General features: G+C 58.4%; 55 protein-coding genes, 2 tRNA genes and 1 pseudogene (1 of these 58 only partly in view). 23 read left to right on the forward strand and 35 right to left on the reverse strand.

All coding sequences use genetic code 11. From position 1 onward, the window contains the following. Positions 1–247: 247 nt before the first annotated feature. Positions 248–1,003 (reverse strand): fused MFS/spermidine synthase, encoded by a 756-nt coding sequence (locus tag Q1J43_RS11825; protein WP_301102700.1) that lies wholly within the window; start codon positions 1,001–1,003, stop codon positions 248–250. Positions 1,004–1,252: 249 nt separating this feature from the next. Between Q1J43_RS11825 and Q1J43_RS11830 the strand changes: the two genes are divergently transcribed. After that, positions 1,253–1,486: a chemotaxis protein CheW gene (locus Q1J43_RS11830; RefSeq protein WP_366141899.1), complete on the forward strand. Its 234-nt coding sequence runs from the start codon at positions 1,253–1,255 to the stop codon at positions 1,484–1,486. Positions 1,487–1,521: 35 nt separating this feature from the next. Next, complete coding sequence (locus Q1J43_RS11835) at positions 1,522–1,680, forward strand: hypothetical protein (protein ID WP_301102701.1); 159 nt, start codon at positions 1,522–1,524, stop codon at positions 1,678–1,680. A 141-nt stretch (positions 1,681–1,821) separates the two neighbouring features. Here Q1J43_RS11835 and Q1J43_RS11840 read toward each other — a convergent pair whose 3' ends face one another. The 9 genes from Q1J43_RS11840 to Q1J43_RS11880 all read right to left on the reverse strand — a co-directional run bounded on the left by Q1J43_RS11840 (position 1,822) and on the right by Q1J43_RS11880 (position 10,263). Further along, positions 1,822–2,064, reverse strand: coding sequence for a hypothetical protein (locus tag Q1J43_RS11840; protein ID WP_301102702.1), 243 nt, complete (start codon positions 2,062–2,064; stop codon positions 1,822–1,824). Between the two features lie 144 nt (positions 2,065–2,208). Next, positions 2,209–2,685, reverse strand: a complete 477-nt coding sequence (locus Q1J43_RS11845) for a hypothetical protein (protein WP_301102703.1) — start codon at positions 2,683–2,685, stop codon at positions 2,209–2,211. 108 nt (positions 2,686–2,793) lie between these two features. Then, positions 2,794–4,209, reverse strand: coding sequence for a DEAD/DEAH box helicase (locus tag Q1J43_RS11850; RefSeq protein WP_301102704.1), 1,416 nt, complete (start codon positions 4,207–4,209; stop codon positions 2,794–2,796). Positions 4,210–4,505: 296 nt separating this feature from the next. Then, positions 4,506–5,048 (reverse strand): chorismate lyase, encoded by a 543-nt coding sequence (locus tag Q1J43_RS11855; protein ID WP_301102705.1) that lies wholly within the window; start codon positions 5,046–5,048, stop codon positions 4,506–4,508. Between the two features lie 18 nt (positions 5,049–5,066). After that, entirely contained in the window at positions 5,067–5,498 is a 432-nt protein-coding gene (locus tag Q1J43_RS11860) for a DUF192 domain-containing protein (RefSeq protein WP_301102706.1), read from the reverse strand. Positions 5,499–5,552: 54 nt separating this feature from the next. Beyond that, complete coding sequence (locus Q1J43_RS11865) at positions 5,553–5,780, reverse strand: hypothetical protein (protein ID WP_301102707.1); 228 nt, start codon at positions 5,778–5,780, stop codon at positions 5,553–5,555. Between the two features lie 30 nt (positions 5,781–5,810). Then, positions 5,811–7,403: a nitrite reductase gene (locus tag Q1J43_RS11870; RefSeq protein ID WP_301102708.1), complete on the reverse strand. Its 1,593-nt coding sequence runs from the start codon at positions 7,401–7,403 to the stop codon at positions 5,811–5,813. After that, positions 7,400–8,593 (reverse strand): heme d1 biosynthesis radical SAM protein NirJ, encoded by a 1,194-nt coding sequence (gene nirJ, locus Q1J43_RS11875; protein ID WP_301102709.1) that lies wholly within the window; start codon positions 8,591–8,593, stop codon positions 7,400–7,402. The genes Q1J43_RS11870 and nirJ overlap by 4 nt, the downstream gene beginning before the upstream one ends. Positions 8,594–8,664: 71 nt before the next feature. Continuing rightward, a complete protein-coding gene (locus Q1J43_RS11880; RefSeq protein WP_301102710.1) occupies positions 8,665–10,263 on the reverse strand; it encodes a peptide chain release factor 3 in 1,599 nt (532 codons plus the stop codon). A gap of 244 nt (positions 10,264–10,507) precedes the next feature. On the opposite strand from Q1J43_RS11880, the gene Q1J43_RS11885 reads away from it, so the two are divergent. Both Q1J43_RS11885 and Q1J43_RS11890 read left to right on the forward strand, forming a co-directional pair. Beyond that, positions 10,508–10,861, forward strand: a complete 354-nt coding sequence (locus Q1J43_RS11885) for a helix-turn-helix transcriptional regulator (RefSeq protein WP_301102711.1) — start codon at positions 10,508–10,510, stop codon at positions 10,859–10,861. Continuing rightward, positions 10,851–12,146 (forward strand): type II toxin-antitoxin system HipA family toxin, encoded by a 1,296-nt coding sequence (locus Q1J43_RS11890; protein ID WP_301102712.1) that lies wholly within the window; start codon positions 10,851–10,853, stop codon positions 12,144–12,146. The genes Q1J43_RS11885 and Q1J43_RS11890 overlap by 11 nt, the downstream gene beginning before the upstream one ends. Before the next feature lie 114 nt (positions 12,147–12,260). Here the strand turns inward: Q1J43_RS11890 and Q1J43_RS11895 are convergent, their stop codons facing one another. Continuing rightward, a complete protein-coding gene (locus tag Q1J43_RS11895; RefSeq protein ID WP_301102713.1) occupies positions 12,261–13,487 on the reverse strand; it encodes an HD domain-containing phosphohydrolase in 1,227 nt (408 codons plus the stop codon). A gap of 185 nt (positions 13,488–13,672) precedes the next feature. On the opposite strand from Q1J43_RS11895, the gene Q1J43_RS11900 reads away from it, so the two are divergent. The 3 genes from Q1J43_RS11900 (at position 13,673) to pnp (ending at position 17,657) form a co-directional block, all read left to right on the forward strand. Continuing rightward, positions 13,673–14,962: a hypothetical protein gene (locus Q1J43_RS11900; RefSeq protein WP_301102714.1), complete on the forward strand. Its 1,290-nt coding sequence runs from the start codon at positions 13,673–13,675 to the stop codon at positions 14,960–14,962. Positions 14,963–15,117: 155 nt separating this feature from the next. After that, a complete protein-coding gene (gene rpsO / locus Q1J43_RS11905; protein ID WP_301102792.1) occupies positions 15,118–15,387 on the forward strand; it encodes a 30S ribosomal protein S15 in 270 nt (89 codons plus the stop codon). Positions 15,388–15,530: 143 nt separating this feature from the next. After that, positions 15,531–17,657, forward strand: coding sequence for a polyribonucleotide nucleotidyltransferase (gene pnp, locus Q1J43_RS11910; protein ID WP_301102715.1), 2,127 nt, complete (start codon positions 15,531–15,533; stop codon positions 17,655–17,657). Between the two features lie 84 nt (positions 17,658–17,741). Here the strand turns inward: pnp and dksA are convergent, their stop codons facing one another. Next, positions 17,742–18,167 carry an RNA polymerase-binding protein DksA gene (dksA, locus tag Q1J43_RS11915; protein ID WP_301102716.1) on the reverse strand — a complete coding sequence of 142 codons (426 nt, stop codon included), beginning with the start codon at positions 18,165–18,167 and terminating at the stop codon, positions 17,742–17,744. Between the two features lie 286 nt (positions 18,168–18,453). On the opposite strand from dksA, the gene Q1J43_RS11920 reads away from it, so the two are divergent. From Q1J43_RS11920 to Q1J43_RS11975, 12 genes and pseudogenes are all read left to right on the forward strand, one after another. Beyond that, a tRNA-Gly gene (locus Q1J43_RS11920) sits at positions 18,454–18,529 on the forward strand. Between the two features lie 83 nt (positions 18,530–18,612). Then, positions 18,613–18,699 (forward strand) — tRNA-Leu (locus Q1J43_RS11925). Between the two features lie 684 nt (positions 18,700–19,383). After that, positions 19,384–19,695: a metalloregulator ArsR/SmtB family transcription factor gene (locus tag Q1J43_RS11930; protein ID WP_301102717.1), complete on the forward strand. Its 312-nt coding sequence runs from the start codon at positions 19,384–19,386 to the stop codon at positions 19,693–19,695. A gap of 83 nt (positions 19,696–19,778) precedes the next feature. Further along, positions 19,779–20,402 carry a hypothetical protein gene (locus Q1J43_RS11935; RefSeq protein WP_301102718.1) on the forward strand — a complete coding sequence of 208 codons (624 nt, stop codon included), beginning with the start codon at positions 19,779–19,781 and terminating at the stop codon, positions 20,400–20,402. Next, a complete protein-coding gene (locus Q1J43_RS11940) occupies positions 20,399–23,038 on the forward strand; it encodes a PEP/pyruvate-binding domain-containing protein (RefSeq protein ID WP_301102719.1) in 2,640 nt (879 codons plus the stop codon). The genes Q1J43_RS11935 and Q1J43_RS11940 overlap by 4 nt, the downstream gene beginning before the upstream one ends. Further along, positions 23,013–23,657 (forward strand): hypothetical protein, encoded by a 645-nt coding sequence (locus Q1J43_RS11945; protein ID WP_301102720.1) that lies wholly within the window; start codon positions 23,013–23,015, stop codon positions 23,655–23,657. Before Q1J43_RS11940 ends, Q1J43_RS11945 begins: the two co-directional genes overlap by 26 nt. 20 nt (positions 23,658–23,677) lie before the next feature. Beyond that, the gene (locus Q1J43_RS11950) at positions 23,678–24,628 is read left to right on the forward strand and encodes a class I SAM-dependent methyltransferase (RefSeq protein WP_301102721.1); all 951 of its coding nucleotides are present in this window, start codon (positions 23,678–23,680) and stop codon (positions 24,626–24,628) included. Further along, positions 24,625–25,410 carry a lysophospholipid acyltransferase family protein gene (locus tag Q1J43_RS11955; protein ID WP_301102722.1) on the forward strand — a complete coding sequence of 262 codons (786 nt, stop codon included), beginning with the start codon at positions 24,625–24,627 and terminating at the stop codon, positions 25,408–25,410. The genes Q1J43_RS11950 and Q1J43_RS11955 overlap by 4 nt, the downstream gene beginning before the upstream one ends. 10 nt (positions 25,411–25,420) lie before the next feature. Then, the gene (locus tag Q1J43_RS11960; RefSeq protein WP_301102723.1) at positions 25,421–27,217 is read left to right on the forward strand and encodes a fatty acyl-AMP ligase; all 1,797 of its coding nucleotides are present in this window, start codon (positions 25,421–25,423) and stop codon (positions 27,215–27,217) included. Between the two features lie 25 nt (positions 27,218–27,242). After that, complete coding sequence (locus Q1J43_RS11965) at positions 27,243–29,918, forward strand: thioester reductase domain-containing protein (protein WP_301102793.1); 2,676 nt, start codon at positions 27,243–27,245, stop codon at positions 29,916–29,918. Positions 29,919–29,922: 4 nt separating this feature from the next. Continuing rightward, the gene (locus Q1J43_RS11970) at positions 29,923–30,543 is read left to right on the forward strand and encodes a CDP-alcohol phosphatidyltransferase family protein (RefSeq protein ID WP_301102724.1); all 621 of its coding nucleotides are present in this window, start codon (positions 29,923–29,925) and stop codon (positions 30,541–30,543) included. A 14-nt stretch (positions 30,544–30,557) separates the two neighbouring features. Continuing rightward, a pseudogene (locus Q1J43_RS11975) lies at positions 30,558–31,704 on the forward strand (alpha-hydroxy acid oxidase). 272 nt (positions 31,705–31,976) lie between these two features. On the opposite strand, the gene ugpB reads toward Q1J43_RS11975, so the two are convergent. The 19 genes from ugpB to Q1J43_RS12070 all read right to left on the reverse strand — a co-directional run bounded on the left by ugpB (position 31,977) and on the right by Q1J43_RS12070 (position 51,157). Beyond that, the gene (gene ugpB, locus Q1J43_RS11980; RefSeq protein WP_301102725.1) at positions 31,977–33,281 is read right to left on the reverse strand and encodes a sn-glycerol-3-phosphate ABC transporter substrate-binding protein UgpB; all 1,305 of its coding nucleotides are present in this window, start codon (positions 33,279–33,281) and stop codon (positions 31,977–31,979) included. An 85-nt stretch (positions 33,282–33,366) separates the two neighbouring features. Beyond that, the gene (locus tag Q1J43_RS11985; protein WP_301102726.1) at positions 33,367–34,401 is read right to left on the reverse strand and encodes a hypothetical protein; all 1,035 of its coding nucleotides are present in this window, start codon (positions 34,399–34,401) and stop codon (positions 33,367–33,369) included. Positions 34,402–34,436: 35 nt separating this feature from the next. Then, complete coding sequence (locus tag Q1J43_RS11990; RefSeq protein WP_301102727.1) at positions 34,437–35,744, reverse strand: adenylosuccinate synthase; 1,308 nt, start codon at positions 35,742–35,744, stop codon at positions 34,437–34,439. Between the two features lie 8 nt (positions 35,745–35,752). After that, the gene (locus Q1J43_RS11995) at positions 35,753–36,907 is read right to left on the reverse strand and encodes an ATP phosphoribosyltransferase regulatory subunit (RefSeq protein WP_301102728.1); all 1,155 of its coding nucleotides are present in this window, start codon (positions 36,905–36,907) and stop codon (positions 35,753–35,755) included. After that, on the reverse strand, positions 36,904–37,089 hold the full coding sequence (locus Q1J43_RS12000) for a DUF2065 domain-containing protein (protein WP_301102729.1): 186 nt from the start codon (positions 37,087–37,089) through the stop codon (positions 36,904–36,906). The genes Q1J43_RS11995 and Q1J43_RS12000 overlap by 4 nt, the downstream gene beginning before the upstream one ends. After that, a complete protein-coding gene (gene hflC, locus Q1J43_RS12005) occupies positions 37,086–37,976 on the reverse strand; it encodes a protease modulator HflC (protein ID WP_301102730.1) in 891 nt (296 codons plus the stop codon). The genes Q1J43_RS12000 and hflC overlap by 4 nt, the downstream gene beginning before the upstream one ends. Next, positions 37,976–39,232 (reverse strand): FtsH protease activity modulator HflK, encoded by a 1,257-nt coding sequence (hflK, locus tag Q1J43_RS12010; protein WP_301102731.1) that lies wholly within the window; start codon positions 39,230–39,232, stop codon positions 37,976–37,978. The genes hflC and hflK overlap by 1 nt, the downstream gene beginning before the upstream one ends. Positions 39,233–39,252: 20 nt before the next feature. Further along, positions 39,253–40,425 carry a ribosome rescue GTPase HflX gene (gene hflX, locus Q1J43_RS12015; RefSeq protein ID WP_301102732.1) on the reverse strand — a complete coding sequence of 391 codons (1,173 nt, stop codon included), beginning with the start codon at positions 40,423–40,425 and terminating at the stop codon, positions 39,253–39,255. A 64-nt stretch (positions 40,426–40,489) separates the two neighbouring features. After that, positions 40,490–40,729 carry an RNA chaperone Hfq gene (gene hfq, locus Q1J43_RS12020; RefSeq protein ID WP_301102733.1) on the reverse strand — a complete coding sequence of 80 codons (240 nt, stop codon included), beginning with the start codon at positions 40,727–40,729 and terminating at the stop codon, positions 40,490–40,492. 85 nt (positions 40,730–40,814) lie between these two features. After that, positions 40,815–42,254 (reverse strand): ribosome biogenesis GTPase Der, encoded by a 1,440-nt coding sequence (gene der / locus Q1J43_RS12025; protein WP_301102734.1) that lies wholly within the window; start codon positions 42,252–42,254, stop codon positions 40,815–40,817. After that, entirely contained in the window at positions 42,251–43,396 is a 1,146-nt protein-coding gene (bamB, locus tag Q1J43_RS12030; protein WP_301102735.1) for an outer membrane protein assembly factor BamB, read from the reverse strand. Before bamB ends, der begins: the two co-directional genes overlap by 4 nt. Further along, positions 43,396–44,079: a tetratricopeptide repeat protein gene (locus Q1J43_RS12035; RefSeq protein WP_301102736.1), complete on the reverse strand. Its 684-nt coding sequence runs from the start codon at positions 44,077–44,079 to the stop codon at positions 43,396–43,398. Before Q1J43_RS12035 ends, bamB begins: the two co-directional genes overlap by 1 nt. After that, positions 44,079–45,386: a histidine--tRNA ligase gene (gene hisS, locus Q1J43_RS12040; RefSeq protein WP_301102737.1), complete on the reverse strand. Its 1,308-nt coding sequence runs from the start codon at positions 45,384–45,386 to the stop codon at positions 44,079–44,081. The genes Q1J43_RS12035 and hisS overlap by 1 nt, the downstream gene beginning before the upstream one ends. Further along, positions 45,383–46,618, reverse strand: a complete 1,236-nt coding sequence (gene ispG, locus Q1J43_RS12045; RefSeq protein ID WP_301102738.1) for a flavodoxin-dependent (E)-4-hydroxy-3-methylbut-2-enyl-diphosphate synthase — start codon at positions 46,616–46,618, stop codon at positions 45,383–45,385. The genes hisS and ispG overlap by 4 nt, the downstream gene beginning before the upstream one ends. A 34-nt stretch (positions 46,619–46,652) precedes the next feature. After that, complete coding sequence (locus Q1J43_RS12050; protein ID WP_301102739.1) at positions 46,653–47,570, reverse strand: RodZ domain-containing protein; 918 nt, start codon at positions 47,568–47,570, stop codon at positions 46,653–46,655. Next, positions 47,567–48,361, reverse strand: coding sequence for a type IV pilus biogenesis/stability protein PilW (pilW, locus tag Q1J43_RS12055; RefSeq protein ID WP_366141895.1), 795 nt, complete (start codon positions 48,359–48,361; stop codon positions 47,567–47,569). Before pilW ends, Q1J43_RS12050 begins: the two co-directional genes overlap by 4 nt. Further along, positions 48,358–49,455 (reverse strand): 23S rRNA (adenine(2503)-C(2))-methyltransferase RlmN, encoded by a 1,098-nt coding sequence (rlmN, locus tag Q1J43_RS12060; protein WP_301102740.1) that lies wholly within the window; start codon positions 49,453–49,455, stop codon positions 48,358–48,360. The genes pilW and rlmN overlap by 4 nt, the downstream gene beginning before the upstream one ends. 29 nt (positions 49,456–49,484) lie before the next feature. After that, positions 49,485–49,913 carry a nucleoside-diphosphate kinase gene (gene ndk, locus Q1J43_RS12065; protein ID WP_301102741.1) on the reverse strand — a complete coding sequence of 143 codons (429 nt, stop codon included), beginning with the start codon at positions 49,911–49,913 and terminating at the stop codon, positions 49,485–49,487. A gap of 191 nt (positions 49,914–50,104) precedes the next feature. After that, positions 50,105–51,157: an HD domain-containing phosphohydrolase gene (locus tag Q1J43_RS12070; protein ID WP_301102742.1), complete on the reverse strand. Its 1,053-nt coding sequence runs from the start codon at positions 51,155–51,157 to the stop codon at positions 50,105–50,107. A gap of 109 nt (positions 51,158–51,266) precedes the next feature. Here Q1J43_RS12070 and Q1J43_RS12075 point away from each other — a divergent pair, with 109 nt between their 5' ends. The 4 genes from Q1J43_RS12075 (at position 51,267) to Q1J43_RS12090 (ending at position 53,261) form a co-directional block, all read left to right on the forward strand. Then, positions 51,267–51,806, forward strand: a complete 540-nt coding sequence (locus Q1J43_RS12075; protein ID WP_301102743.1) for a septation protein A — start codon at positions 51,267–51,269, stop codon at positions 51,804–51,806. Then, complete coding sequence (locus Q1J43_RS12080) at positions 51,806–52,108, forward strand: YciI family protein (protein ID WP_301102744.1); 303 nt, start codon at positions 51,806–51,808, stop codon at positions 52,106–52,108. Before Q1J43_RS12075 ends, Q1J43_RS12080 begins: the two co-directional genes overlap by 1 nt. Then, entirely contained in the window at positions 52,105–52,401 is a 297-nt protein-coding gene (locus tag Q1J43_RS12085; protein WP_301102745.1) for a BolA family protein, read from the forward strand. Before Q1J43_RS12080 ends, Q1J43_RS12085 begins: the two co-directional genes overlap by 4 nt. A gap of 68 nt (positions 52,402–52,469) precedes the next feature. Next, positions 52,470–53,261: a peptidylprolyl isomerase gene (locus Q1J43_RS12090; protein WP_301102746.1), complete on the forward strand. Its 792-nt coding sequence runs from the start codon at positions 52,470–52,472 to the stop codon at positions 53,259–53,261. Between the two features lie 246 nt (positions 53,262–53,507). On the opposite strand, the gene Q1J43_RS12095 is transcribed toward Q1J43_RS12090, so the two are convergent. The 4 genes from Q1J43_RS12095 to Q1J43_RS12110 form a co-directional block, all read right to left on the reverse strand. Further along, positions 53,508–53,768 (reverse strand): helix-turn-helix transcriptional regulator, encoded by a 261-nt coding sequence (locus Q1J43_RS12095; RefSeq protein ID WP_301102747.1) that lies wholly within the window; start codon positions 53,766–53,768, stop codon positions 53,508–53,510. Positions 53,769–53,917: 149 nt separating this feature from the next. Further along, positions 53,918–54,229 (reverse strand): helix-turn-helix transcriptional regulator, encoded by a 312-nt coding sequence (locus tag Q1J43_RS12100; protein WP_301102748.1) that lies wholly within the window; start codon positions 54,227–54,229, stop codon positions 53,918–53,920. Positions 54,230–54,328: 99 nt separating this feature from the next. Next, positions 54,329–55,255: a toll/interleukin-1 receptor domain-containing protein gene (locus Q1J43_RS12105; protein ID WP_301102749.1), complete on the reverse strand. Its 927-nt coding sequence runs from the start codon at positions 55,253–55,255 to the stop codon at positions 54,329–54,331. 3 nt (positions 55,256–55,258) lie between these two features. Then, a protein-coding gene (locus Q1J43_RS12110) for a hypothetical protein (protein ID WP_301102750.1) crosses the window boundary here: on the reverse strand, positions 55,259–56,469 show its 3' portion. It continues 370 nt past the right edge of the window; only the last 1,211 of its 1,581 coding nucleotides appear in the window; its start codon lies off the right edge, out of view — the gene reads right to left on this strand; the stop codon is at positions 55,259–55,261.

Here is a 56,469-nt window from a genome sequence, read left to right on the forward strand (position 1 = left end):
ACTGAACCAAAAAAAACGTGCTCCCAATCAGGGTGATGGCCAGTACCAGCAACACCGACAGGGTAAGCTTGACCGCCAAGGAGGCATTGCGCAGAACGTTCATTTTCCTCTCCTCAATGTTGAAATCCGGAATTCTGTGCGTGTCAGTATAGGGTGGCTCCCTGGTCATGACAATAATCATTTTCCGAATGGCTGGATGGTTCTGGACTGCCTGTACTGGATGCCTGTGGAGCATCGCGAAAAATGCTCAGAAGATCAGTCGATCCTCCACAAGCGCTCCGTTTGCTTGAAGCCGTGGGATCGTGGGCAACAGGTTTAACCCGGTGGCCTTGTTGAAGTGATTGGCGCGTACGATCAGTTCTTCCAGCGAAGCATCAACTGGCTCTCCACCTGTGGCAAAGACGATGGTATTGCCGCTATTGCAGGAGGGGAAAACCAGTGAGCGTCCATCGAATGCCTTGGCTATACATTCCGTGCTGGCCTTGAAGCCTCGGCTGTGGCCTAGCAGATTAACGGCCAGCAGCCCGTTCTTCGTTAGCCGCGCACGGCAGGCCTGATAGAACGGCAGGGTGTCGAGCACACCAGCGCGCCCGCTCTTGTCAAAGCCGTCGACGAGGATGACGTCAAACGTCTTGCCATTCTCCAGCATGTACTTTGCGCCGTCAGCGATGATGATGTGTAAGCGCATCGGGTCGTCGGGCAATTTGAAATGCAGGCGGGCAATGATTTCGACCTGTGGGTCGATTTCGACGACCGTGATCTGGGTGTTGGGCAATTTGTGGTAAATGAACTTGGTCAGCGACCCGGCTCCCAGGCCGATGAGCAGAGCATTTCTCGGCCACGGCGCCTTGCGTAGCAACAGTCCGGCCATCATTTCCCGCGTGTAGGCTAATTCCAGCGCATTGGGGCGTTGGATGCGCATGGCGCCTTGTACCCAGTCGGTACTGAAATGCAGATAGCGCACCCCAGAATCTTCTCTGACAATAATCGAGTTGTTGGCCATTGGTGCTGATTTTTTAAATACGGAGGCGAATCTTAGCCTGTCGTTGCCATCGGCATATGAAATTCGCCCGAAACGAATGAATCACAAATATACCCGCTAAGTGGGCTATCGCACCGAGTTGATGCCCAATTTCTACTAGCCTTGGCCTCATCGTCAAACGGCTTCAGTATCGCTCTGGCTTGGTTCTAGCGAGTTGCCAATTCGAAAAATTGTGCATCGACCGCTTGTATCGGAATTCACGCACGGCAAATAAATCGAATCGCACAAGCACAAATGCGATTACCCGAGAAACTGACTCACGTCCCTAAGGCGCCGCCCTTTGTTGAAGGTGTCATCAATCTGCGAGGTGCCGTATTGCCGGTGATCGATCTGCGTCGGCGTCTTGGCTTGCCTGCTGTTGAGCGTTCGGATCGGCAGCGCGTCATGGTATTCCTGATCGAGGGAACACGAGAGGAGTCGTCGGTGGCGACTACGATCAATTGATACCGCAAACAAAAACGTTTTCTCCAGGCCATGTGTTGGCACTGTTCTCCGATGGCCTGGACGATTTTTTTGCTCTTCGCAAAACCCTCGAAAGTGCGTCGCCATTCTCCAGCGATCAAGCTCGGCTTGTTCTTGATTGCTGGGCGCACGTTGACGATGCGGCGGCGGTGCTGATCTATCGCCATGTCGGCTGACTGCCCGAGAATCTAATTCGTCCTACCCAGCCGCAAAGGAGGGGCCGGCAAGACTACGGAATTGGCGATGCTTGGGCGGCGCTCCCCAGAAAAAAGCCGGCTTTCGCCGGCTTTTCCATGCAGCTATACAGAAGAAAGAGATTACTTCTTTGTGGCGTCCTTGGGAGCTTCTGCAGGAGCCGGGGCAGGGGCTGCTTCGGCGGCGGCAGGAGCTGGAGCAGCGGCAGCAGGTGCAGTGACCTTGGGGGCTTCAACAGCCGGGGCGGCTGGAGCAGCGGCAGCCGGAGCGGCAACGGGAGCCGGAACAGGTGCAGCAGCTTCCTTCTTGCCACAAGCGGAGAGGGTCAGGGCAACGAGAGCGGCAATGAGGAGGGAGTTTTTCATTTTAAATAGTCCTATCGATAAGAAAATTGCTATAACGAACCAAAAATGATTTGGTTGACCGACGTGCCCGTCAATCAGTGCGGGATTATAGCAGACTATGACGCTGCCAGTTCAGGACGTGCGATGCGTCATGCATATTGCATCTTATAGGCCGAGCGTTGTCGCGCTGACCTGCTCGCCACCTTCCTTCAGAATTTCTTCAAATTGATGCACGTAAGGCGAGCATTCTTGCGCACTGTCGATGATTATTCTGGAGCGGGCGTGATCCTTGCTGAAACGGATAAGCGCGTGCTTGTCATCGGCGATGCACAGTGAAGCGTCAAATGCCGCGAGATGCGGCGGGCATTCGAGAACAGTCATTTGTAAGGGGTAGATGGCGAGCAACTTCATCAAAAGCGGGCTCTCGCGCAGCAAGGGCCCGGTATTTTTAATCACGATGCATACGCTGTTTTGCCGATGGGCAGTGAGAAAACGTTGCAGATGCTCGGCGCTTTCACGCTGTTCGAGCTTTAGTCTCGACAGATCCTCGTCGAAGATGCGCAGTCTGCCAGACGCCAGCAACAGAATCTTCTGTAACGCGCTGTCATGCTCGGTCCAGGTTGTGATCAGTTCAGATACCATGGCACCTCTCCCTGCATCGGGTGGATTCAGATTGTCGCCGATTACCCATGTGGATTGCAAAGCCAAAAAAAACCCGCACAAGGCGGGTTTTTCGAGATCAAGAAGCAATTACCGATCGCTAAAGCTCCGCCGCCCACTCTCCGTAACGGGGCGTTTGGCGCCATCGCGCTTGGGCGCGCCGGGCTTGCTGGCGTAGCCTTCGCTGCGTGGTTTGCCATGGCCGCGACTATCGCCAGATGCGGATTTCCAGGCTGGGCGAGCGTTCGGTTTTCCAGCCGGACGGCCATTGCCTGTCGGTGCGCGTCGCGTCGGTTCGTGGCCGACAACGATTTCAACAGGAATGACCTGTTTGGTGAAGCGTTCAATCTTGCGCACATTGAACTGTTCAGCATGATTGACGAGGGAGATCGCCAGGCCATTACGGCCCGCACGACCGGTGCGGCCGATGCGGTGCACATAATCTTCGGCAAACTTCGGCAGGTCGTAGTTGAATACGTGGGTGATGGTCGGTACGTCGATGCCACGTGCGGCGACATCGGTGGCGACGAGAATTTGCACCTGCCCGCGACGCATCGCGCTGAGTGTTCGGTTGCGCGCGCCCTGGTGCATGTCGCCGTGGAGCGCAGCGGCGTTGAAACCGGCAATGTTCAGGCGGTCGGAGATGGTGTCGGCGTCACGCTTGGTGGCGGTGAACACCACGGCCTGATCGATGGTGGTATCGCGCAGCAGGTGGTCAAGCAGGCGATTCTTGTGCGACAGGTCGTCAACAAAATGCATGCGTTGTTCGATGTTTTCATGTTTCGTGTGCGAGGCATCGACCTGGATGATCAGCGGGTCACGCGTCATCTTGCGCGCCATCTGGCCGACCGTTCCGTCCAGCGTGGCCGAGAAAAGCATGGTCTGACGCTGGGTCGGAGTGGCCGCGACGATCTTTTCGATGTCTTCGATGAAACCCATGTCGAGCATGCGGTCCGCTTCGTCGAGGACGAGGATCTGCAGCAGCGAGAAATCGATTTTGCCCGATGCCATGTGGTCGATCAGTCGGCCTGGCGTAGCAACCAGGATTGCCGGGTTGCGCGAGAGTAGTTCCATCTGTTTCGGATAAGGCATGCCGCCGAGGATGGCCACCGTTTTCAAATGGCGAAGCTGGCCGGCGTATTTGTCAGCCGCCGCAGTAACCTGTAGAGCAAGTTCGCGGGTTGGCGTGAGCACCAGCATCTTCGGTTGCGCCGCCTGGTAACGCGGGCGATCATTGCCGCGCGAACGGGCGGACTGGCGTTCCTGATTCGCGGTGCGGCGCGGCGCTGGCGCGGCGCCCGGATGCTCCTGCACGGCAAAGCGGTGCAGTGCCGGCAACATGAAGGCGGCGGTTTTTCCTGAACCGGTTTGCGACGAAACCATCAGGTCGCGTCCTTCGATGGCGGCCGGAATGGCTTGCGCTTGAACCGGCGTCGGTTCGGTGTAGCCCGAATCGGTAAGGGCTTTGAGAAGTGCTGCGTTAAGGCCAATTTCTGTAAAAGTCATAAGTCTCTTTCGTATGGAACAGCGTCGCGCTGCCGGGAATGATCGGCGCACGGGCGCAAAAAAATGCAACGCTAACCAACGAAATAGTTGAGAAAGACTCTGCCAGAGCAGGAGTATTCGATACTTTTCGGCACAAAAAGCTTTGTGCCAGGGCGGTGTCCAATGAATTGACACCAGAAGGCAGGAGGGCTTTAGAAATGCGGCCAGGTTCGCGAAGCGCGTTGTGTATCGCGGCAGTTCCGCAACGCACGGGCCGCACTATACCCGCGTATCAGCCTGGCGTCGAGCTAAATCGTTTATTTGTCGCCCAGGACGGGCGAAAAGACCTCGGTAACCAGTACCGACTGGGCGCCAAAGGCAAAGCGCGAGCGCCGCGCCCACAAGCTTTTCGGGGGCAGGTCAGTCAGTTGCATGGCTTCAATTGCTGGCTGAAAAAGCGCATGACGGTGGTCAAGTCGTTTGCAACTGATCGCGCCGCGCGCGAATCCGGGATGCGCGAACAGCAGTGCCCCCAGTGAGCGGTTGCCAAGGCGTGCCAGCCAGCCGCTCAGCGGCCCGCGCGGTCGGTAGGGTAGTACCGTGTGCGCGAAAACGAGCGCTACGTCATCAACCCGCAGCGCCACTTCGCGAACCCAGAGTAGGCGGTCACGCTTGATGCCCAGCGCTATCGCTTCATCAAGGGTAGGCATGGCCAGAGCCTGCCATAGCAGGTGCACAGCGAAGCTGCCGCGGGCTTGAAGGCGCGCGGTCAGTGATTCCTGATCGAGCAACCAGGAGGCCATGTGCTCTGCGCTGCGTGGCAGTTTTGTTCGCCACGCCAGTCTGCTTTTGAAGCTCATGATGAGTCAGTCGCGGCCTTATTGTGGCTGCGGCGATTTCTCAATGCCGCTAATGCGCTGTCCCGCTTTGAGTCCCTTGGTGGAGAACCAACCCAGGTTCATTTCCAGTGCGAAACGTGCCGGTCCTGTCGCGCAGTGATTGGTTTCGGTCTGCGGTTTCATGTCCTCGATATTCAGGATGTGACCACGCTCATCAAGAAAAGCGACGGAAAGCGGTAACAAGGTGTTGCGCATCCACATGCAATGGCGATCGGCCTGCGTGAACACGAAAAGCATTCCCTGATTGCCCCCCATACTGCGACGATTCATCAAACCCTGCATCCGGTTTTCCTGGTTGGCAGCCACTTCGGCCTCAATGCGGTAGAAACCGGCGCTCAGTTCGAGGCGCGGCATTTGCGCCAGGGCCTGCGCTGAGGTCAGCAGGGTCATTAACAGGATAACTACACGCATCGCGACTCCGTGGCGGACAAGTAAGCAGGGGGAACCCAGGCGCATAATCCCGAGTCATTTCCGGGTGTGAGAGGTCCTGGATTTTTTTACCGGCTTGGCTGAATTGACCGGCTTTTTGACAGGCTTGGCCGTGGAATGTCTGGGCCTTGCCGCATTGACGCCACTGCTTACCGGGGCATCTTCATGTTCAGCGGCCTTTGGCATGGCTAGCGACGCCACACTGCCGCAGGAGAATGCGGCGGTGACAAGAAAATGCAGCAGGCTGCGGGTTAAAAGGGGCATATTCTCGTTCCAATTTGATTTGGTTAAAGCTCAGTGGCTGGTACCTTCCGAGCGTGTAATTTTATTCCAGACATTGTACTTTCCGACTGGTTTTTTCGCGGGAATGCGTTTGATCACCTTGAGCGTTCGGGTGTCGATGACCAGCAGCGCGCCATCCATCTCCCACAGGCTGGCCAGAGCATGGCGGCCGTTGCGTGTGAACTCGACGTGGGCCAGGGTTTGTCCGGGCTCGGCGCGAAACTCGTGGACGACTTCAAGCGTCTTCTTGTCGATGACTTGCAGCACGTTCTTATTTTCCTTGCTCATCATCGAGTCGGTGAACGCATAGCGACTGTTCTCGTGACTGCGCATGAAGAAGCCGGGGCCGAGGGTCTTGATCTGCTTGATGACTTCGTAGCTGCCCAGATCGATCACGGTGACCAGTCCTGCGTTGAGATTGGGTGAGGCCATCACGCTGCGCAGCTTGCCTTGCGAGTCCTGCCACTGCCAGGTGATGCCCGAACCAAGGTGGGGCATGCCGGGCAGATCAAGGTCAGCTATTTTCTTTCGGCTATCAAGGAGGATGACTTGTCCCTTGCTTGCATCGCGCGATGTGCCGAGGATTTCGCCATAGCTCTGCGTGAAGAAAAAGTCGTCGAGATAGTCCGCAAGTAGTGTTCGGCGCGGCGTGAACATCGCTGGCTTGAACGCCCCCTCCTTGTACTGGAAGTCGTGCACCAGGCCCTCGGCCACCGGTTCGGCGTTGGCGTCATAGCTAAGTTCCCAGACTTCGGGAACGTCCTTGAGTGCGGCAACAAAACTTTTGCGCGGCGCAGCGTCATAGACGGCCGAAACGCGCGATGTCTTGTCGCCAGCGGCATTCAAGGTTGGGATGATGCGGTACAGGCTCAGGTCTTCAGCGTTGAGGACCATCAGGCTGTGCGGCAGATAGTTGGCGACCATGACCCACTTGCCGTCGCTGGACACTGCTGCATTGCGCGTATTCAGACCGGCGCGAATTTCGGCGACGACTATCAGATTGTAGATGTCGAACTTGGTGATCCAGCCGTCACGTGATGCGAAATAAACGAATCGCCCCTCCGGTGAGAATTTCGGTCCGCCGTGCAGTGCATAGCGGCTGGGGAAACGGTAGAGGCGTTTAAACTTGTCGCCATCGAGGATCGAAACATGGTGATCGCCGGTTTCGACAACAACGAAGAGATTGAGGGGGTCGGCGCCCTTGAGGGCTTTTGATGGCCGATTCGGCAGAGTGCTTGGGTCGACATGGACGATGTGCGAGGCGCGAATTTCGGCCTCCCCCCAGACCGGTTCCGGAGTAACCCGGGTGTAGATCCAGTCGGCGAGCTGCTTCGCTTCGTCCTCCTTGAGCCGGTCGCTGAAGGCCGGCATTTGTGTCGCCACGCGGCCGTTGAGGATGGTTTTGAGCGCCTCAGGTTTACGCAGTCGCTCCAGGTTTTCCGGCAGTAATGCCGGTCCGATGCCGCCAAATCGGTTCTCACCGTGGCAGGTGACGCAGTGCGTCTTGTAGAGTTCGGCTGTTTCTGTCGAGTGCGCCGATGAGGTCGCGCCGATAAGCCACAGCGCGATGCAGGAGGCAGTAAGCCATTGGCGAAAAATCATCATAATTTCCTGATTTTTATGTAAGGCGTCACGGTCAAGCGTTGACCACCGGGGGCGATGCCGATTTCGTCATCGTCAAGATAACAGCCCGGGTCTTCGGCCCACGGGTCGCCGGTCAGTTGTTGCGCACGCACGCGGGTGTTGCCGTTGCAGATGTCAAAATGCAGACACTGCCCGCAACGCCCGGAGACTGAACGCGGGTGCTGCTTCAAACCGGCGAGTAGTGGATCGGAGGTATCCATCCAGATTTCCGAGAACGGGCGCTGACGAACGTTGCCCAGGGTGTGGTGCCACCACATCGTATCCGGGTGTACATTGCCCAGGTTGTCGATGTTGGCTACATTGACGCCGGAAGAATTGCCGCCCCACTGGGCCAGTTTGGCGCGCACCAGTTCGGCTTTTTCAGGAAAATTTTTCTGCGCCCACAGAAGAAAATAAACACCATCGGCATCGTTGTTGCCGGTGGTGAACTCCTTGTTCAGCGCGCGTTGTTGATAGTCCCAGCAGGTGTCAAAAAGCAGATCCATGGCCCAACGCGTCAGCCGGTGCTGGGCATCGTCCTGGCGGTTCTTGTTGCCGCGTCCGGCATAGTTGAGGTGTGAAAAGTAGAAGCGGTCGATGCCTTCGTCTTCGACCAGCTTGAGCAGCTTGGGCAGATCGTGCGCATTGTCCTGAGTCATCGTGAAGCGCACGCCGATCTTTAGCCCAAGGTCACGGCACAGGCGAATGCCGCGCAGCGAAGCGGCGAAGGCGCCCTTCATACGCCTGAACCTGTCGTGTGTTGCCTCAATGCCGTCGAGCGAAATGCCAACGTAGTTGAAGTCGCACTGCGCAATGCGTTCGATGTTGGTGGCGTCGATCAGTGTGCCGTTGCTCGACAGGCCAAGGTAAAAGCCCATGGCCTTGGCGTGTTTGGCGATTTCGAAAATGTCCGGGCGCAGCAGCGGCTCACCGCCCGAGAGAATCAGCACTGGCACGCGAAAACGTTGCAGATCGTCCATTACCGTGAAGATCTCATCGGTTGAGAGTTCGCCGGGGAAGTCCTTGTCAGCCGAAATCGAGTAGCAGTGCTTGCAGGTCAGATTGCAGCGTCGGATCAGATTCCAGATGACTACCGGCGCTGGCGGCGTGCGTTTTGGACCGAGCGCCTGCGGCGTCATGATTTCCTGCATGTATTGCGAAATGCGGAACATAGGCGAACCCACAGGGAAGATCGGGCAATTTAATCGCGGACAGTCCGCTCAGGCATTGACCTGGATCAAGCTTAGCCCAGGACTTGCCCATGCTCGCGTGACGCATGGAAGCCAACTTTGCTCCACTTCTCGCTTGTGACGTCGAGGTTGTAGCGGGTGCTGGCGAGATAGACTAGGTTGCCGTCGACATCCCTGGCCATGCGGTGCTGTTGCTCGCGCTCGAAGTTGCGGCGTGTCAAGTCGTCGGGGAAGGTCAGCCAGCGCGCAGTGTTGATGTCGGCTGACTCGAAGATGGCATCAACCTTGTATTCGGTTTGCAGGCGCTGGGCGACGACTTCAAATTGCAGAGTGCCGACCGCGCCGAGCAGCATGGCGCCGGTGGCGAGGTTTTCGAAAACCTGGATGGCGCCTTCTTCGCCGAGTTCCTGCAAACCTTTTTGCAGTTGTTTGCTTTTCAGCGGGTCGCGCAGACGGGCGACGCGGAAGAGTTCGGGCGAGAAATACGGGATGCCCTTGAAGGCCAGTGTTTCGCCCTCGGTCAAGGTGTCGCCGATGTGCAACTGGCCATGGTTGTGGATGCCGATGATGTCGCCAGCGACTGCATCTTCCATCAGCACGCGCTCGTTGGCCATGAAGGTCAGCGCGTTGGCCAGCTTCATTTCGCGGCCCATGCGCACGTGCTGGACTTTCATTCCCGAGCTGTAGCGGCCGGAGCAGACGCGGAAGAAGGCAATACGGTCGCGGTGCTTGGGGTCCATATTGGCCTGAATCTTGAACACGAAGCCGGTAAAGGCCGGCTCGGCCGGCTGCACCAGGCGTGCGCCGCCATCGCGTTCCTGCGGCTGCGGCGCCCAGTCGATCAGGGCCTGGAGAATTTCCTGCACGCCGAAGTTGTTGATTCCCGAGCCGAAGAAGACCGGCGATTGTAGGCCGGCGAGGAAGTCCACGAGATCGAAGGGACTGCTCGCGCTCTGGATCAGGTCGACGTCTTCGCGCAGCTTGGCGACTTCGTTCGGGAACTGGGCATCGAGCGCAGGGTTGTTGATGCCATCGAGCTTTTCCGACTCGCTGCGCCGTTCTTCACCAGGTGCAAAGCGCAGCAAGCTGTTGCTCTGCAGGTGATAAACACCACGAAAGGTCTTGCCCATGCCGATTGGCCAGGTGATCGGCGCGCATTCGATGTTCAGGACCGATTCGATTTCTTCGAGCAGGTCGAAAGGTTCACGCACCTCGCGGTCGAACTTGTTGACGAAGGTGATGATCGGTGTGTTGCGCATGCGGCAGACGTTGATCAACTTGACCGTCTGCGCCTCAACGCCCTTGGCCGCGTCGATCACCATAACGGCGGCGTCGACGGCCGTCAGCACGCGGTAGGTGTCTTCCGAAAAGTCTTCGTGGCCGGGCGTGTCGAGCAGATTGACCGTATGCCCCTGGTATTCGAACTGCATTACCGAACTGGTGACCGAAATGCCGCGCTGTTTCTCGACCTCCATCCAGTCGGACGTTGCATGACGCGCGCTTTTGCGGCTTTTTACGGTGCCCGCGAGCTGGATTGCGCCGCCGAAGAGCAGGAGCTTTTCGGTCAGCGTCGTTTTGCCAGCGTCAGGGTGGGAGATAATGGCAAAAGTTCTTCTTCGCCTTATCTGCTCTGCGATTGAACCATCTGCCATCAGAACTTTTTCCCCGTTATGTACACACCTATGTACGCATTCCCTAATGTGCTCATGGCCCGTGCACATCAGCCTCTTTGCCTTCGCTGGCAGCCCCGAGGGCTGCCAACAGACCAGACTCTAACATAAAAATGCTCTCAAGAGCACTTTATGTCCATTATAATGCCCTTGAAGGCTTTTTAATTTGACTCTTTCCCCGCCAGCATGGTATCTGTTGGGGAGTGCCCTTTTTCATCGGTGACCCATGACCGCCCGCAACAAGCTGCTGACCGCACCGCCCTACGCCGTAGAACAGACGCTCAAGCGGCTGGGCGCGAACCTGCGCACGGCACGCCTGCGTCGGAACCTGACGATTGACGACATGGCGGAGAAGATCGGCACCGGCGAGCGCGCCGTCGCCGACGCCGAAAAGGGAAAGCCCTCAACCAGCATCGCCGTCTACGCGGCGATGTTGTGGGCGCTCGATCTACTCAACCAGATCGCCGACGTGGCAGCGCCTGAAAAGGATGACGAAGGCCAGACCCTCGCATTGTCCCGCGAACGCGCCCGAGCCCGCCCAACAACGGGAACAAAGATAGGGCTAGACAATGACTTCTGAAACCCCTACCGAGTGCTTCGTCTACATCACCCTGCCCGGACAAACCGAGCCGGTGACGGCTGGCCGCTTCGCGCTGATCACGGACCGTAGAGGAACACCCGAGGGGCGCTTCGTCTATGGCCGCAGCTACCTTGAACGTCCAAACGCGGTCGCGCTCGATCCCATAGAGTTGAAGCTCGCGCCCCGCACCTATTCAACGGTGGCGCTCGGCGGCGTCTTTGGCGCGCTGCGTGATGCAAGCCCGGACTATTGGGGCCGCCGCGTCATCCAGCGCCATCTTGGCAAGGCGCAGCCGGGAGAGATGGAGTACCTGCTGTACTCGCCGGATGACCGCGCCGGGGCACTTGGCTTCGGTTTGAACCAGAGACCGCCTGCGCCGAAGCGCACCTTCAACCAGACCCTCGATCTTGAAAAGGTGCAGGTCATCGCCGATGCGCTCATGGCTGACGAGGACGTGCCCGCTGGTGATGCTGCCGATGATCACGATCAGGTCGAAAAGCTGCTGGTAATCGGAACGTCGATGGGCGGCGCGCGCCCGAAGGCCGTTGTCGAAGGCGAGGACGGGCTATGGATTGCGAAGTTCAACCGGCCCGACGATATGTGGAACTGTGCAAGGGTCGAGCACGCGATGTTGATCCTGGCACGGGCCTGCGGGCTGACGACAGCGGAAAGCAGGGTCGTTGGTGTCGGCGGACGGGATGTCTTGCTGGTCAAACGCTTTGACCGCGAGAGAACACAGGCCGGGTATTTGCGCACACGCATGATCTCCGCCATGACGCTTCTGCGCGCAGAAGACACCTACCAGTCACGTGACAAGTGGTCCTACGTGCTGTTGGCCGAAGAAATTCGGCGTGTCTGCGCCGAACCGACGCAGAACGTAGCCGAGCTGTTCCGCCGTATGTGCTTCAACGCGCTGATCTCGAACATCGATGATCACCCACGCAACCATGCGCTGATCGCAAAAGAAGCTGACTGGAAACTCTCCCCCGCCTATGACTTGACACCCGCCGTGCCGGTCAGCATGGAGCACCGCGACCTGGCTATGGGGTGCGGCGATGCGGGCCGCTTTGCCAACGCGGGCAACCTGCTCTCGCAGAGAGCGCGATTCCTGCTTGAGCCGGTACAGGCCGCAGAGATATTAGGTGCGATGGAAGCGCAGGTGCAGAGCACCTGGTATGCCACTGCCCGCGCTACCGGAGTTTCAGAAAGGGACTGCGAGAAGATCGCAGGCGCATTCGCCTATCCGGGCTTCCGTCAACAACAAGCGCAACAGGGAAGGACATAAGTATGGCGCCCCTCCCTGAAGGAAGGGGAGGATGTCAAGATGGGGTGTGGGCTGAGGTGCTGGCGCTGGCTGGCCGATAAAACCGATTCCGGGCAGAGGGTAAGCGAACCTGTTCTAATCCACCGCCAGCGCATAACAATGATCAAGCTGCGCATGCAGCAGTTTGACCATCTCCGGATCGATGCGCCCCAGAGCACTCAAGTCATCAATTCGTGACATCACTTCGCTTTTGCTCATGTGCCCACGGTACGGCCGTTCCTGCGAGAGCGCCTGAAAAATATCAGCGACGGCGATCAGGCGCGCCTCGCGTGGGATGTTCAGCGCCTGGCAATGGTAAGGATAGCCGGTGCCAAGCAGGTTTTCGTGATGCAGGGCGGCCCAGTCGGCAATCGGCTGACCAGGAAATACTTTACGCAGAATGTGTCCGCTGTCATAGCTGTGGCGCATGACGAAGGCCCGCTCCTCCCGCGTCAATGGTCCCGGTTTGTCAATGATTTCTTCCGGCACGCGCAGTTTGCCGATGTCATGCAACAGTCCGGCTATTTCGACCTTGTCGAGATGCTCGCCACGAATCCCGGAAGCCTCGGCCAGGTGACGCGCAATGCGGGCGACACGGGTGGAATGTTCCAGGGTGTAGGTACTCTTGGCATCAACGGTGTGTGCGAATAGTCCGGCGACAGCAAGTGCATCGGCCATATCAAGTTCGACGGGTTGGCCACGGCACAGATAATCCTCGATCTGGTCTTCGATATAGCTCGGATCCATTGCCAGCCAGAACGATTCACGGGCAGAAGCTCGCTGGAATGCTTCAACAAGCTCTGGCGCGAACAAGCTACCACTCAGACCGGCGATGCGGGCTACGACTTCAGGGTATTCCCAGAGGATTTCATTTTTCAGGGACGCGCCAATGAAATAGGGGGCAAAGAGAACGTCGGCGCGGTCAGCAAGAAAAACAAGATTAGTTTCAAGACGCAGATCGTCGGCGAGATCTTCGTACAGAAGTGCTTCCCAGCGGGTGTGGTGCCAATAAACAATCTCCGAGAAATGTGCCAACGGTGGACAGTCCGACAGAAAATCGGCACCGCGCTGGCAGTGTTTCTGGGCGCCTTCCCACTCGAGTGTTTCGTTGATAGCGCGGTGTTCTATGGTGCGCGATACGCCGCAGTCGTGAATCATGCCAGCGTAGAGCATTTTCTCGCGCCGCAGTTGCGGCCAGTCCATTTCGCTGGCGATCATCGCTGCCATCAGTGCTACGCGTTTTCCGTGCTGAAACTCATCCGTGCCGACAAAATCGAGGGCATTGGTCAGTGAGGTGATTGTACGTTGCAGGTTGATTTTCATTGCAGGCTCTTGTTGAGGGCGCCAAGGCCCTGATAAAAGTTCAAAGTAGACAAGCGATCGGTGCAGGGATTCATCGTAACGGAGAAAGGAGCGCCAAAACCAAACAAATCGGCAAGCATGAGTACAGCAGCGGCTTTTAAGGCTAAACTCCTCCCGACACAGTCATCGATTACCCACGAATCCTTATGCTCGCTTCGCTGAATCCTGGCCGCCGTATTGTGTTGGCACTTGTGCTGAGCAGTGGCGCTTTATTTTCTGCTCCGGCCGTTGCTGCCGATGCAACACCGAAAAATCTGGATGAGGGCAAACCCTTTGCTAATGCCCTGCGTCTGCGGGGTGAGGTATTCGTCACGAGCGATGTCGGGATGCCAAGAAAATTGCAGGAGGGCGGGATGGTCTACGTCGGCGAAACGATACGTACCATGCCCGGCAGTGAGGTGGTTCTGAAGACTGGCGATGCTGGCCTGGTCGCCGTCCGCCCGGGTGCCGAGTTCATCCCGGAGCGCTTCGCCGCCGAAGGAAAAGCCAGCGACCACCAGATACTGCGCCTGATTACCGGCTCCCTGCGGGTTATCAGCGGCTGGATCGGCAAACTCAACCGCAACGAACATCGCATCGTTACCCCGTCCGCCACCATTGGCATCCGCGGCACCGACCATGAGCCCTACGTGCTGCCGGCTGAAATGGCCAATACCACCTACCGCCAGGGCACCTACGACAAGGTCAATCGCGGTGCCACCTCTCTTGACGCCAACGGCGGCAGCGTTGCCATTGACAGCGGCAAGGTCGGCTTCGCCCCTGCCGCAGTGCGCACCCGATCGCTGATGACACTGCTGCTGCCAGTCCTGCTTTCCAGTGTGCCCGAGTTTTATGTGCCGGGAAGTTTTGACGAGGAGCTCGATAGGTACTCCGAAACGGTCGACATGGTCAGCCAGAAGCAACTGGAGGCCCGTTCAGGCAAGGTCAAGCCGGCGCCCATCCAGAAATCCGCGCCACCGCCGGAGGCTGCGGTGGTTCCCGATGTTCCGTCACATGAACTGCCGCAGCCTCCTAGCGTGGGCTGCCCGCTTCTCCCCATCGGTGAAGCGTGGCTGCTCCATCTGGATCGCGCTATTGCTCAACGCGACATCAAGACCATTCTCGGACTCTTTGCGCCGGAAATCGTGACCAAGGCCACTGTCCGTAGCGGCGACGGCATAGCCACGCTCGAGTTTGGTCGCGAGGAAATGGTTCAAAGCACGCTCAGCTCAATTGCCGGCCTCAAGGATTACCAGCAACGCCGTGTTTCGCTTGAGGTCAGCCTGGCCGAAGGCGAAAGCGAGGAGAGTTGCAAGCGGCTTACGGTCAAGTCCATCGCCATTGAACAGGGTTCGATGAATGGCAAAGCCTACCGCTTCGAAGCCCTGGAAGAGTATCTGCTCGAACAGCGCCATAGCGAGTGGCTGGCAATCAAGGCGCAGACGACGCAACGCTGAACGGCTGCTGCCTTCCTTGCCGCCAGACCGATGAACGGGCTATAATCCGCCCCTCGCTTCGCCGAGCGAAAAAAACCCACATTAACACCTTCATTAATCTGGCGTTGGCTCTATCAAACTGGGGCTGCGTCGTTACCTACGAAAGAGAGTTTGATATGGCGATCAACGTTGCGCAAAAAGCGCAGATCATGACCGATTTTCAGCGTGCCACGGGGGACACCGGTTCCTCCGAAGTCCAGGTTGCCTTGCTGACCGCTCGCATCAATGACCTGACCGGTCACTTCAAAGAGCACGTCAAGGATCACCATTCACGTCGCGGCCTGCTGCGCATGGTGAGCCGTCGTCGCAAGCTACTGGATTATCTGAAGGCCACCAACGTAGATTCTTATCGTGCGCTGATTGCGCGCCTCGGCCTGCGTAAGTAAACCTGCCCGCCAGACCGCAGTGCGGTTGCGAGTGCAGATGGTTTGATTGGATGACAGCGGCCAGCCCCATGCGGGTTGCGCCGCTGTTGTTGTTTTTACAGTTTTACGCCATGTCGGCGCGTTAGCTATTGAGAGAGGAAATAATGTTTACTATCGCCAAAAAAACGTTCACCTATGGTGCTCATCAGGTCACACTGGAAACCGGTGAAATTGGCCGTCAAGCCGGCGCCGTCATCATGGTCACCGTCGATGACACTGTCGTGCTGGTCTCCGTGGTCGGCAACAAGTCAGTCAAACCCGGTCAGGATTTTTTCCCGCTGACCGTCGATTACATTGAAAAAACCTATGCGGCTGGCAGGATTCCCGGTGGTTTCTTCAAGCGCGAAGGCCGCCCCTCGGAAAAAGAAACGCTGACCTCGCGTCTGATCGACCGTCCGCTGCGTCCGCTCTTTCCTGAAGGTTTTTACAACGAAGTCCAGGTTGTGGCGATGGTGGTATCGCTCAATCCAGAAATCGATCCGGACATCCCGGCCATTATCGGCGCTTCGGCAGCTATGGCCATTTCCGGCATCCCGTTCGACGGCCCGCTCGGCGCCGCCCGTGTCGGTTATATCGATGGCCAGTACGTGCTCAATCCGACACTGACTCAGTTGAAGAGCAGCCAGCTCAACCTAGTCGTTGCCGGTACGCAATCCGCCGTGCTGATGGTTGAATCGGAAGCCGACATCCTGTCCGAAGACGTCATGCTCGGTGCTGTGGTTTACGGTCACGACCAGATGCAGGTCGTCATCAACGCCATCAACGAACTGGTTGAAGAAGCCGGCAAGCCGGAGTGGGTCTGGACGGCTGCGGTCAAGAACGAAGAGCTGGTCGGCAAGCTCAACGCACTGGTCGAAGCCGACCTGCAGGAAGCTTTCCGCATTACCAGCAAGCAGCAGCGCACGCAGCGCATCAAGGAAATCTCGGACAAGGCGGTTGACGTGCTGACGGCGGGTGACGATGCGCCTGATGCCAACACGATCAAGAACTTATTCTTCGACGTTGAAGCAAAAATCGTTCGTAGCCGCATCCTGGGTGGCGAACCGCGCATCGACGGACGCGACACGCGTACTGTGCGACCGATTGCCATCCGTTCGAGCGTATTGCCACGCACTCACGGCTCAGCGCTGTTCACCCGCGGCGAAACGCAGGCGCTGGTTGTCGCCACCCTGGGTACCGGCCGTGACGAACAGATCATCGATTCCCTGGCTGGTGAATACCGTGAGCGTTTCATGCTGCATTACAACTTCCCGCCTTATGCCACCGGTGAATGCGGTCGCGTCGGTACGCCCAAGCGTCGCGAAATCGGCCATGGCCGTCTTGCCAAACGGGCGATGATTGCCGTGTTGCCGAAAGCGGAAGACTTTTCCTACACCATGCGCGTTGTCTCGGAAATTACCGAGTCCAACGGGTCGAGCTCGATGGCGTCGGTCTGTGGTTCCTCACTGGCGTTGATGGATGCCGGTGTGCCGCTCAAGGCGCACGTCGCTGGCATCGCCATGGGTTTAATCAAGGATGGCAACCGCTTTGCCGTGCTGACCGACATCCTGGGCGATGAAGATCACCTTGGCGACATGGACTTCAAGGTGGCTGGTACCGAAACCGGTGTTACCGCGCTGCAGATGGATATCAAGATTCAGGGCATCACCAAGGAAATCATGCAGGTCGCTCTGGCGCAGGCCAAGGAAGCGCGCCTGCACATCCTCGCCCAGATGCAGAGTTCGGCTGCCGGTCCGCGCGAAGAAGTGTCGACCTACGCACCGCGTCTGTACACGATGAAGATCAATCCGGAGAAAATCCGCGACGTGATCGGCAAGGGCGGCGCGGTCATTCGCGCCATCACCGAAGAAACCGGCACCACCATCGACATCAAGGAAGACGGTACGATCACCATTGCATCGGTTAGCGGTGATGCGGCCGATGCCGCCAAGGCACGCATCGAAGCAATTACCGCCGACGTCGAGGTGGGCAAGATTTACGAGGGCACCGTGCTCAAGCTGCTCGACTTCGGTGCCATCGTCAGCATACTGCCGGGTCGCGATGGTCTGCTGCACATTTCACAGATCGCTAACGAACGCGTCAATGCGGTTGCTGATTATCTCAAGGAAGGCCAGAAAGTCCGCGTCAAGGTGCTTGAGGCTGATGAAAAGGGTCGCGTTCGCCTGTCGATGAAGGCGGTGAGCGTGGAAGAGGGCGGCGTTGCAGCAAAGCCGGTCGAATCTCAACAGTAAGTTTCTCGCAAGGCAACAAAAAAGGACGCTGCGGCGTCCTTTTTTGTTGAGTGACTTTGAACTTTTATCAGGGCGGCAGGCCAGCTACTTGGCGACCTGTCTTTCGCGGACTTCCTCCAGTGTCTTGCAATCGATACAGAGGGTAGCTGTCGGTCGGGCTTCAAGGCGCTTGATGCCGATCTCGACGCCGCAACCGTTGCAGTAACCGTAGTCACCGCTTTCGATGTGATCTATCGTATCTTCAATTTTCTTGATCAGCTTGCGTTCGCGGTCACGGTTACGCAATTCGATGGCAATGTCGGTTTCCTGGCTGGCACGGTCATTGGGGTCGGCGAATACCGTCGCTTCGTCCTGCATGGTGTGTACTGTGCGCTCAATATCTTTCATCAGCTCCATCTTGAGCGTTTCGAGGATGGTGCGGAAATGAGTCAGTTGTTTGCTGCTCATGTATTCTTCGCCCTTTTTGGCGACGTAGGGGGCGAAGTGTTTGTGGAGCATTTCTTCAGGCATGTTCAGGAACCATCCGTATGTTTTTGCAAGGAGGCGATTAAATATCAGAAATATCGCTGCACTGCAAGCAATCTGTGACGGGTCAGTCCACCCGATACAATGTATTGCCCATGGCGCCTCGCGTTCAGCCTGATAGGTTTTTTTCCAGAGCCCCGTTGCTGCGAACCCTCTATGCACGGTAACAGCATACGGAAATCGACTGTCTTGTGATTGAATGTGGCAACAAAGAAGTGGCAACAAAATGTTGACCGATAGCGAGCGTCTCTGTATATTCCGGCCCTCTCACGCGGGAGTAGCTCAGTTGGTAGAGCGATACCTTGCCAAGGTATAGGTCGAGAGTTCGAGACTCTTCTCCCGCTCCAAATCAAAAGGGAAGGTGCATAGTGCACTTTCCCTTTTTCCTTGTTATCCGTCATCATGCGGAAAGGTACAATCCTCATCCTCTGCCCGGATGGTGAAATAGGTAGACACAAGAGACTTAAAATCTCTCGACCGTAAGGTCGTACCGGTTCGATTCCGGTTCCGGGCACCAATTAAAACAAGTAGTTAATGTGCTTTCCCGTACTTCGTAATACTTCGCAGTACTGTGTTTTTGACGGAAAATCCTCCCAAGTTATCCCAGCAAAGTGCTTGATATGCCAGAGCGATCTTAGGATACTGGCCGTGTATTGAAGCCTGCCCAGCGTTACGGGTCCAGTTTTCCCTGTGACTGAGAAGAGCAGCACCATGAAGGAGGGCTCCACAGTGCTGATAAAGGGTGTTCCCTCCAAATTTCTTTAGCGTATTCAGAGTACGCAGCTTAGTAGGTTGGCTCGTCCAGCATAACGAGACCAGACGAATAGCATCCCCGATAAGGCGACTGAAAAACCGCAGGAATCGTTATTCCTGTTGTGCTAGCTAGGGCGCTTGGCTTGCCGGCTGCTGCGTTTTACAGACAAGCAGCATATTTGTCGGCAATCGTGGAAGATCAACTGGGTTGGTTCTTTCTCGAACAGCAGGGGCCTGGCGATCCGTCTGGAAAGTCAATATTTGAGCGGTTAGGAAGTTGGCAGGCAGCGATAGGAATCGGCCCAGACGCACAGGCAACCATCAGACGACAGCTGAGGACTCTCGGCCTCCTCGAGGAAACGAGTCTCCTCGGGTTAAAGGGAATTTGATGCAATTGCCCTGGCTAGAAGGGTTGACATATCATAACTACTAAAATAGTCTCGTAGTTATGTCAAAATCCTACTATCGCGCGCTCCCGCGGATCTGGGCGGAACGTTCCGGGGTCTTCACGGCATTGGGAGACGAGCATCGTCAGCGCATTCTGCTGATGTTCGAGCGGAACGAAGAGCTGACGGTCAAGGATATCGTCGATGCGTCGCCTCTGTCCAGGACTGCGGTTACGCACCACGTCCGCGTGCTGCTTGAGGCTGGCGTGCTGCGGGCAGAAAAGCGTGGCCGATCAGTTTTCTTGCGGCCATGCCCGAAGCGCGTGCTCGAAGCCATGGATGCGGTGCATGATTACATCAGCAAGGAACTCTAAGTGAGTGGCGTCGGCAGTTCCGCCGCAATGACCGCAAGGTGTTCGCGTGCGGCAGGCGACCGTGCGCATGTGCACGGTGATCCGTGTGGCAACCGGGCAGCGGCGGGATTGCCTTGCCAATGATTCCGTCGTCCTCATTCGGCAGCGCAGTTTTCATCGTCGCCTCCATGAGCGCGGCTGGAGTAGCTCACGTCCTGTGGCTGAAGAGCCCTTACTCGAAAGCTTTCAGCCAGCCACTCGATCTCGGCCTGAGCATTCGCGGCCGGCGACTCTTCGGCGCGCACAAAATGTTGCGTGGACTGATGGTAATGCCTATTGCATCAGCATTAGCGTTTGCGCTGTTTGGCTCGGCGCGGACACGGTACCCAACTTGGCTTGCAGCCGGGATATGGGAATTATCGGCCGCCGAATATGCGCTGCTCGGACTGGCATGCGGTCTGGCCTTCATGCTCTCTGAGTTGCCCAATTCCTTTCTCAAGCGACAACTTGATGTGGCGCCGGGGGAAATTTCGGGACGGTGGTGGCTCAAGCCCCTCTGCTTCGTTCTTGATCGCTGCGATTCGACCTTCGGCACCCTGCTGGCCGTCGCGGCGACTCTGCCGGTATCCGGAGAGACATGGTTCTGGGTCTTTATTCTCGGACCGGTGAGCCACGCCTTGTTCAGTGCTTTACTGCATCGCTTCGGCGAAAAGGCGCGCGTCCTATGATCACCTCTACGCCGCTGTTGAGTCGTCTCGAGAGCGCAGACAGCGTGCGCGATTTTGGAGCCAAAGCCGTCAATCTGGCGCGGCTGCATCGCCTGGGTTACCGCGTCCCGGCCGGAATTGTCGTTGCCGATATCGCATTTCAGCGTCACTTGCGCGACGCGCGATTGAATGAGACCTATCGCGAACTGCTGTCGGGCTTACCCACCTTGCAGCCGGATGAGATCGGGCGAAGAAGTGCGGCGATCCGCAGCGTAATTCTCGGCACGCCGCTCGCGCCACGCCTGCGCGACTCGCTCGTGCGCGTCCATGCAACGCTGGGGCAAGAAAACGTACTTGCCGTCCGCAGTTCAGCGGCCAGCGAGGATGGGTTGTGCGCTTCATTCGCCGGACAACTGGACTCGGTCCTCGGCGTCGAGTCCGGCGAGCAACTTGAGGACGCGCTGCGCCAGGTGTGGGCTTCGCATTTCTCCGAACGCTGCCTGCTTTACGCGCGTCACCACGGCCTCGCAGAAATTCGGATGGGCGTGATCGTGCAGCGGCAGGTGCGTGCACGATATTCTGGCGTCCTGTTTACGCGCGATGCCGTCACCCTGCGCGCGCAAGCGCTTATCGAATATGTGAGCGGGCTCGGGGATCGCTTGGTGGCCGGCGCGGTGACTCCGGCGCGCGTGCGCGTTCGCTATTCGGATATGGCAGTCATTCACGACGCTGGCGATGGCGCCTCCGAGACGGCCGGCCTATCCGAGATGACGATCGGGGAATTGGCAAGCATTGGTCTCGAACTCGAGCGGCAGTTCGGCGCTGCCCAAGACGTCGAATGGAGCGTTGACGCCGACGGGGGGATCGTCCTCTTGCAGACGCGACCGATAACCGCGGCCGGCAGTGCACAGCTGGTCGTCTGGTCGAATGCCAACATCGCCGAGAATTTTCCAGATGTCGTTTCGCCGTTTCTCTATTCGATCGTCGCTCGCGGATATACGGCCTATTTCCGCAATCTCGGGCTCGGTTTCGGAATTTCGCGCTGGCGTTTGCAGGCCATGAGCGAAGCCCTTGAGAACATTGTCGGGCTTCATGCCGGGCGTTTGTACTACAACCTTAGCAATATTCATTCGACGATTTATCTCGCGCCTGGCGGTTCCAGGCTGGCGCGGTGGTTCAATCAATTCACCGGCGCGCAAGAATTTCCCGGCGTGCGGCGAGCGACGGCCGGACGCGTCGAGCGCGCCACCGAGCTCGCGCGGATCGTCGTCAAGACAACGTGGAAGTATCTGTGGGTTCGTCGCCGCGTCGCCCGCTTCGAGAAAACGGTCGATAACTACGCCGGATCGACGCATCCGTCACGGCTGGTCGGCAAGACGCTGTCCTCATTGCTGGAGGACCTGCGCGGTTTCCTCGATATTCGCCTGCGACGCTGGAATAACGCCGCGCTCTCCGACGTCGCCGCCATGGTCTGCTATGGCGTGCTCAAACATGTGCTGGCGACGAACAGTGCCGTCGTCGATGACTTCACTTTGCACGGCAAGCTGCTCAGCGGTTTGCCCGGCTTGATCAGCGCGCGGCCGATTTCCGAACTCTGGAAACTGTCGCGGGCGGTGCGCGGCGACGCCGCGTTGCGCCAGTTGTTCGCCACCGCCTCGGCGGCGGAAATAGTCTCGCGCCTTGCGGCGCCGGAGTGTAGCGAGTTCAGTGGGCGCTTTGATGAGTATCTGAACGAATGGGGGTTTCGCTATTCCGGTGAATTGATGCTCACTGCCGCGACGCCCTGCGAGAACCCGTTGCCGATTATCCGCCTGTTGCAAAGCTACTGCCGCGAAGACGGGCTGGGGCCCGATGAAATCAGCGCCGACCAGGGACGTCTGCGCGAACACGCGAGCGAAGCAGTCTGCGCGCGATTCAGCCCGTCGCCCTGGTTGCGCCGATTGCCCTTCTCGCGTGCTGGGCGCTTTCGCATCATCTTGCGTGCGACGCAGGGCGCCATTTTGCTGCGTGAGCGATCGCGCATGAAACAAGCCCTGCTTTACACGCGGCTACGCCATTTGATGCTGCGCATCGGCGAAGAATTCGTGCGCAGCAGCCTGTTGGTGAATCGTGACGACATCTTTTTGCTCACGGTCGACGAAGTGCTGTCGGTGTCTGACGCGGAGTTCTCGCCTGCGCTAGCGCCAGAAATAGCTCATGCAACGGTGCTGCAGCGAAGTCAGCAGCAGCTTCGATTCGCCACCATGCAGCCGCCGGACAGTTTCATGCTTGCACGCGGCGATGAATGGCAACCGGAAGTTTCAGCCGGCGAGCCTTCGCAAGTCCTGCACGAATCGTCACTGCGCGGGAACGGCGCCTGCGGCGGCCAGGTCGAAAGCAGCGCGGTCGTCGTCCTCGACGTGCGCGATGCCGACCAGGTGCACGCCGGCGACATTCTGGTGACGCGGCAAACCGACCCCGGCTGGGCAACGGTGTTCTTTCTCATCAAGGGCCTGGTTATCGAGCGCGGGGGGATGCTCTCGCACGGCGCGATCATCGCCCGCGAATATGGCATCCCGGCTGTCGTCGGCGTCGCGCAGGCCACACAACGCATTCGTAGCGGTGATCGCTTGCGCGTCGATGGAGACCACGGTGTCGTCGAGTGCTGCGGTCGCTGAGCTTTTAGCCTACGGGCGTGAGCGCATCGCCCGCTGGCGTGTCGCGGCACTGGTGCTGGGTGTTGCCGCGCTGGCCTGTACTGCGCAAGCGCCGCGTGGTCCCGTGGACGTACTCGTGCGCACGACGCTGGCGGCCCTTCTGGTGGCGACGTTTCGACTCTGGGACGATCTTGCCGACAGCGACCATGACCGTGCGCGGCATCCAGACCGCGTGCTGGTACGTAGTGCCAGGACGCGCTGTTTCTGGTTCGTACTGCTAGCGCTCGCCGGCATCGCCTTGTGCGCCGTCGGTGTATTCGCGGGACCCACGGGGCTGTCGCTTTATGCCATCTTGATTCTCCTGCTGGTGTTTGTTTATCACGGCCCGTGGCCACGGCCTGCCCGCTTTATGCGCGACCAGCTAGTGCTTCTCAAGTACCCGGTGTTCATCGCCATGCTGACGACGGAGGGCTTTTCCTGGCGATCGACGCTGTTCGGCGCCATCGCTTATCTGCTGGTGAGCGTTTTCGACTGGCGCGACGATGTGGCGCTGCGGGTGAATGGGGTTGGCCGGCGTCTGGGCGTGGTGTTGGCTGTTGCTGTTGTCATATTTTTTTCGCTGGCGGCAGGCCGGGGCTGAATGAAGGAGGAAAGATGGTGATGATGACTGCGCCGAATCCCGAGATGTTCGAAACGGTAGCCTGCTACCTCTGCGGCTCAAAGGAAACACGCCCGTTGGTGAGCGCCGAGGACGATCTGACCGGCAAGCCGGGCCGCTTCCAGTTCGTGACCTGTGCGCAGTGCGGCCTGGCCTATCAGAACCCGCGCCTCAAGCTCGAACAGATCAGCGCCTACTATGACGATGAATACATCGCTCATCGCAAGAAGACGAATTGGGGAATTCTCACGCCGCTGTATCGCCATGCGATGGGCAAGCACGACCGCAACAAGATCGCGTTGGTATCGCGCTATTTGCCCTTGCACGCGCAAAGCGCCGTACTCGACGTCGGTTGCGGCGCCGGGACATTCCTCGCCGAAGTCAAAGCCCGGTTCGGCGCGATGGTCGTCGGCATCGATTTCAAGGATCTCTCAGGCACGGCTTGGCTCGATGGTGTCGACTTTCGCTGCGGCCTGTTTTACGAACAGGACTTTGGCGCGCAGCGCTTCGACCTCATCACCATGTGGCACTTCCTCGAACACGACTACGACCCCTTGCGCACCTTGCGCACGGCGCGCGACCTGCTGGCAGCGGACGGCAGGGTGGTGATCGAAGTGCCGCGTCTCGACAGCACGACGTGGCGCTGGTACCACGAGCGCTGGCCGGGACTTCAGGCGCCGCAACATACCGTGCTCTACAGTAAGAAAAAGCTCCTGCAAGGCATCGCCGCCGCCGGCATGGAGGTCGTCGATTATTTGCCCTACGGCGCCTTTCCCGCTTATTTCTATGTCTTTGCAGGGCTCGCGTTCAAGCATCTGAAGGGCCGGGGTCTCGATCTGGCAAAGGCCATCTATCCCTATTTTCTCGGACAACTGCTGTGCTCACCGCTGTTGATCTTCGAGAAGCGGCTCAATCTGGCCATGCAGAGTGTGATCTGCAGGAAACGGCCATGAGTTCCGCTGCCGACCAGCGGACGCTGCGCGCGGGTAGCGCCGGAACTCTTCGCTGGACCTCGCGCAAATGGGTGCTTGCCGCCGTCAGCCTGCTGCTCGTGAGCGCCGGCGCGGCCGTCATGTTGCTGGTTGCACTGGCCACCCTGTTCCAGAAGCGCGGCGTCTATGCCGAAGTGATCATGGCGCGGCTGGGCCGCATACTGCTCAGCGTCTGGGGCGTCGATTTCGTCGTGCACGCGAATCAACCGTTTCCCGTGCAGCAAACCGTCTATATCTCCAACCACACGTCGACGCTCGACATGTTCGTGCTGGTCGCGCTCGGCCTGCCGAACACCCGGTTCTTTCTCAGCGGCTTTTTGCGCAAGATCGTGCCCTTGGGCATCATCGGTTACCTGACCGGGATTTTCTGGACCGTTCCGCAGCAGTATCCGGAGCGGCGCACGCGCATTTTTCAAGCGGCCGAACGGACATTGCGGCGAACCGGAGAGTCGGTTTACCTGAGCCCCGAGGGAGAGCGCATCACCACCGGTTCGATCGGCCATTTCAACAAGGGTGCATTTCATCTGGCAACCGCGCTCGGCGTGCCGATCGTTCCCTTCTATATCGCCATCCCGCCGGCGGCCGATCCCGGCAAGGGATTGGATGCCCGCCCAGGGAAGATACACGTGTATGTCAAGCCAAGCATCCCGACGGGCGATTGGACGTTGGCAGATCTGGAACGAAATCGCGATCGAGTTCGCGAGCTGTTCGTCCGCTGGAATGAAGAGTTGGAAGCGGAGTAAGCGAGAAACCATGACACTGTCCCCTGCAGGAAAGGCGGCCGACCCTGGCTTGGCCTCCGTTGTCGACTTGTTCCGCGCCCGTGCGCAGGCGCAGCCCGATGGGCGCGCCTACACCTTTCTCGAGAATGGCGAAGTTGAAATGTCCGTCGTGACCTACGCTGAACTCGATCGGCAGTCCCGGGCGATCGCGGCGACCCTGCAACGAACGCTCGCTCCCGGCTCGCGAGCGCTTCTCCTCTACCCGCCGGGATTGGAATTCATAGCCGCATTCCTCGGTTGCCTTTATGCCGGCGTGCTGGCCGTGCCGGCTTATCCGCCACACCCGGCGCGCCTGGCGAGAACCCTTCCGCGTTTGTTGGCCATTGTGCGCAATACCGAGATTGGCGCCGTGCTTTGTATTGAGTCGATCGCCGCCACAGCATTGGCCATCCTGAAAGAAATTCCCGCCATGTCGCAGGTCGATGTTGTGCTGACGGACCGCATCGATCCGGCGCTTGCCGGTGCTTGGAGCGAACCGCCGCTTGGTCCCGACAGCCTGGCTTTCCTGCAGTACACCTCGGGATCGACCGCGGCGCCCAAAGGGGTGATGGTCAGCCACGGCAATCTGCTTCATAACCTCGCCTACCTCAATGAGTGCGAGGGCAACGGCGCGGACAGTTGCGGTGTGTCGTGGCTTCCCGCCTATCATGACATGGGTCTGATCGAGGGCATCCTGCTTCCGGCTTTTGGGCGTTATCCGGCCTACCTCATGTCGCCGGTGGCCTTTCTGCAGAAGCCGCTGCGTTGGCTGCAAGCCATTTCCCGTTATCAAGCGACCAATAGCGGCGGGCCGAATTTCGCTTACGACCTGTGCGTTCGCAAGATCACCGCCGAGCAGAGAGCGCAGCTGGATTTGAGCCGCTGGCGCGTCGCCTACAATGGCTCGGAACCGGTTCGCAACACGACCCTGGCAAGTTTTGCCGCGACTTTCGCCGAGTGCGGCTTCAGGAGCGAGAGCCATCGCCCGACCTACGGCCTTGCCGAAGCGACCCTGCTCGTTTCGACGAGTCCGCCGCGAAGCCGGCCAAAAATAATCACCGTCGACGCGGCCGAATTGGCGAACGACCGGCTGCTCGAGACCACTCAGACCGACCGTGCACCAATTTCATTGGTGGCTTGCGGAAGTCCCGACGTGGAAACCAAGGCAGTGATCGTCCATCCGCAGAAACTGACACGAATGCCGGAGGGGGAGATCGGCGAAATCTGGGTTGCCGGTCCCGGAGTCGCGCAGGGGTATTGGCAACGTCCGGAAGAAAGCGAACGGGTGTTCAAGGCGCGCATCGCCGATTCGGGCGCCGGGCCCTTCCTGCGCACCGGCGACGTCGGCTGCTTCTGGCGCAACGAGTTGTTCATCACCGGTCGCATCAAGGACACGATCATCATTCGCGGGCGCAAACTCTATCCGCAGGACATCGAGTTCACCGTAGAAAATATCCATTCCGCGATTCGTCCCGGTTGCTCGGCGGCATTTTCCGTCACCGCGACGGAGGAAGAACGCCTCGTCGTTGCGGCTGAAATTGATCATGGACTGGTGCGCAGAGTCGCCGACGAGCGGGCCAGGGATATCCAGGAGCTCATCGCTAACGTACGCGAAGCCATTGCCGAACAGCACGAGGTACAGGCCTATGCCGTCTTGCTCGTCGCGCCGGGCAGCATACCCAAGACTTCCAGCGGGAAATGCCAGCGTTTTGAATGCCGAAGCGGTTTCCAGCGCGGCACCCTGGAAACGGTCGCCCACTGGATCGGCACGTCCGAGCCGGCTGAGTGAACGAAGGAACCGATCCGTGCCGCCCATGCCGCCCACGCCGCCCGACTATTCGTGGTTATCCGAGACCGTTGCGCAGTGCCTCAAGGTGCCGGTCGGCACACTTGACGCCAAGGCGTCGCTGACACGCTATGGCATGGATTCGCTGGCCGCCGTCGAGATCGCCACCGCCATCGGCGCCGCTCTCGAGTGCGATATGCCCGACACCCTGCTGATCGATTGTCCGAGCATTGCAGCGCTCGAGCGCTATCTCGATCGCATGCAGGACAGCGGACAATCCGGCGCCGGCGAAGCGCTCTCCTTGCGCGATCAGATGCTCGCCGATTGCGTCTTGCCGGCCGCGATCGATCCGCGCGCGGCAGCGCCGGCGCCGGCCGTGCAGGCCATACTGCTCACCGGTGCGACCGGTTTTCTCGGTGCCCACGTCTTGACTGCCTTGTTGCAGGAGACAGAGGCCGTCGTTTTCTGCCTGACGCGCCCGTCAAGCGCTGGTGACGGCCGTGCGCGAATCCGCAAGGCACTGGCCGGGTATGACATTGGGGATGCGGCGTTCGATTCGCGCCTACGAATCGTCGACGGCGACCTGCAGGAACCCGCCTTGGGATTATCGGCACAAGCGTTCGATGATCTGGGTCGTGAAATCGACGCCATCTATCACTGCGCGGCCGCCGTTAATTGGACCTTCTCCTACGCTGGTTTGCGCGATACCAATGTTCTCGCCACCAGGGAACTCTTGCGCCTGGCCTGCACGCACAAACGCAAGGCATTCCATTTCGTTTCCAGCGCCGGGGTCTGTTTCTCGACCGCCGGGCCGCGCGAGATCGGCGAAGAGGATGACATGCTGCCTTTCCTGGACGGCATTCATCTCGGTTATGCGCAAAGCAAATGCGTGGCCGAAACCCTGGTGCGCCGCGCCAGCGAGCGCGGCCTGCCGGCCGCGATTTACCGTCCGACGCTGCTGACCGGCGCCGCGCAGTCCGGTATCTCGAACACCGGGGACATGCTCTCCCTGCTCATCAAGAGTTGCATCGAGATGCGCTGCGCACCGGATCTCGATTGGCTTCTTGATTGCTGCCCGGTGGACCATGCCGCGACCGCCATCGTCAAATTGTCTCGGGTCAGCGACGATTCGCTGCGCGTTTTCCACTTGGCGAATCCCGTTGCGCGCCATTGGCGCGAGAGCGTCCTGTGGATGAATCTTTACGGCTACCCCATACGCCTGGTCTCCTATCGTTCGTGGCTGGCCAAACTGGCGCTCGACGCCGAGTCGCCGGCGCATCCGCTCCATCTGCTTCGCTCATTCTTTCTCGCCCGGCGGGCGGGTGCTGACGATTTGACGCTGCCGCAATTGTATGAGGAAGGAAAGAAAAGCCGGTTCCGCTGCGAACAGACGAATTTGCTGCTCGCTGCCTTGTCGGTCCATTGCCCGTCGCTCAATGCGGCGCTGCTCGAGCGCTATTTCATGCGCTTCATCAGCCAACGCTTCCTTCCTGGGGCCGCCGGCGCCGACGCGCCGGCGGCGGTGGCCGTAGCGCTCGACGGCGAATTCTTCACCACCATTCTGCGGCGTTTCCATCGTGACGAAAGCATTCAGGTCGCCGAGGTTTGCGTACGCAACACGGTTTCGGAACACAGCATCATTTCCGAACTCACTTCGTGGAAATACGGCCATATGACCGGCTTGCGCCATTGTTCCGTGGCGACCGCCGGGGGGAACAGTGTGCTGCCGGCCCGCTTGGAACTGATGGTCAAGATGAAGCCGAAAGATGACGAAGCCATGGCGGTGGGCGAGAGCGTTGCCGCACTGTGCGGCGACGATTTGGGATTCGCGTTTTCGCGCTTCAAAGAGCGCGCTGGTCTCGCGCTGTGCCATCAGCGCGAACTCGCCATCTATGAGCAGCAGGATGAGCGCTTCGTGCGCCACGCGCCGGTCCTCTTTGGTAGCGTCAGTGACGATAGCCAGCGCGCCTGGATACTGGTGCTCGAAAAACTCGAGGGCATGTTGCTGATGGATAGCGCCGACGACATCAGCGGCTGGCATCGTGCGCCTATCGACGCTGCGGTGCGCGGCATCGCCGAGGTGCATGCGATCTGGTACCGGCGCGAGCCGGAACTCATGGCTGAAACGTGGCTGGGGCCGGTGTTTTCCGCCGCGGCGATGAGCGAAATGAAAACCCTGTGGGTCGCGCTGGCCAATCACTCCGAGCGCTATTTTGCCGCTGCCGCGGGGTGTTCGCTGCGCGCATTGCAACAGCGCCTGATTGTCGACCTCGACGCTTGGTGGCCGGCACTGGAAAACTTGCCGAGGACGCTGATACACAACGATTTCAACCCGCGCAATATCGCTTTGCGCGAGACGGTAGCGGGTTTACGCCTGTGCGCCTATGACTGGGAACTGGCGACGCTGGGCGTTCCCCAGCATGACCTTGCCGAGTTCTTGTGTTTCGTGCTGACGCCCGACGTCGAGAGCAGCGAGGTGCTCCATTTTCTAGAACTGCACCGATTGGGCTTGCAAGACGCCAGCGGGCAGGCCATCGATGCGCAATCGTGGCTGCTCGGTTTCAGGCTGTCGCTCTATGACTTGATCATCAACCGCTTCCCGATGTACGCGATGATACACAGGCTGCGCAAGCAAGGCTTCCTGCAACGCGTGGTCCGCACCTGGCGGACTTTGTACGAGTTATTCCCTTACCGATCGGACTAGAGCAATGGACGATTCAGCAGCGCGCTATTTTCATCCGAGCAATCTGTTGACCTATCTCGCGGTTCTCTGTGGGCTCGGTGCCCTGCTGGCGTCGCTCTGGTTAAGAAGCTGGCCGCTGGCCGGTGGACTGATCGCCTTGTGTGCGCTGGCCGATACCTTCGATGGCAAGTTCGCGCGGCGGTTTGCGCGTAGAGCCGAGCAGAGAGACTTCGGCGTTCAGCTCGACAGTCTGGCCGATGCGCTCAACTTCGGCCTGGTTCCGGTTACTTGCCTCGGGGCACTGCTCTCGTTCGCATCGGCGGCGATGAGCGCCACCTGGGCCGCGGCGGCTCTTGCTTATGTAATCAGCGCCATCACCCGCCTCGGCGCTTACAACCTGCAGCGCGAGCAGAGTAGCGGTTTTATCGGAGTACCGACGACGGTTGCCGGGCTGATCTGGTCCACGGCGTTCCTGGCGCAGCCTTCGGCAGTCCTGTCCGCGTTATTGCTTGCCCTATTGTCGTTGGCGATGGTGTCGCCTTTGCGAATTTCCCGGCCCACAGGGCTCGGCATGGCCGTCTTCGTGGCATGGCCGCTCGTGCTCCTTGTCCTGCACGCGGGGCGGTGGGCAATTTCTGTTCTGTAAATGGAGGATGAGTGATGATTGTCAATATCGAGGATTTGCGAATTCGCGCCCGGCAGCGGCTTCCGCGCATCGTGTTCGATTATCTGGACGGCGGCGCCGGCGATGAAATCACCGTTAAACGGAATCGTTCCGGCTTCGACGACTATGCGCTGCGACCGCGGGTGCTCACCAATGTTGCAGTGCGCAATTTGTCAACGACGGTTCTTGGCGAACGCATCGGTGTCCCGCTGGTACTCGCGCCAACCGGATTGATCGGCTTTATTCGTCCGCGCGCGGAACTGATGGCCGCGCGTGCCGCGGAAAAGCATGCCATTCCATTCACGCTGAGCTCGATGGCCACGTCTTCGATCGAGGACGTGGCCCAGGCGGCGAAAACGCCGCTCTGGTTCCAGATGTACATCTGGAAGGACCGTGGGCTGACGCGCGCTTTTGCCGAGCGCGCGCGCGGCGGGCTACCGCGCCCTGTGCCTGACGCTCGATGTTCAGGCTTTGGCCACGCGTGATCGGGACGAGCACAATGGCTTCTTTACCGTGCCTTCACGCATCACGCCGAAGGCGGTGCTTGGCCTGCTGGCGAAACCGCGCTGGTTGATGACGCTGCTGCGCGGACCGCTTCCGACTTTCGCCAACTGGGTCGATGTGCCCGGCGCCGGAAAAACACCGCAAGCCCTTGGTGCTTTCGCGACCGATCAGCTCGACCCGTCGGTCACCTGGAGCGACTTCGACTGGTTGCGATCGGTCTGGAACGGACCGCTGGTATTGAAGGGCATACTTACGCGCGAGGACGCACTGCTCGCTATCGACCATGGCGCCGATGCCATCGTAATATCAAATCACGGCGGTCGCCAACTCGATGGCGCGGCGGGGACGATTGAGGCCTTGCCGGAAGTCGTTGACGCCGTCGCTGGTCGTGCCGACGTGATCGTGGACGGCGGCGTGCGCCGGGGGCGTGACGTCATCAAAGCGCTGGCTTTGGGTGCCAAGGCTTGTATGATCGGCAGGCCTTACGTCTACGGGCTCGCCGCAATCGGCGAGCGCGGCGCTGAACTGGCGATTGAAATTCTCCGCAATGAAATAGACCAAACCCTTGCCCTGCTCGGTGTTTCGAGCATCGCTGCGCTTGACGAACAAGCTCTGCTTAGCCTGCGGCGAGCGCGGTGACGGCGACGCCGACAAGCCCGGTAAGGAATCTCACCGGGCTTGTTCGGTGATGCTATTTGCAATCGACGCGCCACCATTCGTTGCACCAAAACGTGCGACCTTCAAAAAACCCAAGTGGAGCCGGGCCAATACGTCAAGACGCTTTCCCGAATTTTTCCTTGGCTGGGCAAACTTGGTGCCCCCTTGGTGTCCCCCAAGGGGATTTCCTGCGGGGCATCTTGGTGCCTTGGTGGTTCGCTGTTTCGCGATGGCTAACGACTGGAGCAAGAACGTCAGGACTTGTTGGCCTTTTGGAATCGCTCGAGTTGCTCGTTGCCGCGTTTGACTGCGCCATCCAGGCCGTCCTTGGCTGATTTCTTGCCGGCCCAGACCTGTTCGAGTTCCTCGTCAATGATGGTGCGGATCTGCACGAAGTTACCCAGGCGGATGCCGCGCGACTTGTCTGTCGTCTTGCGGATCATCTGCGTCACCGCCACATCGGTGCCCGGGTTTTCCTTGTAGAAGCCGCTTTTCTCGGTCAGTTCGTAGGAGGCAATCGTCACTGGCAGATAGCCGGTACGCTGGTGGCTCTTGGCCGCCTCTTCGGCTCGCGACAGGAAGGCGAAGAACTGACCGACCCCTTTGTACTCGACTGGCTTCTTGCCGGTCATCACCCACAGGCTGGCGCCGCCGATCACGGTGTTTTGCGGCGCGCCCTCGACGTCCGGATAGTACGGCAGGGTCGAAATTCCCGAGGCGAACTTGGAGTTGCGTTTGATGCTGCCGTATAGCGCCGAGCTGCCAGTGGTCATCGCACACTCCCCTGACACAAAAGTCGCATCGGCTGCATTGCCGCGCCCCTTGTAAACGAACAGGCCCTGCTTCGACATATTGGCCAGATTCTCGATGTGGCGAACGTGCAGAGGCGTGTTGAAGGTCAGCCGTGCATCGATGCCGCGCATGCCATTGCCCTTGGTTGCGAACTCGACGTTGTGCCACGCAGAGAAGCTCTCCAGTTGCGTCCAACTGACCCAGCTCGTGGTGTACGGGCAGTTGTGGCCGCTGGCCTTGAGCTTGGCTGCCGCTTGCGTCACTTCGATCCAGGTCTTGGGAGGAAGCTCGGGATTGAGTCCGGCGGCCTTGAAAGCGTCCTTGTTGTAGTGCAGAACGGTTGTCGAGCTGTTGAACGGGAAGCTCAGCATCTGGCCGTTCGGCGCCGTGTAGTAACCAGACACAGCAGGCACATAGGCGGCCGGGTCAAACTTGACGCCGGCGTCGGCCATGATCTTGCCGACCGGAACAATGGCGCCCTTGCTGGCCATCATCGTCGCCGTACCCACTTCGAATACTTGCAGGATGTGCGGCGCATTGCCCGAACGATAGGCCGCAATCGCCGCCGTCATCGACTCGTCGTAGGACCCCTTGAAGGTCGGCACCACCTTGTATTCAGCCTGGCTGGCGTTGAAATCCCTGGCCAGATCATTGACCCACTCGCCCAAGGCGCCGGGCATGGAATGCCACCACTGGATTTCGGTCTGGGCCTGTGCGGACAGGGAAACGCAAGCAGCGAGGACAGCAGCAGCTAATCTCAGTCTCATGTGATCTCCTTGAGTGTGATTGGTTCGGCTTCAGAGCGTATCCATTCTACGCCAGCCACAGGGCTGACATGTTCTCCAGCGCAACTCAAAGATAGCGCTCGGCATCCGCAAAATTCATTCTCGGCTCAGGGAGCTCGGAACGTGCAACACGCGACAGCACGATTGCCCGTTGCAACGGTGGACTGCCAGATAGTTGCGCCAGCGAAAAAACAATATCAGAAGCGACATCGGTGCTTGATTCATCAAGCACGACGTTCATTGTACTAATCCGCAGCTTCTTTTGCTCGACGCGAACGTAGCGCTGTGGATGCTCGAGCACGTCTCGCAGCATTTCCAGCTCGGCATCCAGTGCTGACTGAGGGCTGCCTATCGCCTCCAACTGGCGTTCATTTTCCAGAAGCTGGGCTTCCAGTTTCAACTGCTCGCCTGAACTTTCTGGCGCCGATCCAAAGACCGAACCCAGACCAGGGCCCTGCTGCTGGAGCAGGCGCAGCCGGGCTCGGAGCAGTGCCCGGTTGTCTTCCAGTTCCCGACGCTCGGATCGTTCCTCGCCGATTTCCGAGAGCGCCTGTGCTACCAGGTATTCGTAAACCTGAGTACCCAGTAGACGGCGGACTTCGGCATCCTGGTGTCCGCAAATGCGCGCCTCGTGATCGGAAAAGCCGACAACGGTTTGCACCACATCACGCTGAATGAGCTCGCCCTGCATCGACATTCCGAGCACACGCTGTTCGGTGAAGCTCATGCCCAGAATGAAACAGGCCTCTTCAAGATCGGGATATTTATCGAACAGGGTACGCAGGTTAGGCGAACGAGTGAGCGTATGGGGAATGTCAGAAGCGGCGATAAAAAAAGCTCTGAGCACGGGATCGGAAGACCAGTTCGCTTCCGCAACCTTGATTGCCGGGGGCAAGGCCAGCACTAGCTCGCGCAAATAGCGAACACTGATGGCTACTGCCGGCGCCAAACGCTCCTGATACGCACGAACGAGTTTCAATCGCGGGTTGGTCAGCGTTACGGCTTTATCGATTGCCCGCAGCGTCATTTCATCGGAGTCAGATGAGTGACTATGCGGATCAAATTGCGAAGGGCGGTTCTTGAACCAGTCGAGAATACCCATGAGCTACTCCATACACACCACAGCGCGTGCAGGCATCAGGCAAATGGGTGGCGGCGGAGAATCGTCTCTGTACGTTCCGGCCCGGTTGATATGATGTCGATCGGTATTTCACACAAGGCTTCAATCCGCGCAAGATAGGCCCGGGCGGCCTCAGGCAAGGCTTCCTGCCGGGTCGCGCCGACGGTGGACTCGGTCCAGCCGGGCATGCTTTCAAGGATGGGTTCGCAATCAGCCACCTCGTCGGAACCCATCGGCAGCAGCTTGATCACCCTCCCGTTGAGCTGATAACCGGTGCAGATCTTCAGTTCGGTGAGGCCATCGAGCACATCAAGCTTGGTGATGCACAGGCCGGTGACGCCATTGATTTGAATCGAGCGCTTGAGCGCGGGAACATCAAACCATCCGCAGCGACGCTTGCGCCCGGTGACTGTGCCAAACTCGCGGCCCTTCTGCGACATTTGATGGCCGGGAACACCGGTGGTCTCGATATCGAGTTCGCTTGGAAAAGGTCCGCCGCCAACGCGCGTGCAATAGGCCTTGGTAATCCCCAGCACATAGTGCAGCATGCCCGGTCCGACGCCCGCACCTGCTGATGCCTGACCAGCGACGCAGTTCGACGACGTAACGAAGGGGTAAGTCCCGTGGTCGATGTCGAGCAAGGCTCCCTGTGCGCCTTCAAAAAGAAGGTTCTGACCGGCCTTGTTGGCCTCATGCAGCGCGGCAGAGACGTCAGCAACCATCGGCCTGATTATTTGCGCATCGGCCATCGCCTGCGCGAGAATGGTCTCGAAGTCGACGGCCTGCGCACCGAGGTACTTGGTCAGGACAAAATTATGGTAGTCGAGGTTTTCCTTGAGCTTCTCGGCAAAACGCGCTGGGTAGAAGAGGTCGTAAACACGCAGGGCGCGGCGCGCCACCTTGTCTTCATAGGTCGGCCCAATCCCCTTGCCGGTGGTGCCTATCCTGACATCAGCGGTCTTGGCCGACTCGCGGGCGCGATCGAGTGCCGAGTGGTAACCCAGGATAAGCGGGCAGCCCGGACTGATTTTCAAGCGCGAACGAACCTCGATGCCACCGGCCTCCAGTTCATCAATCTCGGAAAGCAGATGGTGGATATCCAGCACAACACCATTTCCGATATAGCAGTTGATTCCAGGGTGAACGATGCCCGAAGGCACCAGATTAAGTTTATAGACCTTCTCTCCAACAACAAGCGTATGCCCGGCGTTGTGGCCGCCCTGAAAACGCACGACGCCCTGAGCGTGATCGGTCAACCAGTCGACGATTTTACCCTTGCCCTCATCGCCCCACTGGGTACCAACTACTACGACGTTCTTAGCCATTTTTCCAATCAGTCCTTGGTAATTTCTTGAGTAATCCATTGCTCATTGCATTTGACCAGTTGGCGGTCGCAGGCAGGCCCTTCGCTGCCCGCTGTTCCCGGCAAAAGTTCGACGACGACCTCACCCAGTTCACGCAAGGCAGCGATACGTGCTGCCAGGGCGCCATCCGTCGCCGAATAGGGCGCCAGAATGGCGCCTGCCGGCGTGCTGCTGGCTGCCAGGCGGGCAACTTCGCGCAAATCCATCGAAAAACCAGTTGCCGGCCGGGAACGGCCAAAGTCTTTGCCAACGCCGTCGTAGCGCCCCCCTTGCGCAATGGCACTGGGGAAACCGGGGTAGTAGGCGGCGAAAACAACACCGTTGTGGTAGTGATAACCGCGCAGATCAGCCAGATCGAATGACAGTGGCAATTCCGGCATGGCCGTTTGCAAGTAGCGCATCGTAGCCAGGGCCGAAGAGATTTCGGGCAGCCCGGGCAATTCTCGGACGGCGGTTTCCAGGATATCAACGCCACCGTAGAGTTCAGGCAAACGCAGGAAGGCGGACCGATAGGGCTCGGCCACCTTGGCGCAGCATTCGTGCAAACTCGGAATATCCTTGAGCTGCAAGAGTTGCAGAATCCTTGCCTCAGTCTCTGTGTCAAGAGCGGCGGCAGCGGCCAGGGCGCGGAACACCCCGACATGTCCAATATCAATGCGTGAAGGGGGGGTGCCAGCGGTCTTGAGTGCTGCCGCCAGCAGTCGAATCGCTTCCAGATCGGCCTCAACGCCAGCGAAACCATACAGTTCCGCACCCAGTTGAATTGGCTCCCGGCTGGCCGCCAGAGAGGCCGGCAGCGTATGCAGAACGCTATCGCAATAGCACAGGCGCGTCACACCCTGCCGGTTGAGTAAATGCGCATCGATGCGTGCGACCTGAGGCGTCATGTCGGCGCGCAAACCGAGCGTGCGCCCGGAAAGCTGGTCGACCAGCTTGAAAGTGCGCAGCGTAAGATCAGACCCCGAGCCGGTGAGCAGGGAGTCCAGGTATTCCAGCAGCGGCGGCATGACAAGTTCATAACCATGGACGCGAAAAAGATCAAGCACCGCGCGGCGAAGACGCTCTATCTGGGCCGCTTCATGCGGCAGCGCATCAGCAATGTATGCGGGCAGTAGCCAGTTCATCTAAAAACCATCAACAGGAATAGGCCGACCAGCATCGAAGTCAGGCCAATAAAACGAATCTGTCCATCCGAGAGCTGAATCAGACGACGAAAGGTTTCACGCCAGACGGCTGGCGCGAGAAAAGGAACCAGGCCTTCGAGCACCAGCATCAGCGCGAAAGCAATGAGCAGGCCGGTGCTCATTTACCCGATTTTTCGCTGCCTCGACCGACACTCTTCATGTACTTGAAAAAGTCGGAGTTGGGCTCGACAACAATGATGTCGTTCTTGCTCTTGAAGCTGTTGCGATAGGCTTCGAGGCTACGGTAAAAGGCATAGAACTCGGGATTCTGGTTGAAAGCCTGGGCATAGGTGGCGGTCGCCTTGGCATCGCCCTCGCCCTTCATTTTTTGCGCTTCGCGATAGGCTTCGGCGACGATCACTTCGCGCTGCTTGTCCGCATCCGCACGGATTTTCTCGGCTTCGGCAGAACCCTCCGAGCGTAGTTCATTGGCTACCCGTTTACGCTCGGCTTCCATACGACGGTAGACCGATTCGCTGACTTCGGTTGGCAGATCAACACGCTTCACCCGAACATCAACAATTTGAACACCGATCTTGCGCGCATCGAGATCAGCCTTTTCACGCATCTGCTCCATGATCTTGTCGCGCTCACCGGAAACCACGTCATGAACGGTTCGCTTGCCAAACTCCTCGCGCAAACCGGCATTGACCGTTTGCGACAGACGCGTTTTGGCCCGCATCTCATCACCGGCAACCGAAACATAATAAAGCTTGGGGTCGACAATCTTCCATTTGACAAAGGAATCAACCAGCACATTCTTCTTTTCCGAAGTAATGAAACGCTCCGGCTCAGACGTGTCGAGGGTAAGAATCCGCTTGTCGAAGTAGCGAACGTTCTGGATCATCGGCCACTTGAAGTACAGCCCCGGGTCGGCGATGACTTCACGCACTTCCCCGAGCTGGAAGACAATGGCAAACTGCCGCTGATCGACCGTAAAAATTGATGTGCCAAGAACGGCCAGAACTGCCGCAACAACGGCGGCTGTGAAATTCAAACCGGCTTTCATTATCGTGCCTCCCGATCACGTGAGCGCAAGGCGTCACGCGACCGCGCTTCGGTTTTATCCACCACCTGCGGCGGGGTGTCATTGGATACCACGGTTCCTGAACGAACCTGCGCCGGCATCTCGGCGCTACTGCCAACGCTATCAGGTGGCATCAACGCTCCTCCGGCGGCATGCATCAGTTTGTCGAGCGGCAGATAGAGCAGATTACCCTGGCCCTTGGCATCGACCATCACCTTGCTGGTGCTGGAATAGACCTGCTGCATGGTTTCCAGATACATGCGACTGCGCGTCACCTCCGGCGCCTTGGCGTATTCAGCCTGGATCTGCCTGAAGCGACTGGCATCGCCCTCGGCCGTGGCAATCAGACGCTGCTTGTAACCGTCCGCTTCCTGCATCAGACGGGCGGCCGTACCTCTGGCTTTCGGAACCACGTCATTGGCATAGGCCTGGCCTTCGTTCTTCTGGCGCTCGCGATCCTGCCCCGATTTTACGGCATCATCAAAGGCTGCCTGGACCTGCTCGGGGGGTTGTGCATTCTGCATCGTCACCTTGGAAATCAGGATGCCGGTCTTGTAGCGATCAAGAATCTCCTGCATGAGGTTAGACGCCTTGACCGCGATTTGCTCGCGCCCCTCGTAGAGAACGAAGTCCATCTTGCTCTTGCCAACGATTTCGCGAATTGCCGTTTCGGCGACCTGCATCACCGCTTCGTCTGGGGTTCGATTGTTGAAGATGTAGTCAACAGGATCCTTGAGGATGTACTGGACGGCGAACTGGATGTTGATGATGTTTTCGTCATCGGTGAGCATCAGCGCTTCCTTGAGCACCTTATTCTTCTCGCTGCCGCGATAACCGACTTCGATCGTGCGCACGCCGGAAATATTGACCAGCTCATGCGACTGGATCGGATAGGGTAAGCGCCAGCGCAAACCGGACTCCGTGCTTTCCTTATACTTGCCAAACTGCAAGACAAGGCCACGCTGCGAGGCATCGACAATGTAAAAACCACTGGCCAGCCAGACGATCAGCACAATACCGACCAGCAGGCCGATGCCGCCGCCAAGAAACTTGGGGTTGAACTCGACCGGCGGGCGATTACCACCGCCACCACCGCCATCGCCGCTAGCACCGCCCTTCTTGTCAAACAGGCCTGACAGGCGACGATTCAGATCGCGCCACAATTCTTCGAGGTCGGGCGGCCCCTGATTCGGCCGCTTGCCGCCACCATTGCCCCACTGAGGATCGTTAAGCGACATGAGTAATCCAATACTTGAAATCATAGAGAGATGCCTGGGTCCGAAATAATATCAGGGTTGAGCGAAGCGTCACCGGCCATCGGCCGAGTACGTGAAGCGCCAAGTTTATCAAGTGCAATCTCGGCCAGCGCCTCGCGCAGCAAGGGCAAACCATCACCACATTTCGCACTGACTCGAACACGGATGATTCTATCATACTCATCCCGTTCGACGACCGACGGCAGCCCGCTCAGATCCTGCTTGTTCAACACAATCAGTTGCCGAACCTCACTGGCGCCGATTTGCCCGAGAACTTTATCGACTTCGGCAACCTGAGCCTCACGGGCAGGACTGGCTGAATCAACAATATGCAACAGAAGATCAGCCTGTGCGGTGGCCTCCAGCGTCGCGTGAAAAGCCGCCACCAGTTCGTGCGGCAGATCGCGGATAAAGCCGACCGTGTCGGAAATGACGATATTCCCGGCTTCGCCCAACCAGAGCTTGCGCGAGGTGGTGTCGAGCGTGGCAAACAGTTGATTGGCAGCATAGGCGCCGGCATGGGTCAGCGCATTGAAAAGCGTTGATTTACCAGCATTGGTGTAGCCGACGAGCGATACGTTCAAAACCTCGCCGCGCCCGCGTGACTTGCGTTGCACGCCGCGCTGACGTTCCAGTCGGCCCAGCCGCTCCTTGAGTTGCTTGACCCGTTTGCCGAGCAGACGGCGATCGGTTTCGAGCTGGGTTTCGCCCGGGCCACGCAGCCCGATGCCGCCTTTTTGACGCTCCAGATGGGTCCAGCCACGAACCAGTCGAGTCGCGAGATGACCCAGTTGCGCCAGTTCGACCTGTAGCTTCCCCTCCGAGCTCTGCGCCCGTTGGGCAAAGATATCAAGGATCAGGCTGGTCCGGTCAATAACCCGGCACTGCAACGTACGCTCCAGATTGCGCTCCTGGGCGGGCGACAAGGCGTGATTAAAAACGACAAGATTGGCGCCATGCGCGGCAACTTCGGCAGCCACTTCCTGCACCTTGCCCTTGCCGGCGAAAGTCGCCGGATCAGGGCTCTGTCGCCGCCCATGAATCACTGAGCAAACGACAGCGCCGGCCGATTCGGTGAGCAGGCGCACCTCTTCGAGTTGCTCGGCAATATCGTTGTAGCCAAAATCGAGCTGAACGACGACCGCACGTTCACCAGCGGCGGGGCGTTCAAGCATTGAGGCGTTTTACGTAATGAGGGAACAAAGGTTTGGGCTATCGAGACAGCCTGCCATTGAAGTGTCAGACGTCGTCGCTGCCTTCCTGCTGGACACTGACCGGACGCGAAGGCACCACCGTCGATATGGCATGTTTGTAGACCATCTGGGTAACAGTATTCTTGAGCAGCACGACGTATTGGTCGAATGATTCAACCTGCCCCTGCAATTTGATGCCATTGACCAGATAGATGGAGACCGGCACATGCTCGCGACGCAGCACATTGAGAAACGGGTCTTGTAAGAGTTGCCCTTTATTGCTCATGGTTAGAACTCCATGTTTCGTTGTTGGTATGAGGCCGGCTAGCTTAATTGATTTCAAGTATGTTTGCCATACAAACCCGAATCGATCACCTGGGCCTCGGCTTGGCTTTTGAGGCCGCTCCAGGATCGGGTTTGACTGGTCCTCTGGTTTTTGGTTTCGGTTTTTCTTCGGCTTTGGGTCTACGTCGGTTCTGTTCAGCCGGTTTGCGATCGGCAAAGGGGTTTGTTGATACATTGAACTGGATGCGTAGCGGTGTTCCCTGTAGCTTGAATACCTCGCGGAAAACATGCTCCAGGTAGCGACGATACGAATCGGACACCTTGTCCAGTGCATTGCCGTGAATAACGATGACCGGCGGGTTGCGTCCCCCCTGGTGGGCGTAGCGCAGCTTGGGGCGGAAAATTCCGTTGCGCGGAGGTGACTGTTTTGCCACGGCGTCGATCAGCGTGCGCGTCAATTGCGGCGTCGACAGATTGGCTGTTGCCGCCTTGTAGGCGGCATCGACCGAACGGAAAACGTGTTCCAGGCCCTGCCCCTTGAGCGCCGAGACATAGTGGAAGTTGGCAAAATCAAGAAACTTCAGCTTGGCTTCAAGATCACCCTTGAGTTGGTCCCGAACGTAGGGATCAAGGCCATCCCACTTGTTGACCGCAACCACCAGGGCACGACCCGATTCAACGACGAATCCGGCAATATGGGCGTCCTGGTCGGAAATATCCTGCTGGGCATCAAGCACAAGAATCACCACGTGGGCATCCTCGATCGATTGCAGGGTCTTGATCACCGAGAACTTCTCGACGGTTTCGAAAACCTTGCCCTTGCGCCGCAAACCCGCTGTATCGATCAGCGTGTAGTGTTTTCCGGCGCGTTCGAAATCGACGTAGATGGCGTCACGGGTTGTTCCCGGCTGATCGAAGGCAATGACCCGCTCTTCTCCGAGTACGGCATTGATCATTGTGCTTTTGCCGACGTTTGGACGCCCGACGATCGCCACCTTCAGAACATCGTTTTCGCTGTCGTTTTCTTCCGGTTCGGGATAGGGTTCGAGCGCCAGTTCGATGACCCCGCGCACCCCTTCACCATGGGTTGCTGAAATGGCGCAGGGCTCCCCCAGGCCAAGCTCATGAAAATCGGCGATGACAATGCCCTGATTCATGCCTTCGGCCTTGTTGACCGCGACAAACACCGGTCGCGCCGCCTTGCGCAGCTTGTTGGCGATGTCCTTGTCGAGGGCGGTAATCCCGGTTCGGCCATCAACGACGAAAATGATCGCGTCGGCTTCGGCAATGGCCTGCTCGGTCTGCCGCGCCATCTCGTGCATGATGCCGTCTTTGGCGAGCGGCTCGAAACCTCCGGTATCAACGACCAGATAGGGCTTGCTGCCGAGCTTTCCGTGGCCGTAATGACGATCACGGGTGAGGCCCGGAATATCGGCAACTAGCGCGTCACGCGTCTTGGTCAGGCGGTTGAAAAGCGTTGATTTTCCTACGTTCGGACGGCCGACAATGACGATGCTTGGTTTCATTGCGCCTCTATGGCGTAAACACCGCCGTTGCTTGTTTGCACCAGCAAACCACTGCCCAGCGCCTGCAAGGGCGCAACAACCGGACTCCCGTCGGTCGTCAGGCGAGCAACAAAGGAGCCGTCGTCTCGACTCAAAAAATGCACCACACCCTGAGCATCGGCTACGGCGATCAGGCCACGGCGCGCCAGGGGAGCAGTAACACGTCGCTGGAAAAGTTTGTCCTGCTTCCAGATACTGGCGCCGCTGGCCATGTCGAGTGCATGCACCGAGCCTTTGTCGTCGGTCACGTAAAGGTAGCGCGCATCAATGGTCAGCCCAACGGCGCTGGACAGATCGCGCGCCCAGTTGAGGTTGCCGTTGCCCAGATCAAAGCAGGCAACGCGCCCTTGAAAGGCCACGGCGCAGATGGTACGCCCGGAAATAACCGGGACACTGGTGATATCCGCCACGCGGTCAAGCTCGGTCGACCCTTTGGGCAAGGCCACCGTACCCTCCCACAAGACCGCACCATTGGCCGTACTGACCGCAATCAGCTTGCCGCCGGGGAAACCGGCGAAAACAAATTTTCCATCGATGACCGGGCCGGCGGTAACGCGCAGGGAAAGCGCTGGTGTCGGACGTTGATAGATCCATTTGCGCTTGCCGTCGAGCGCATCGTAGGCAGCCAGTCGGTTGTCGCCGCTGCGTACAACGACAAGGCCGCCACCCAGAGCAGGTGAAGAAAGAATCTCGCTGCTGGCCCTGACTTTCCACAAAAGTTTCCCGTCGGCGCTGGAAAATGCCAGCAGATCACCTTTCGGCGAACCGACCACGACCATGCTGTCATCAGCGCCGACGCCACCGGAAAGCGTCTGTCCAACATTGATTTTCCAGACCAGCTTGCCGTCGTCGATGCGCAGCAGAGTGCCATTATTGCCAGCGGCATAGACCGAGGAACCAACTACGGCTGGGACAAAGGTATAAACATCGCTCTTGCCGACGCTTTCACGCCACAGGACACGCGCTTCCGCCGTCGCCTTGATTGCTTGCAGCTCGGCCATTTTCGGCCCGCTGCTGGTGAAGGGATTCATCGACTCAAGCGTCGAGCAAGCGGCCAGCGCCAGCGTTGTTGACAGCAAAGCGGCAGCGAGGCCCTTGGTCATTACTTGCTCCCGCCCAGCGCATCGAGTTTCTGCTGCAACAGTTCGCGATAGACGGCATTGGACTGGCCTTGCCAGCTCTGCGCCAAATTCCTGCCCTTGCTGTTCGCGTCATCAAGCCTGGCCAGCGCGCCCTGATAGGCGGCCAGCGCTTCGGCGCTCTTGCCCTGGGCGCTCAATATATCGCCGCGGTTATCGGCAAAGCGTGCTTCAAAACCGGGACTGACCGTGCCCTCGAGTTGCTGTAAGGCCTGAACGAAATCCTTTTCATCGAGCAGCACGGCAGCCAGACGCAAGCGCGCCACATCGCGCAGTTCGTCCCTGCCATGCTCGATGACCCACAGCAGTTGCAGTTTGGCGGTTTTTACGTCACCGGCGTCAATCATCGCTTTGGCCGTCGTCAATGCGCCCAGCGCGGCGTAGCTCGTACTGCCAAATTTTTCGAGCAATTCGCCACTGGCCGCCTTGGTGCGTTGCGAATCTTTGTCCACAACTGCTTTCTGCAGGACGTTATAGACCAGCGAAGCCTGCGCTGCCTGGTTGCGCTGATACCAGCTCCACCCCTGCCAGGCGATAACGACCAGCGCGACGGCCGTAAGCATGTTGATCAATAGATTGCCGTGCTGCTTCCACCACGTCTTGATTTCGGCGAGTTGTTCCTGTTCTTCGAGGTCATAGGTTGCCATTACGCATCTTCCCAATCCAAAAATAAATTCATTATTTCGTCGGCGACATGATCGACGCTGACTCTTTTCTGTTCACGCTTTTGTTCGTTCTGCTTCTCACCATTAGCACGCAAAGGCTTGAGCGTGACTTCGCCGGCATTCGCCTCATCGTCGCCGATGATCACGGCAAAGCTTGCTCCCGAGGCATCGGCCTTTTTCATTTGTGACTTGAAGCTGCCACCACCGCAGTGGAACAGCACATCAATACCCTGATCACGCAAACCCTCGGCAACCCGGGGCGCCAGACGCGAAGCGGCTTCGCCCTGATGCACGAGATAGACGTCGATCCCTTCAAGCACCGGTTCGCCGCCCGCTTCCTGAATCAGCGTCAGCAAGCGCTCGACGCCCATGGCAAAACCGCAGGCCGGCGTCGGCTTGCCGCCAAGCTGTTCGACCAAACCATCGTAACGCCCGCCGGCGCAGACCGTACCTTGTGCGCCGAGACGGTCGGTCACCCACTCGAAGACGGTGAGATTGTAATAGTCAAGCCCGCGGACCAGGCGGGGATTGATCTCGTAGGGCAGACCGGCATCACGCAGAACCTGCTGCACCCCTTCGAAATGCGCAAGGGACTCGCTGCCCAGGTAATCAATCAGCCTGGGCGCAGCAACAATCATCTCCTGCATGGTCGGGTTCTTGCTGTCGAGTATGCGCAATGGATTGGTGTAAAGACGGCGCTTTGCCTCCTCGTCAAGCAGATCGACATCGTGCTCGAAATAGCGGATCAGTTCGAGCCGATGCCTGGCCCGCTCATCCGCCTGGCCCAGGGTATTTAACTGCAATTTTATTCCGTCAAGGCCCAAATCATCCCAGAGGCGGGCGCCCATCAGGATCTGCTCGGCATCAATGTCGGGACCAGCAAAACCAAAGGACTCGACACCGACCTGATTGAACTGGCGATAGCGCCCTTTCTGCGGCCGCTCGTGACGGAACATCTGCCCCATGTAATAAAGCCGTTGCGGCTGCTGCACCGCCAACTTGTGCTGAATTAGCGCTCGCACACAACCGGCCGTTCCTTCCGGACGCAGGGTGAGCGGTTCTCCGTTCAGGCTGTCAATAAAGGAATACATCTCCTTCTCGACGATGTCGGTCACTTCGCCGATGGCGCGCTTGAAGAGCGGCGTCGGCTCAACGATAGGCAAGCGGATCGGCCGGTAGCCGTAGCTCTTGAGCCACGAACGGACTGTTTCTTCAAAGACTTCCCAGAACTCGGCTGCGCCCGGCAGGATGTCGTTCATCCCGCGCACGGACTGGATATGTTGGCTCACGTTGCAAACTTTCTCCGGTAGTTCCGGGCCACGTAACGGTCCACGATGGCGGTAAATTCTTCGGCGATGTGCTCACCGCGCAAGGTAACGGTCTTGGAGCCATCTTCGAAGACTGGCGCTGCCGGCACTTCGCCCGTACCGGGAAGACTGATGCCAATGTTGGCATGCTTGCTCTCGCCTGGGCCGTTGACGATGCAACCCATGATCGCCAACGTCATATTTTCGACGCCATCGTACTCGACGCGCCACTGCGGCATCTTGCTGCGCACATGCTCCTGGATTGAATGCGCCAGTTCCTGAAAGAAGGTGCTGGTGGTGCGGCCACAGCCCGGGCACGCCGCAACCATCGGCGTGAACGCGCGCAGCCCCAGTGTTTGCAGCATCTCCTGCGCGACAATGACTTCCTGCGTCCGCTTGCCGCCGGGTTCGGGAGTCAGTGAAACGCGAATGGTGTCGCCAATGCCTTCCTGCAACAACACCGCCATGGCGGCCGTCGAGGCGACAATCCCTTTTGATCCCATCCCTGCCTCGGTCAGGCCAAGATGCAGCGGGTAGTCCGATCGCCGGGACAACTCGCGGTAAATGGCGATCAGATCCTGGACGCCGGAAACCTTGCACGAAAGTATGATGCGATCGCCGGACAGGCCCAGTTCCTCGGCCTTGGCGGCCGATTCGAGGGCCGAAGTCACCATCGCCTCACGCATGACTTCAGTGGCATCTTTCGGCTCGGCTCGGCTGGCGTTTTCATCCATGATGCGCGCCAGCAGATCCTGATCGAGACTGCCCCAGTTAACACCGATGCGCACCGGCTTGTCGTACTTGCAGGCAATCTCGATCATCTGCGCGAACTGCTCGTCGCGCTTCCTGCCGTGACCGACATTGCCCGGGTTGATACGATATTTGGCCAGCCCCTGTGCGCATTCAGGATGGTCAGCCAGCAAACGATGACCGTTGTAGTGAAAGTCGCCGATCAAAGGCACATCGACACCCATGGTGTGAAGATGCGCCAGGATTTTCGGCACGGCCGCCGCCGCTTCCGGCGTATTGACCGTGATGCGCACCAGTTCTGATCCGGCACGCGCAAGTTCGGCGCATTGAATGGCGGTTTTGAGCACATCAACGGTATCGGTGTTGGTCATCGACTGGACGACCACTGGCGAATCGCCTCCCACCGTTACGGCGCCGATGCGAACGGTGCGCGTCGGCCGACGCAGGGACGAACGATTGTTCACGGATTGCTCACGGAATCTCGATGCGTCACTCATGTCATTCGAGGGTCAGGCGAGCCACGTCGTCCTTGCTGCGCTTGGAAAGGTCAATCGTCTTGCCCTTGTATTGCAAAGTCACGTAGGCTGAATTGCCAATGACCAGCGCAAACGGTGGCTGGCCTTCAAGCTCACGCTGTGTACCGGCCTGATTATTCTGCGAGAAAATGATCTGGCCGCTGTGATCACGGACCTCGACCCATGACGGCTGGGCAAAGCTGAATTTCAATACGGTAGCGGAAGAAAAAGGCGCAGCAAGCGCTTGCGGCTCTATTGTCGACGGGTCGGGAAGCACCGCCGTCGCCGGCGAGGCAACAACGGTGTCAGGCGCCTTGGCTTCTTCCGGCTCGCCAGGAACAACGTTCTTGGCAACTTCCGTGGATTGTGTTGGTTGCGTTGCGGATTTCAGTGCTGACACGGTCGACAGCCATAACTCCTCGGGCAAAAAGAAATAGGCTGAAACGGCCAGCAGCAGAACGATCAGCCCGGACAATACGCGGGCAAAGTCTCGCCGGTCGACCTTGCTCTCCTGGGGGATAGGTACTGAGGTGCCGACAGACATCTCAAGTTCAGGCTCCTGCGGCATTTTCAAGCGGTCAAGCGCGCCCATCAGAAGATCAGGATTCAGGCTCAGCAAACGGGCGTAATTGCGGACAAAACCCCGGATGATCGTGTTGCAGGGCAGGCTCGGCCAATCGTCAGCCTCCAGCGCCTCAACCTGGCGCAGGCTCAGTTTGAGCGCCTTGGCCACATCATCGGTGGTCAGCCCCTTGGCTTGCCGGGCCGCGCCCAGTTGCTGACCCACGCTCAGCAGCGTCGGTGTCAAGGGCTTTACGGACGCATCCAGCGTCCGCTCCAAAACCGATCCGGCATAGGCATCGTCACCCGAGACGGGCGACGGAGCAATCGTCCCACTCATTCGAAGTTACCTTTTAAAAACTCTTGATACTCAGGTGAATCGGGGTATCTGCGTCGCAACTGGGCAATTAAACTGCTCTCGGCAGATCGATCGCCCAGGCGGCGCTCAATGCGCAAAGACAGCCACAGCACCTCGGCATCAGGATCAGTCTGGCGCACCACGTTCTTCAGATGTTCCCTGGCGGCGTCATAGTTGCCACGTTGGTAAGTGATTTTAGCCAACTGCAACAGGGCCTGCGGATTATCCGGCGAGAAGCGCAGGTTCCTGCGAACAAACTCCTCGGCCAAGCTCAATTCACCGAGCTTGGCATAACACGTTCCCGCGTTCAGATAGGCCGTTTCAGGCGTCTGATACAAGGGGTTCTTGATGGCCCGCTGAAAGAAGGCAATGGACTCTTTCGCTTTTCCTGTTTGACAAAGAAACCAGCCATAGTTGTTGCTGATTTCCGGATCCTTTTCATCAAGGCTCAGGGCCCGCTGAAAGTCCTTTTCAGCCGAGACAAACTCCTTGATGTAGTAAAGGACAAGACCTCGCGTGCTGTAGGCTTGGGCGTAATTCGGATTGATCGAGATGGCGATCGTCAACTCTTCGAGAGCAACAATCAGGTTGCCATTCTGAAAATACATTGAACCCAGCTCAGTATGCAGTTTGGCCCGAGTATAGATGTCCTTGGGAACCGCTGAAGCCAGCGTATCCGGGGGAGGAGGTTCGGATTTCTGGGCCTGTGCTGCCGGAACTGCCATCAATAGCACAGCAGCCAAACCGCAAACCAAGCCGTTCAGTTCTTTCATCGGGTTCTGACCTCGTGCACATCAATAATTCGGCGCGCCGTTCGCCGCGTTTTGTCCAGTACCTGTCCAGCCAACTGACCACAGGCAGCGTCAATGTCGTCACCCCGCGTCTTGCGGGTGGTGGTGACCACGCCGGCGTCCATCAGTATCTCGGCAAACCGCCTGATTCGATGTGCCGGTGAACGAAGATAAGGCGATCCCGGAAACGGGTTGAAAGGAATCAGGTTGAACTTGCAGGATACTTTGCGCGTTACGGCGAGCAACTCACGTGCCTGCGCATCGGAGTCATTCACACCATCGAGCATGACATATTCAAACGTCACAAAATCGCGCGGCGCCTTTTGCAAATAACGATTGCAGGCCGCCATCAACTCCGGCAGCGGATACTTCCGGTTGATCGGCACCAGTTCGTCACGCAGCCTGTCATTTGGCGCATGCAGCGAAACGGCAAGGGCCACCGGACACTCATCAGCCAGACGGTCCATCACCGGCACCAGACCGGAGGTGGACACCGTCACGCGACGACGCGACAGGCCATAGGCGTTGTCATCAAGCATCAAGCGCAAGGCGCTGACCGTGCTTTCAAAGTTGGCGAGCGGCTCGCCCATGCCCATCAACACGACATTGCTGATAATACGTTCAGCGGCGGGATCGGCACCCAGAACACGGTTGGCCTGCCAGAGTTGACCAATGATTTCGGCCACCGTCAGGTTACGGTTAAAGCCCTGCTTGCCGGTCGAACAAAACGAACAATCGAGGGCACAACCTGCCTGCGTTGAAACACACAGTGTTCCCCGATCATCCTCGGGAATGAAGACGGTCTCGACGGCATTGCCGTCGCCGACATCAAACAGGAATTTGCGCGTCCCATCGTCCGAAAACTGATCCGAAACGATGCTCGGCGGAGTGACCGACGCCAAGCTCCTTAGCTTTTCACGCAGGCTCTTGGCGATGTCGGTCATGGCGTCAAAATCGCTCTGCCCGAAACGATGCATCCAGCGCAGCACTTGCCTCGCGCGAAACGGCTTTTCGCCATGTTCGGCGAAAAAATCAGCCAGGCCAATCGCATCAAAATCGAGCAGATTTACGGTCATCGGTATGACAATTCAGTATTGCCCGGGACTTAGCGGCCTGGGTAAACGTTCATCCCCGGAAAGAAAAAGCCAATCTCGACTTTTGCCGTATCCGGGCCATCAGAACCATGCACCGCATTGGCGTCGATCGACTCAGCGAAATCTGCACGAATGGTTCCTGGAGCGGCTTTCTTCGGATCGGTAGCACCCATCAACTCGCGATTCCTGGCGATTGCATCTTCACCCTCGAGCGCCTGAATCATGACCGGGCCGGAGGTCATGAACGCAACCAGATCCTTGTAAAAAGGACGATCCTTGTGCACAACATAAAATTCGCCCGCTTCCTGTGGCGAGAGCCAGGCCATTTTGGCGGCAATGACCTTCAGACCATTGGCCTCAAAACGGGAATAGATTTTTCCGATAACGTTCTTCGCAACCGCATCGGGTTTGATGATGGAAAGTGTGCGTTCGATAGCCATAGTTCAAAATTCTCCACAAAGGACGGGAAATACAACAAAAAAGCCTGAATGTACGATTAACCGCGCATTGTACCAACACTCCGTCGGAAATACCGAAATTGCTGCCGTGAGCTATCGGCAATGGGAGATCGCCATGACATTCGCTCAGCGTCTGCCTCTCTGGCCCGGCAGGCCAGTGCGTCACCGTCGTTTCAAATTCTCGGCAACTCGGAATCCTGATACTGCGCATGGATGTCCATAATATCGGTCCAGCAGGCCAGTAGCGCATCGACGCAGACCGGATCGAAATGTCCACCGGAACCGGCGCGCATGTAAGCCGCGGCCTGTTCGATCGGCCAGGCCTTCTTGTAGGGACGCTCGGAGGTCAGCGCGTCAAATACGTCGGCGACCGCCACGATGCGCCCGAAGACGGGTATTGCATCACCTGCCAGGCCATAGGGGTAACCCCCGCCGTCGTATTTTTCGTGATGCGAAATGGCGATTGAGGCGGCTGACTGAAGCACCCTCGACTCGCTTCCCTTGAGCAGTTCAAAACCGAGCACGGAATGGGTCTTCATCACCGCAAACTCTTCCGGCGTCAGGGCCGACGGTTTGAGCAGGATATAGTCGGAAATGCCGATCTTGCCAACATCATGCATGGGCGCGGCCTGCAAAATCAATTGCTGTTCCTCGGCGGACAGCCCCATGCGTCCTGCAATCAGACACGAGTAGTGCGACATGCGCTGAATGTGCGCACCGGTTTCCGGATCGCGAAACTCGGCCGCACGCGACATGCGAAACAGCAGCTCTTGTTCACGGGAATGAACCGCCGACGTCGCCTTTCTAACCTCTTCGGCCAGCCAGGCCGCCTTGTCAGCCAATTTTTTACGGCTGGCGCCCAGGGCCAGCATATTGCGCACCCGGGCCGAAAATTCGATACGGTCAACCGGTTTGATCAGGAAGTCGGTCGCCCCCATTTGCAGGGCTTCATAGCGCACATCCTTGTCGTCATTGGCAGTGATCATCAGGATCGGCACTTCTTCCCGGCCGGGGACTGCACGCAGCCCCGCGATGAACTGCAAGCCGTTCATCTGCGGCATCATGTAGTCGACAACGATCATGTCCGGCAGGTTTTCCGAACACCAGGCCAGTCCCTTGAGCGACTCCTCAAAAGGCAAGGGCTCGCAATTACCCAGCGTGCTGACCAGTGCACTCAGCAGGGTCAGATTAATGATGCTATCGTCAACAATGGCGATTCGGTTCATCCCGTCCTCCATGCAATTCGCAGTGAGTATAGCAAAGCCATAAACTCAAGACGTGGACAGGGTACTTGATAATCAGCCATAATCTCGGGGTCTTTTTGCTGGTCATCCCATGAAATTTCTGTTCGACCTCTTCCCAGTCATCCTGTTCTTTGCCGCTTTCAAGTTCGGCGGAATTTATGTCGCCACCGGCGTTGCCATTGCCGCCACCTTTTCTCAGGTCAGCTGGGTCTGGCTGAAGCACCGAAAAGTTGACGCCATGCTCTGGGTAAGCTTGGCGATCATCACCGTATTTGGCGGCATGACATTAGTTTTTCACGACGAGAACTTCATCAAGTGGAAACCCACGGTTCTCTACTGGGCCTTCGCCCTTGCACTCGCCGGCAGTTCCCTGGTGCTCAAGAAAAATCTGATTTTGGCACTGCTCGGTGAGCAGCTCGAGTTGCCTGATCCCATCTGGCAAAAACTTAACTGGTCGTGTGTTGGCTTCTTCGTCTTCATGGGGATCATCAATCTCGCCGTTGCCTTCGCTTTCGGTTTCTCGACCGACGTCTGGGTCAATTTCAAGCTGTTTGGCGGGATAGGCCTGATGTTTGTTTTCGTGATCATTCAGGGCCTGCTCCTTGCAAAATACATTCAGGAAAAAAAGTGATGCTCTATGCCATCGTCGGCCAGGATCGCCCGAACTCGCTCGCTGTCCGCCTTGCCGCACGGCCGGCCCATGTCGACCGGCTCAAGGTGCTGCAGGAGCAGGGTCGAATGATCCTGGCCGGACCTTTTCCGGCCATTGACTCATCCGATCCCGGCCCAGCCGGCTTCTCTGGCAGCCTGATCGTCGCCGACTTCGCCTCGCTTGACGCAGCTCAGGCCTGGGCCGATGCCGACCCCTACGTCACCGCCGGGGTTTACACCGGCGTCAGCGTCAAGCCGTTTAAAAGGGCCTTCCCGCAATGACGCCGAGCGGTCCCGACGAATCTACCGCCAACTTCGAGTCCATTCTGCGCGAACGACTTGCCGGACTCGATCCGCTGCGCCTGGAATTGATTGACGACTCGGCCAAGCACGCCGGCCATGCAGGCGCCAGGAGCGGCGGCGGCCACTACCGATTGCTCATTGTCTCGGCAAGTTTTGCCGGGAAACCGACACTGGCCCGTCACCGACTCGTCTATGAAGCTCTCGGCGAGCTGATGCGTAGTAGAATCCATGCCCTGAGCATTCAGTCACTGGCTCCTGACGAAGCCCAATGAAGCTGTTTACTCTTATTACAAGAAACCCTATCCTACTCGACTCCACCCAGACTGAAGGAATACCTTACATGCAGAATCTCTCGAAACTTGTGGCCACACTGCTCATTGGCGCGATGATGTCGGCATCGGCATCGGCACTGGCCGCCGGCAACGCCTTCGTGACCGTCAACGGCGTCGCCGTTTCACAAAACCTGGCCAACATCTTCATGGCCGAACAGAAAGCCCAGGGCGCACCGGACTCCCCGGAACTGAAAAATGCGGTTCGCGAAGAACTGATCCGGCGCGAACTACTGATTCAGGAAGCAAAGAAGGCCGGACTCGACAAGAAGCCGGATATTGCAGCTCAGGCCGAGGCAGCGCGTCAAGCGTTCTTTGTCCGCGCCTACATCCAGGAATACGTCAAGAAGAACCCGATCAGTGATGCGCAGTTGAAGGCGCAATACGAAACGATCAAGACCCAGCTTGGCAGCACTGAGTACAAGGCGCGCCACATTCTGGTCAAGGATGAAGCAGACGCCACGGCGATCATCGCCAACCTCAAGAAGGGCGCCAAGTTCGAAGAACTGGCCAAGCAATCGATCGACCCCGGCTCCAAGGACAACGGCGGCGATCTCGGCTGGGCCAGCGCCGGCAACTTTGTCAAACCCTTTAGCGATGCCCTCACCAGCCTCGCCAAAGGCAAATACACGGAAACCCCGGTCAAAACCGAATTCGGCTACCACGTCATCCTGCTCGACGACAGCCGCCCGCTGAGTGTTCCGGCCTTTGAGGAAATCAAGCCGCGCCTGCTCCAACAAGCACAGTCACAACAGATCAACAAGATGGTCGACGGCCTGCGTGCCAAGGCCAAAGTCGAATAATTCGCAAGACCTCAAACAGAACGCCGGGACGGTTTAGCCTCCTGGCGTTTTTTTGTTAACCACACTAAACGTGCCCCGCAGGAAACACCCCTGGGGTGTAGAGGCGAATGGGCTAGAGGGAAAGATTGTAAACCGCTTTCAACGCAGAGATCGCAGAGAAAAGCAAACTAATTTTTGTAAGACGCCCATTGTTTAAGGTGAGGGGCGCTGCGCGGCTTTATGCGCAGTGTTCGGCGAACTGAAAGGTTATGCGGCGTGTTCAAGCGGAACTTCCCAGCCGGGGAATACGAGTACGGCTGGATGGCAATTGAGTGCACGAGCAAAAACCTTTGCGCGCTCGACACCCAAGTTCACTCGGCCGTTCTCGATGGCGGAGATGGTGGCTTGCGGGATTCCCGTAAGTTCGGAAAGTTGGCTTTGGCTCAGTTCTTGGAGTTCACGCAGGATACGGACAGACTCTCCCACCGAGACCTCAGCTCGCTTTTTCGCAGGACGAAACTCTTTCATTTCATTGCCTCCTGTAATCATGGGCGGTGATTTAGTGACGCATAACGTTGATGTCACCGGCGCTGCGCGGCTTTATCGCGCAGCGTCCAGCGACTGAAAGGAGCGAGGTTGAGGGTTGAGCGCTCTAACCTTATTCATTGGCGTTGTTTTCAGCGTTGACGCACGAGTTTGATTTCAAGTTTGCAGCCAACTGCTTCCGCGTAGCGCTTGAGCGTAGCGAGAGAGGGCACATGCTTGCCAGCAGACTCCAAACGAGAGATGGCGCTTTTGGTCGTGCCCATACGCGAGGCAACTGCCTCTTGAGTGAGGCCAGCCTTGGTTCTTGCGGCCAGCATTTGGCTGGCAAGGACATGCTCGACGGCAAGGGCATCATAGGCTTCTTTAAAGCCGATACGTTGTGACGCACGTTCCATGAAATCCTTGTGGTTGTGACGCACAGGTTTGTATTCAAGCTCAGTCATTTTCGAACCTCCTTCATGCAATCGCCCTGAAAGGCATCCGATGCCCACCACCGACCGTTGCTGGCCGAACGCAGCAATCCGCATGCCAATCGGATACCCCTATTTCTCAACGCGCCGGGCGATGAACTCAACCGGGGTATGGGTGGTCTGGCCGCCGCTGCTTTCCAGTACCAGATGCAGTTCGCCCGGCTTGAGCATGCCACGATAGCGATGCGTTATGACGAGGTTGGGGGCATCATTCATCATCTCCTGGCTATGCGTGATGAAACTCAAGTGTTCCGCCCGTAACTGGCCTTGTTCAACGCTACGCGCCACACGCAGATAACTCGCGGTGCCATGGATTTCACCGTTCTCCAGTCGCAGATCGAACGTCTCCTGGTGCACGGCGCCCCAATCGTAGTTCACCTGCGCTGTCCAGCGACCGTTCAGGGCGCTGGCAATTTCTGTTGCCAGCTGGTCGGCTGAACTCTCTGACCGATAAGCGTTCAAGCTTGTGGCCAGCAACGCGATCAGGCCGATTCCAGTGACGACCCAGGCTATTCTCTGGCGTAAGGAAAAGCGTTGTTGAAATGGCAGCAGGGGCTTGATGGATTCGGTTAGGCGCGTTACATCCGAGGACCAGCCGGGGTCGGAAAGGATGAAGGCCTGACGTCGGGCCAGCGCGCCAATCGTCGCTGGCAAGTCGTCTTCTGCCGGCATCGCAGCGCCGCCAACAAGCACCGGAAGTACCGCTTTGCCCGAGTCCAACGCGACTTGAATTTCCTGGCGAACGAAATCCTCCGGTTCGTCTAGGCGGCGAATGCCGTTCCTGCGTGCCGTCAACCAGCCGGGACCGATTACCACCAGCATCACATCGATACTGTGCAGTTGTTTTGTGAGTGCGGCGACAAAGTCTTCTCCCGGGTGAATATCATCGATATCACGAAACACATTGTTCGCGCCAAAGGCTGACCCCAGGGCATCGGCGAGTCGTCCGGCGAAACCGGCCTGGTCGTCGCGACGGTAACTGATGAACAGTCCGGACATGGTTCAGTTTGCCGTGCTGAACAGGGCGGCCAGGGTGCGACCGGCCATCGCGCTATCCATGCGATCGGCAGGCAGCCAGTGGATGCGCCCGGCGGCGACCGGGTTGATGTTCGCTTTGATATCCGATTCGGCAACGGCACGGTCCGTGGCCTGGTCGTACAGCACGACCACTCGGCGCAGATGGCTGGCGGCGGCCAGTACGCCCAGCTCGAAACGGCATCCCTTGTTTTCTGGGCGGAATCCGCGCAAATCCATGAGTACGACAGCGGAGTGCTCGACCAGGGCGTGCACGGCACTCTGCCAGGTGCTGTCGAAGCAATAGCACTCGTTGATGCGGTAACGTCCGTCTGGATCAGGCTGCCAGTCGAAGCTGGCGATGCGTTCGGTCAACTGCGCCGGGTTGGCGATAAAACGCTCGCTCAGGGCGCCGTTGAGGTAGACGAAGAGATCGTCGGGGTCAAGGGTTCGGCTAAGCAGGTCGGTGCCGGCGATCAGTACGGTGTTTCCGGTCAGGCGCCAACGCTCAATGACTTGATCGAACAGCAGTTCGACCTGGGCGTCGCGCTGAAATACGCGCAGGACGAGCAGGGTGGGCGGCCCCGCTGGTGGCTTCAACTGGTCGCGCAGTGCGAGCAGCAGCAGGGGCAGCCACAACCAGGGCAGGAGTTGGACGAAGGTCCACGGTCCGACTCCTTCCATTCCCGGCAGGGCACTGGCAAACAGGATCAGGAGCCAGTAGACGGCAATCAAGTAGTTCAGGTCGGAAAAAAACTTGGCCCGATAGGCTCTGGCCAGCCATTTGCCCAACTGGACTACCGGCCAGGCCATAATCAGCCAGGGTCCCAGCACGAAAAGCAGCAGGGTGGGATAGGCGCCAAAGATGTTCGCCAGGCTGATGACCCAGGACGTCGGATCTTGCACACGCTGCGCCATGACTTGCAGGGTCAGCACCGACGAAGCGGTGAGCAGCAGGGTCGGCGGCAGCAGATAGGGCGCCACCGCACGAATGCGTCCGCTGGCGCCGATCAGCAGCGTGATGGAGACCGGAATAATGGCCTGGCTAAACAGCCAGCCGCTCACCGAAAGCAGGGTCTGGGCGGCTGTGGAACGTAGCATGACCACTGCCAACATGAGCAGCATGTACAAAGCGATGTTGCCGAGGATGCGCAGCCAACTCCAGCGTCGTGCGAGTCCCCAGGCCAGCACCATCGGCC

The sequence above is a fragment of the Propionivibrio sp. genome (assembly GCF_029255185.1).
Classification (GTDB): domain Bacteria; phylum Pseudomonadota; class Gammaproteobacteria; order Burkholderiales; family Rhodocyclaceae; genus Propionivibrio.

Excerpts from the sequence above, each read along its gene's own strand:
- Q1J43_RS11825 (WP_301102700.1), bottom strand. The coding sequence starts at position 1,003 with ATGGCCAACAACTCGATTATTGTCAGAGAAGATTCTGGGGTGCGCTAT.
- Q1J43_RS11840 (WP_301102702.1), bottom strand. The coding sequence starts at position 2,064 with ATGAAAAACTCCCTCCTCATTGCCGCTCTCGTTGCCCTGACCCTCTCC.
- Q1J43_RS11845 (WP_301102703.1), bottom strand. The coding sequence starts at position 2,685 with ATGGTATCTGAACTGATCACAACCTGGACCGAGCATGACAGCGCGTTA.
- Q1J43_RS11850 (WP_301102704.1), bottom strand. The coding sequence starts at position 4,209 with ATGACTTTTACAGAAATTGGCCTTAACGCAGCACTTCTCAAAGCCCTT.
- Q1J43_RS11855 (WP_301102705.1), bottom strand. The coding sequence starts at position 5,048 with ATGAGCTTCAAAAGCAGACTGGCGTGGCGAACAAAACTGCCACGCAGC.
- Q1J43_RS11860 (WP_301102706.1), bottom strand. The coding sequence starts at position 5,498 with ATGCGTGTAGTTATCCTGTTAATGACCCTGCTGACCTCAGCGCAGGCC.
- Q1J43_RS11865 (WP_301102707.1), bottom strand. The coding sequence starts at position 5,780 with ATGCCCCTTTTAACCCGCAGCCTGCTGCATTTTCTTGTCACCGCCGCA.
- Q1J43_RS11870 (WP_301102708.1), bottom strand. The coding sequence starts at position 7,403 with ATGATGATTTTTCGCCAATGGCTTACTGCCTCCTGCATCGCGCTGTGG.
- nirJ (WP_301102709.1), bottom strand. The coding sequence starts at position 8,593 with ATGTTCCGCATTTCGCAATACATGCAGGAAATCATGACGCCGCAGGCG.
- Q1J43_RS11880 (WP_301102710.1), bottom strand. The coding sequence starts at position 10,263 with ATGGCAGATGGTTCAATCGCAGAGCAGATAAGGCGAAGAAGAACTTTT.
- Q1J43_RS11885 (WP_301102711.1), top strand. The coding sequence starts at position 10,508 with ATGACCGCCCGCAACAAGCTGCTGACCGCACCGCCCTACGCCGTAGAA.
- Q1J43_RS11890 (WP_301102712.1), top strand. The coding sequence starts at position 10,851 with ATGACTTCTGAAACCCCTACCGAGTGCTTCGTCTACATCACCCTGCCC.
- Q1J43_RS11895 (WP_301102713.1), bottom strand. The coding sequence starts at position 13,487 with ATGAAAATCAACCTGCAACGTACAATCACCTCACTGACCAATGCCCTC.
- Q1J43_RS11900 (WP_301102714.1), top strand. The coding sequence starts at position 13,673 with ATGCTCGCTTCGCTGAATCCTGGCCGCCGTATTGTGTTGGCACTTGTG.
- rpsO (WP_301102792.1), top strand. The coding sequence starts at position 15,118 with ATGGCGATCAACGTTGCGCAAAAAGCGCAGATCATGACCGATTTTCAG.
- pnp (WP_301102715.1), top strand. The coding sequence starts at position 15,531 with ATGTTTACTATCGCCAAAAAAACGTTCACCTATGGTGCTCATCAGGTC.
- dksA (WP_301102716.1), bottom strand. The coding sequence starts at position 18,167 with ATGCCTGAAGAAATGCTCCACAAACACTTCGCCCCCTACGTCGCCAAA.
- Q1J43_RS11930 (WP_301102717.1), top strand. The coding sequence starts at position 19,384 with ATGTCAAAATCCTACTATCGCGCGCTCCCGCGGATCTGGGCGGAACGT.
- Q1J43_RS11940 (WP_301102719.1), top strand. The coding sequence starts at position 20,399 with ATGATCACCTCTACGCCGCTGTTGAGTCGTCTCGAGAGCGCAGACAGC.
- Q1J43_RS11950 (WP_301102721.1), top strand. The coding sequence starts at position 23,678 with ATGATGACTGCGCCGAATCCCGAGATGTTCGAAACGGTAGCCTGCTAC.
- Q1J43_RS11955 (WP_301102722.1), top strand. The coding sequence starts at position 24,625 with ATGAGTTCCGCTGCCGACCAGCGGACGCTGCGCGCGGGTAGCGCCGGA.
- Q1J43_RS11960 (WP_301102723.1), top strand. The coding sequence starts at position 25,421 with ATGACACTGTCCCCTGCAGGAAAGGCGGCCGACCCTGGCTTGGCCTCC.
- Q1J43_RS11965 (WP_301102793.1), top strand. The coding sequence starts at position 27,243 with ATGCCGCCCACGCCGCCCGACTATTCGTGGTTATCCGAGACCGTTGCG.
- Q1J43_RS11970 (WP_301102724.1), top strand. The coding sequence starts at position 29,923 with ATGGACGATTCAGCAGCGCGCTATTTTCATCCGAGCAATCTGTTGACC.
- ugpB (WP_301102725.1), bottom strand. The coding sequence starts at position 33,281 with ATGAGACTGAGATTAGCTGCTGCTGTCCTCGCTGCTTGCGTTTCCCTG.
- Q1J43_RS11985 (WP_301102726.1), bottom strand. The coding sequence starts at position 34,401 with ATGGGTATTCTCGACTGGTTCAAGAACCGCCCTTCGCAATTTGATCCG.
- Q1J43_RS11990 (WP_301102727.1), bottom strand. The coding sequence starts at position 35,744 with ATGGCTAAGAACGTCGTAGTAGTTGGTACCCAGTGGGGCGATGAGGGC.
- Q1J43_RS11995 (WP_301102728.1), bottom strand. The coding sequence starts at position 36,907 with ATGAACTGGCTACTGCCCGCATACATTGCTGATGCGCTGCCGCATGAA.
- Q1J43_RS12000 (WP_301102729.1), bottom strand. The coding sequence starts at position 37,089 with ATGAGCACCGGCCTGCTCATTGCTTTCGCGCTGATGCTGGTGCTCGAA.
- hflC (WP_301102730.1), bottom strand. The coding sequence starts at position 37,976 with ATGAAAGCCGGTTTGAATTTCACAGCCGCCGTTGTTGCGGCAGTTCTG.
- hflK (WP_301102731.1), bottom strand. The coding sequence starts at position 39,232 with ATGTCGCTTAACGATCCTCAGTGGGGCAATGGTGGCGGCAAGCGGCCG.
- hflX (WP_301102732.1), bottom strand. The coding sequence starts at position 40,425 with ATGCTTGAACGCCCCGCCGCTGGTGAACGTGCGGTCGTCGTTCAGCTC.
- hfq (WP_301102733.1), bottom strand. The coding sequence starts at position 40,729 with ATGAGCAATAAAGGGCAACTCTTACAAGACCCGTTTCTCAATGTGCTG.
- der (WP_301102734.1), bottom strand. The coding sequence starts at position 42,254 with ATGAAACCAAGCATCGTCATTGTCGGCCGTCCGAACGTAGGAAAATCA.
- bamB (WP_301102735.1), bottom strand. The coding sequence starts at position 43,396 with ATGACCAAGGGCCTCGCTGCCGCTTTGCTGTCAACAACGCTGGCGCTG.
- Q1J43_RS12035 (WP_301102736.1), bottom strand. The coding sequence starts at position 44,079 with ATGGCAACCTATGACCTCGAAGAACAGGAACAACTCGCCGAAATCAAG.
- Q1J43_RS12050 (WP_301102739.1), bottom strand. The coding sequence starts at position 47,570 with ATGAGTGGGACGATTGCTCCGTCGCCCGTCTCGGGTGACGATGCCTAT.
- pilW (WP_366141895.1), bottom strand. The coding sequence starts at position 48,361 with ATGAAAGAACTGAACGGCTTGGTTTGCGGTTTGGCTGCTGTGCTATTG.
- rlmN (WP_301102740.1), bottom strand. The coding sequence starts at position 49,455 with ATGACCGTAAATCTGCTCGATTTTGATGCGATTGGCCTGGCTGATTTT.
- ndk (WP_301102741.1), bottom strand. The coding sequence starts at position 49,913 with ATGGCTATCGAACGCACACTTTCCATCATCAAACCCGATGCGGTTGCG.
- Q1J43_RS12070 (WP_301102742.1), bottom strand. The coding sequence starts at position 51,157 with ATGAACCGAATCGCCATTGTTGACGATAGCATCATTAATCTGACCCTG.
- Q1J43_RS12075 (WP_301102743.1), top strand. The coding sequence starts at position 51,267 with ATGAAATTTCTGTTCGACCTCTTCCCAGTCATCCTGTTCTTTGCCGCT.
- Q1J43_RS12080 (WP_301102744.1), top strand. The coding sequence starts at position 51,806 with ATGCTCTATGCCATCGTCGGCCAGGATCGCCCGAACTCGCTCGCTGTC.
- Q1J43_RS12085 (WP_301102745.1), top strand. The coding sequence starts at position 52,105 with ATGACGCCGAGCGGTCCCGACGAATCTACCGCCAACTTCGAGTCCATT.
- Q1J43_RS12090 (WP_301102746.1), top strand. The coding sequence starts at position 52,470 with ATGCAGAATCTCTCGAAACTTGTGGCCACACTGCTCATTGGCGCGATG.
- Q1J43_RS12095 (WP_301102747.1), bottom strand. The coding sequence starts at position 53,768 with ATGAAAGAGTTTCGTCCTGCGAAAAAGCGAGCTGAGGTCTCGGTGGGA.
- Q1J43_RS12100 (WP_301102748.1), bottom strand. The coding sequence starts at position 54,229 with ATGACTGAGCTTGAATACAAACCTGTGCGTCACAACCACAAGGATTTC.
- Q1J43_RS12105 (WP_301102749.1), bottom strand. The coding sequence starts at position 55,255 with ATGTCCGGACTGTTCATCAGTTACCGTCGCGACGACCAGGCCGGTTTC.